This window comes from Streptomyces rubiginosohelvolus (genome assembly GCF_014649875.1).
Classification (GTDB): Bacteria; Actinomycetota; Actinomycetes; order Streptomycetales; family Streptomycetaceae; genus Streptomyces; species Streptomyces rubiginosohelvolus.
In genome coordinates this window covers 290,099-346,814 of the sequence record NZ_BMTW01000006.1, presented here as the reverse complement: position 1 = coordinate 346,814, position 56,716 = coordinate 290,099, and the positions used below count along the sequence as shown (strand labels likewise).

General features: G+C 69.6%; 51 protein-coding genes and 4 pseudogenes (1 of these 55 only partly in view). 29 read left to right on the top strand and 26 right to left on the bottom strand.

The window, feature by feature from the left end; translation table 11 throughout:
* Positions 1-900: the 3' portion of a LysR family transcriptional regulator gene (locus IE134_RS17380; protein ID WP_098020585.1), read on the top strand. 18 nt of this gene lie to the left of the window's left edge; 900 of the gene's 918 nt are visible here — the last part of the coding sequence; its start codon lies off the left edge, out of view; the stop codon is at positions 898-900.
* Positions 901-1,612: 712 nt separating this feature from the next.
* On the opposite strand, the gene IE134_RS17370 is transcribed toward IE134_RS17380, so the two are convergent.
* Entirely contained in the window at positions 1,613-3,061 is a 1,449-nt protein-coding gene (locus IE134_RS17370; RefSeq protein ID WP_189430989.1) for an MFS transporter, read from the bottom strand.
* A 352-nt stretch (positions 3,062-3,413) separates the two neighbouring features.
* Between IE134_RS17370 and IE134_RS17365 the strand changes: the two genes are divergently transcribed.
* On the top strand, positions 3,414-3,743 hold the full coding sequence (locus tag IE134_RS17365; protein ID WP_098020588.1) for a hypothetical protein: 330 nt from the start codon (positions 3,414-3,416) through the stop codon (positions 3,741-3,743).
* Between the two features lie 264 nt (positions 3,744-4,007).
* Here IE134_RS17365 and IE134_RS17360 read toward each other — a convergent pair whose 3' ends face one another.
* The 3 genes from IE134_RS17360 to IE134_RS17350 form a co-directional block, all read right to left on the bottom strand.
* The gene (locus tag IE134_RS17360; protein ID WP_030721759.1) at positions 4,008-4,451 is read right to left on the bottom strand and encodes a DUF2267 domain-containing protein; all 444 of its coding nucleotides are present in this window, start codon (positions 4,449-4,451) and stop codon (positions 4,008-4,010) included.
* Positions 4,452-4,523: 72 nt separating this feature from the next.
* The gene (locus tag IE134_RS17355; protein WP_189430977.1) at positions 4,524-4,919 is read right to left on the bottom strand and encodes a DUF2267 domain-containing protein; all 396 of its coding nucleotides are present in this window, start codon (positions 4,917-4,919) and stop codon (positions 4,524-4,526) included.
* A gap of 100 nt (positions 4,920-5,019) precedes the next feature.
* Positions 5,020-5,451, bottom strand: a complete 432-nt coding sequence (locus IE134_RS17350; protein WP_088577565.1) for an Hsp20/alpha crystallin family protein — start codon at positions 5,449-5,451, stop codon at positions 5,020-5,022.
* 128 nt (positions 5,452-5,579) lie between these two features.
* Here IE134_RS17350 and IE134_RS17345 point away from each other — a divergent pair, with 128 nt between their 5' ends.
* The 7 genes and pseudogenes from IE134_RS17345 to IE134_RS17315 all read left to right on the top strand — a co-directional run bounded on the left by IE134_RS17345 (position 5,580) and on the right by IE134_RS17315 (position 14,166).
* Positions 5,580-6,212, top strand: coding sequence for a type III effector protein (locus IE134_RS17345; protein WP_088577566.1), 633 nt, complete (start codon positions 5,580-5,582; stop codon positions 6,210-6,212).
* 580 nt (positions 6,213-6,792) lie between these two features.
* Positions 6,793-8,538 carry an endo-1,4-beta-xylanase gene (locus IE134_RS17340; RefSeq protein WP_189430975.1) on the top strand — a complete coding sequence of 582 codons (1,746 nt, stop codon included), beginning with the start codon at positions 6,793-6,795 and terminating at the stop codon, positions 8,536-8,538.
* Positions 8,539-9,458: 920 nt separating this feature from the next.
* A complete protein-coding gene (locus IE134_RS17335; RefSeq protein ID WP_229823631.1) occupies positions 9,459-9,968 on the top strand; it encodes a S1 RNA-binding domain-containing protein in 510 nt (169 codons plus the stop codon).
* Between the two features lie 73 nt (positions 9,969-10,041).
* A pseudogene (locus IE134_RS17330) lies at positions 10,042-10,790 on the top strand (transposase).
* Between the two features lie 152 nt (positions 10,791-10,942).
* Positions 10,943-11,641: an AAA domain-containing protein gene (locus IE134_RS17325; RefSeq protein ID WP_229823629.1), complete on the top strand. Its 699-nt coding sequence runs from the start codon at positions 10,943-10,945 to the stop codon at positions 11,639-11,641.
* Positions 11,642-11,813: 172 nt separating this feature from the next.
* The gene (locus IE134_RS17320; protein WP_098894301.1) at positions 11,814-13,058 is read left to right on the top strand and encodes a PP2C family protein-serine/threonine phosphatase; all 1,245 of its coding nucleotides are present in this window, start codon (positions 11,814-11,816) and stop codon (positions 13,056-13,058) included.
* Positions 13,059-13,599: 541 nt separating this feature from the next.
* On the top strand, positions 13,600-14,166 hold the full coding sequence (locus IE134_RS17315) for an RNA polymerase sigma factor (protein WP_179887956.1): 567 nt from the start codon (positions 13,600-13,602) through the stop codon (positions 14,164-14,166).
* Positions 14,167-14,283: 117 nt separating this feature from the next.
* Here the strand turns inward: IE134_RS17315 and IE134_RS17310 are convergent, their stop codons facing one another.
* Positions 14,284-14,889, bottom strand: coding sequence for a hypothetical protein (locus IE134_RS17310; RefSeq protein ID WP_126931772.1), 606 nt, complete (start codon positions 14,887-14,889; stop codon positions 14,284-14,286).
* 730 nt (positions 14,890-15,619) lie between these two features.
* On the opposite strand from IE134_RS17310, the gene IE134_RS17305 reads away from it, so the two are divergent.
* Positions 15,620-16,975 carry a DUF11 domain-containing protein gene (locus tag IE134_RS17305; RefSeq protein ID WP_229823627.1) on the top strand — a complete coding sequence of 452 codons (1,356 nt, stop codon included), beginning with the start codon at positions 15,620-15,622 and terminating at the stop codon, positions 16,973-16,975.
* 1,541 nt (positions 16,976-18,516) lie between these two features.
* Here IE134_RS17305 and IE134_RS17300 read toward each other — a convergent pair.
* The 4 genes from IE134_RS17300 to IE134_RS17285 all read right to left on the bottom strand — a co-directional run bounded on the left by IE134_RS17300 (position 18,517) and on the right by IE134_RS17285 (position 21,675).
* Positions 18,517-19,278 (bottom strand): glycosyltransferase family 2 protein, encoded by a 762-nt coding sequence (locus IE134_RS17300; protein ID WP_189430972.1) that lies wholly within the window; start codon positions 19,276-19,278, stop codon positions 18,517-18,519.
* A complete protein-coding gene (locus IE134_RS17295; protein WP_098894305.1) occupies positions 19,275-19,862 on the bottom strand; it encodes a class I SAM-dependent DNA methyltransferase in 588 nt (195 codons plus the stop codon). The genes IE134_RS17300 and IE134_RS17295 overlap by 4 nt, the downstream gene beginning before the upstream one ends.
* A 62-nt stretch (positions 19,863-19,924) precedes the next feature.
* The gene (locus IE134_RS17290; RefSeq protein WP_030718054.1) at positions 19,925-20,689 is read right to left on the bottom strand and encodes a PIG-L deacetylase family protein; all 765 of its coding nucleotides are present in this window, start codon (positions 20,687-20,689) and stop codon (positions 19,925-19,927) included.
* Positions 20,686-21,675, bottom strand: a complete 990-nt coding sequence (locus IE134_RS17285) for an acyl-CoA dehydrogenase family protein (RefSeq protein ID WP_218924390.1) — start codon at positions 21,673-21,675, stop codon at positions 20,686-20,688. Before IE134_RS17285 ends, IE134_RS17290 begins: the two co-directional genes overlap by 4 nt.
* A gap of 358 nt (positions 21,676-22,033) precedes the next feature.
* Here IE134_RS17285 and IE134_RS34655 point away from each other — a divergent pair.
* The 3 genes and pseudogenes from IE134_RS34655 to IE134_RS17275 all read left to right on the top strand — a co-directional run.
* Positions 22,034-22,210: pseudogene (locus tag IE134_RS34655) on the top strand (OB-fold nucleic acid binding domain-containing protein); the annotation flags it as partial.
* Positions 22,211-22,644: 434 nt separating this feature from the next.
* On the top strand, positions 22,645-23,139 hold the full coding sequence (locus tag IE134_RS17280) for an ATP-binding protein (RefSeq protein ID WP_050513746.1): 495 nt from the start codon (positions 22,645-22,647) through the stop codon (positions 23,137-23,139).
* A gap of 215 nt (positions 23,140-23,354) precedes the next feature.
* Entirely contained in the window at positions 23,355-23,720 is a 366-nt protein-coding gene (locus tag IE134_RS17275; protein ID WP_229823625.1) for an STAS domain-containing protein, read from the top strand.
* A gap of 273 nt (positions 23,721-23,993) precedes the next feature.
* Here IE134_RS17275 and IE134_RS17270 read toward each other — a convergent pair whose 3' ends face one another.
* The 4 genes from IE134_RS17270 to IE134_RS17250 all read right to left on the bottom strand — a co-directional run bounded on the left by IE134_RS17270 (position 23,994) and on the right by IE134_RS17250 (position 30,062).
* Positions 23,994-25,052: an FUSC family protein gene (locus IE134_RS17270; protein WP_189430970.1), complete on the bottom strand. Its 1,059-nt coding sequence runs from the start codon at positions 25,050-25,052 to the stop codon at positions 23,994-23,996.
* A gap of 208 nt (positions 25,053-25,260) precedes the next feature.
* Positions 25,261-25,698 carry a VOC family protein gene (locus IE134_RS17265; protein ID WP_189430968.1) on the bottom strand — a complete coding sequence of 146 codons (438 nt, stop codon included), beginning with the start codon at positions 25,696-25,698 and terminating at the stop codon, positions 25,261-25,263.
* A gap of 1,040 nt (positions 25,699-26,738) precedes the next feature.
* A complete protein-coding gene (locus IE134_RS17255) occupies positions 26,739-27,434 on the bottom strand; it encodes a GAF and ANTAR domain-containing protein (RefSeq protein ID WP_030718034.1) in 696 nt (231 codons plus the stop codon).
* A gap of 714 nt (positions 27,435-28,148) precedes the next feature.
* A complete protein-coding gene (locus IE134_RS17250) occupies positions 28,149-30,062 on the bottom strand; it encodes a CASTOR/POLLUX-related putative ion channel (protein WP_435859667.1) in 1,914 nt (637 codons plus the stop codon).
* A 568-nt stretch (positions 30,063-30,630) separates the two neighbouring features.
* On the opposite strand from IE134_RS17250, the gene IE134_RS17245 reads away from it, so the two are divergent.
* The 4 genes from IE134_RS17245 to IE134_RS17230 all read left to right on the top strand — a co-directional run bounded on the left by IE134_RS17245 (position 30,631) and on the right by IE134_RS17230 (position 32,777).
* Complete coding sequence (locus IE134_RS17245; protein WP_229823623.1) at positions 30,631-31,014, top strand: hypothetical protein; 384 nt, start codon at positions 30,631-30,633, stop codon at positions 31,012-31,014.
* Between the two features lie 34 nt (positions 31,015-31,048).
* Positions 31,049-31,624, top strand: coding sequence for a hypothetical protein (locus tag IE134_RS17240; protein ID WP_098894306.1), 576 nt, complete (start codon positions 31,049-31,051; stop codon positions 31,622-31,624).
* 442 nt (positions 31,625-32,066) lie between these two features.
* Positions 32,067-32,375, top strand: a complete 309-nt coding sequence (locus IE134_RS17235; protein WP_229823620.1) for a glycosyltransferase — start codon at positions 32,067-32,069, stop codon at positions 32,373-32,375.
* Between the two features lie 42 nt (positions 32,376-32,417).
* Complete coding sequence (locus IE134_RS17230) at positions 32,418-32,777, top strand: hypothetical protein (RefSeq protein ID WP_143668751.1); 360 nt, start codon at positions 32,418-32,420, stop codon at positions 32,775-32,777.
* Between the two features lie 61 nt (positions 32,778-32,838).
* Here IE134_RS17230 and IE134_RS17225 read toward each other — a convergent pair whose 3' ends face one another.
* The 3 genes and pseudogenes from IE134_RS17225 to IE134_RS17215 all read right to left on the bottom strand — a co-directional run.
* The gene (locus IE134_RS17225; RefSeq protein ID WP_030718015.1) at positions 32,839-33,303 is read right to left on the bottom strand and encodes a MarR family winged helix-turn-helix transcriptional regulator; all 465 of its coding nucleotides are present in this window, start codon (positions 33,301-33,303) and stop codon (positions 32,839-32,841) included.
* Between the two features lie 63 nt (positions 33,304-33,366).
* Positions 33,367-34,519, bottom strand: a pseudogene (locus tag IE134_RS17220) (glutaminase); the annotation flags it as partial.
* A 34-nt stretch (positions 34,520-34,553) separates the two neighbouring features.
* A pseudogene (locus IE134_RS17215) lies at positions 34,554-35,060 on the bottom strand (RNA-guided endonuclease InsQ/TnpB family protein); the annotation flags it as partial.
* On the opposite strand from IE134_RS17215, the gene IE134_RS34200 reads away from it, so the two are divergent.
* A complete protein-coding gene (locus tag IE134_RS34200) occupies positions 34,941-35,294 on the top strand; it encodes a nuclear transport factor 2 family protein (protein ID WP_229823635.1) in 354 nt (117 codons plus the stop codon). The pseudogene IE134_RS17215 and the gene IE134_RS34200 overlap by 120 nt on opposite strands.
* 39 nt (positions 35,295-35,333) lie before the next feature.
* Here the strand turns inward: IE134_RS34200 and IE134_RS17205 are convergent, their stop codons facing one another.
* The 4 genes from IE134_RS17205 to IE134_RS17190 form a co-directional block, all read right to left on the bottom strand.
* Entirely contained in the window at positions 35,334-35,558 is a 225-nt protein-coding gene (locus IE134_RS17205) for a hypothetical protein (RefSeq protein ID WP_032769074.1), read from the bottom strand.
* A 127-nt stretch (positions 35,559-35,685) separates the two neighbouring features.
* Entirely contained in the window at positions 35,686-35,826 is a 141-nt protein-coding gene (locus IE134_RS17200; protein WP_189430966.1) for a hypothetical protein, read from the bottom strand.
* A 113-nt stretch (positions 35,827-35,939) separates the two neighbouring features.
* A complete protein-coding gene (locus tag IE134_RS17195) occupies positions 35,940-36,896 on the bottom strand; it encodes a DUF5996 family protein (RefSeq protein WP_030717996.1) in 957 nt (318 codons plus the stop codon).
* Positions 36,897-36,931: 35 nt separating this feature from the next.
* Entirely contained in the window at positions 36,932-37,657 is a 726-nt protein-coding gene (locus IE134_RS17190) for a flavodoxin family protein (RefSeq protein ID WP_189430964.1), read from the bottom strand.
* A gap of 947 nt (positions 37,658-38,604) precedes the next feature.
* Between IE134_RS17190 and IE134_RS17185 the strand changes: the two genes are divergently transcribed.
* The gene (locus IE134_RS17185) at positions 38,605-39,444 is read left to right on the top strand and encodes an alpha/beta fold hydrolase (protein WP_189430961.1); all 840 of its coding nucleotides are present in this window, start codon (positions 38,605-38,607) and stop codon (positions 39,442-39,444) included.
* Positions 39,445-39,574: 130 nt separating this feature from the next.
* On the opposite strand, the gene IE134_RS17180 is transcribed toward IE134_RS17185, so the two are convergent.
* Positions 39,575-40,561, bottom strand: coding sequence for a pirin family protein (locus IE134_RS17180; protein WP_189430959.1), 987 nt, complete (start codon positions 40,559-40,561; stop codon positions 39,575-39,577).
* A 61-nt stretch (positions 40,562-40,622) separates the two neighbouring features.
* On the opposite strand from IE134_RS17180, the gene IE134_RS17175 reads away from it, so the two are divergent.
* The 3 genes from IE134_RS17175 to IE134_RS17165 all read left to right on the top strand — a co-directional run bounded on the left by IE134_RS17175 (position 40,623) and on the right by IE134_RS17165 (position 44,271).
* Complete coding sequence (locus tag IE134_RS17175; RefSeq protein WP_097885586.1) at positions 40,623-41,099, top strand: carboxymuconolactone decarboxylase family protein; 477 nt, start codon at positions 40,623-40,625, stop codon at positions 41,097-41,099.
* 165 nt (positions 41,100-41,264) lie between these two features.
* Positions 41,265-43,004 carry a pyruvate dehydrogenase gene (locus tag IE134_RS17170; protein ID WP_189430957.1) on the top strand — a complete coding sequence of 580 codons (1,740 nt, stop codon included), beginning with the start codon at positions 41,265-41,267 and terminating at the stop codon, positions 43,002-43,004.
* Positions 43,005-43,086: 82 nt separating this feature from the next.
* On the top strand, positions 43,087-44,271 hold the full coding sequence (locus tag IE134_RS17165) for a pyridoxamine 5'-phosphate oxidase family protein (protein WP_189430954.1): 1,185 nt from the start codon (positions 43,087-43,089) through the stop codon (positions 44,269-44,271).
* 133 nt (positions 44,272-44,404) lie between these two features.
* Here IE134_RS17165 and IE134_RS17160 read toward each other — a convergent pair whose 3' ends face one another.
* From IE134_RS17160 to IE134_RS17140, 5 genes are all read right to left on the bottom strand, one after another.
* The gene (locus tag IE134_RS17160) at positions 44,405-44,710 is read right to left on the bottom strand and encodes a GNAT family N-acetyltransferase (RefSeq protein WP_030717964.1); all 306 of its coding nucleotides are present in this window, start codon (positions 44,708-44,710) and stop codon (positions 44,405-44,407) included.
* Positions 44,711-44,744: 34 nt separating this feature from the next.
* Positions 44,745-45,053 carry a GNAT family N-acetyltransferase gene (locus tag IE134_RS17155; protein WP_030805466.1) on the bottom strand — a complete coding sequence of 103 codons (309 nt, stop codon included), beginning with the start codon at positions 45,051-45,053 and terminating at the stop codon, positions 44,745-44,747.
* Positions 45,054-45,246: 193 nt separating this feature from the next.
* On the bottom strand, positions 45,247-46,719 hold the full coding sequence (locus IE134_RS17150) for an FGGY-family carbohydrate kinase (protein ID WP_189430953.1): 1,473 nt from the start codon (positions 46,717-46,719) through the stop codon (positions 45,247-45,249).
* Complete coding sequence (locus IE134_RS17145) at positions 46,716-47,486, bottom strand: DeoR/GlpR family DNA-binding transcription regulator (protein WP_030717954.1); 771 nt, start codon at positions 47,484-47,486, stop codon at positions 46,716-46,718. The genes IE134_RS17150 and IE134_RS17145 overlap by 4 nt, the downstream gene beginning before the upstream one ends.
* A gap of 5 nt (positions 47,487-47,491) precedes the next feature.
* Positions 47,492-48,142, bottom strand: a complete 651-nt coding sequence (locus IE134_RS17140; protein ID WP_030717951.1) for a histidine phosphatase family protein — start codon at positions 48,140-48,142, stop codon at positions 47,492-47,494.
* A 237-nt stretch (positions 48,143-48,379) separates the two neighbouring features.
* Here IE134_RS17140 and IE134_RS17135 point away from each other — a divergent pair, with 237 nt between their 5' ends.
* The 7 genes from IE134_RS17135 to IE134_RS17105 all read left to right on the top strand — a co-directional run.
* Positions 48,380-49,435, top strand: coding sequence for a 2-hydroxyacid dehydrogenase (locus tag IE134_RS17135; RefSeq protein WP_030717948.1), 1,056 nt, complete (start codon positions 48,380-48,382; stop codon positions 49,433-49,435).
* A 58-nt stretch (positions 49,436-49,493) separates the two neighbouring features.
* Entirely contained in the window at positions 49,494-50,975 is a 1,482-nt protein-coding gene (locus tag IE134_RS17130; protein ID WP_189430951.1) for an FGGY-family carbohydrate kinase, read from the top strand.
* Positions 50,976-51,082: 107 nt separating this feature from the next.
* Positions 51,083-52,162, top strand: a complete 1,080-nt coding sequence (locus tag IE134_RS17125; protein ID WP_189430949.1) for a substrate-binding domain-containing protein — start codon at positions 51,083-51,085, stop codon at positions 52,160-52,162.
* Between the two features lie 70 nt (positions 52,163-52,232).
* Positions 52,233-53,204 carry an ATP-binding cassette domain-containing protein gene (locus IE134_RS17120; RefSeq protein ID WP_030717932.1) on the top strand — a complete coding sequence of 324 codons (972 nt, stop codon included), beginning with the start codon at positions 52,233-52,235 and terminating at the stop codon, positions 53,202-53,204.
* Positions 53,201-54,457: a sugar ABC transporter permease gene (locus IE134_RS17115; RefSeq protein ID WP_030717929.1), complete on the top strand. Its 1,257-nt coding sequence runs from the start codon at positions 53,201-53,203 to the stop codon at positions 54,455-54,457. Before IE134_RS17120 ends, IE134_RS17115 begins: the two co-directional genes overlap by 4 nt.
* A 58-nt stretch (positions 54,458-54,515) precedes the next feature.
* A complete protein-coding gene (locus IE134_RS17110; RefSeq protein WP_189430947.1) occupies positions 54,516-55,697 on the top strand; it encodes a hypothetical protein in 1,182 nt (393 codons plus the stop codon).
* 151 nt (positions 55,698-55,848) lie between these two features.
* A partial coding sequence (locus IE134_RS17105) for an NAD(P)/FAD-dependent oxidoreductase (protein WP_229823634.1) occupies positions 55,849-56,716 on the top strand: 868 nt, incomplete at its 3' end.

The following is a 56,716-nucleotide window of genomic DNA, read 5'->3' as shown; positions in this document are numbered from 1 at the left end:
ACGACCGCGGCCGCACTTGAGCTGAAGCACCTGCGGTGCCTGGTCGCCATCGTGGACACCGCCAGTTTCACCGACGCCGGTCACGCGCTCGGCATGTCCCAGGCCGCCGTCTCCCGCACCCTCGCCGGTCTGGAAACCCTCCTCGGGGTACGGCTGCTGCATCGCACCAGCCGCAGCGTCGCCCCCACCGCCGCCGGCGTACAGGCGCTCGCCCGCGCCCGCATCCTGCTCGCAGGCACCGAAGAACTCGTCCGCGAAGCCACCACCGGACACACCCGTCTGCACATCGGGCATGCCTGGTCCGCGTTCGGCCGGCACACCACCGAGTTCCAGCGCCGCTGGCAAGAACAGCACCCCGAGACCGAACTGCGCCTCATCCGTCACAACACCCCCACCGGCGGACTCGCCGAAGGGCTGTGCGACCTCGCCGTCATCCGTGCCCCGATCGACCTCACCCCGTGGTCCCACGCCCGGATCGGCGACGAGGCCCGCTACGTCGCCATGGCCTCCGACGACCCCTGGGCCCGCCGCCGCAGCATCCGGCTGGACGAGATCCCGCGCCGCACCATGGCCATCGACCGCCGCACCGGCACCACCGCCCTGAGCCAATGGCCGGAAGCGGACCGGCCCGCGGTCGAGTTCACCCACGACATCGACGACTGGCTGGCCGCCATCGCCACCGGCCGCTGCATCGGACTCACCCCCCAGGCCACTGCCGCCCAGTACCGCCGCGACGGCATCACCTACCGCCCCCTCCGAGGCGCCGAACCCGTACCCGTCCACCTCATCTGGCGCGCCCACACCACCCATCCCGCCACCCACACCGCAATCGCCCTCGCCGCCGGTCTCTACCGCGAAACCCGACGCGCCCCGCGCCCGCGCGGCCGACTCGATACGTAGCAGACCGGCAGCCGAACCGGACGCGGGCCGGAGCCGGTTCCGTACACCGGCCCATCCGGGGGCGCTGCCGCAGCGGCCCGGTCACGCGGACACCGACCGGTCTTCCCCTGGGCTTCCTCGGGCCGGTGCTCAGGAACCCGTTCCCGTCCCGGATGCTCCTGCCCGCGCCCTACCGTGCGCTGATAGCGCCCCGCAGGGTCCAGCGGATCAGGTCATCCACGCCGTGGCGTGCGACGAGTCCGTCGCCGGTCGCGTGGAGGCCGGTGTAGACGATGCTCCACACCATGCGCTGAATCCACTGAGCCGGGACCGTGGCATCGAGATCGCCCGCGATCTCGTGGTGGCCACGGACATCAGCCGCGACGCACTCGCGTAGCCCGGCGTTCGGACAGATCTCGCCGGACCCCCGGCCACCCGCCGCGCTCGGTCAGGGGTGCCGGGGCGGGCCAATCGCATCTTCGGCAGGGCCACGCCCACGGGCACGACCGCCGCGAGGAAGGTACCGAAGCCGGCGAGGACGCTTCCGCCGGCGGTCGGGGCGGCCGGCCACCGCTGGCCGGTCGGCCCCTGGGGCCGACCGCTGACCACCGCCTCAAGGGGCAGGTCCCCGGGGGGACCTGTAGGCGAGAGCGTCCTCGGAGTGGAGCGCGAGCGGGATGCCCTGAAACTGCGTTGGATCAGGAGTGGTCCAACGACCTCGGAGGTCGTTTCGTCAGGGTTTCTGAGGCGTCCTGGCCATGGCCGCAGCCAGCGCTGCAAGGAGCAGGACTCCTGTCGACCACCAGGCCGCGACGGTGAAGCCGTGCACCATCCCCTCCCCCAGGGCTCGGCTTCGGTACGGGTGAGCCTCGCTGTAGCGGGTGGCGGCGGACGACGCGATCGTGTTCAGCAGGACGGTGCCCAAGGAGCCGCCGATCTGTTGGAAGGTGGAGACGGTCGCGGACGTCACTCCGGCGTCCTTCGGGGCGACCCCGGCGGTCGCCGTCGCGTAGACGGGCATAAAGGTCAGCCCCATGCCCAGACCGAGCAGAACCAGCGCGGGCAGCACCCCGGTGGCATACGTGGAGGTCGTGCTCAGGCGGGTCAGGAGCAGCATGCCGGCAGCCGCGAGGAGCATGCCGGGGGCCATCAGGTTGCGGGGGGCGGTGTGGGGCAGGAGCCGGGCGGCGATCTGCGTCGCGCCGATGACGATCGTGACGGACATCGGCAGGAACGCCAGTCCCGTCCTTAGGGGTGAGTAGTCGAGGATGGTCTGGAGGTAGTAAGTCAGGAACAGGAACGTCCCGAACATGGCGACGGTGGCCAGGCCCATCGTCGCGAGTGCCGCCGCACGGGTTCTGTCCCTGACGATGTGCAGCGGCAGCATCGGGTGCTTGGCGCGGGACTGCCACCAAACGAAAACGGCGAGCAGGGCAACGCCGACTGCGAACAGGGTCAGGACCAACGGGTCGGCCCAGCCGGCTGATTCGGCCTCGCTGGAGCCGTACACGATCGCCACCAGCCCGCCGGAGGCGAGCAGCGCGCCGGGGACGTCGAGGCGCACTCCCCGCTGGCCGGGGCTGTCCTTGAGGAGGGCCAGCGCGCCGCCGAGGGCGGCCAGCGCGATGGGGACGTTGACGTACAGGCACCAGCGCCAGGTCGCGTACTCGGTGAGCAGGCCGCCCACCAGCAGCCCGATGGCGCTGCCGCCGCCGGCGAGCGCACCGTAGATCCCGAACGCTCTGCCCCTCTCGGCGGGGTCGGTGAAGGTCGTCGTCAGCAGTGACAGCGCGGAGGGGGCCAGGACCGCAGCACAGGCCCCTTGCAGGGCCCGCGCCGCGAACAGCGTGCCGGGGCCTTCGGCCGCGCCGCCGAGCGCGGAGGCGGCGGCAAATCCGAGCAGACCGATCAAGAGGGTGCGTTTACGGCCGACCAGATCGGCGATCCGCCCGCCGAGCAGGAGCAGGCCACCGAAGGCCAGTGAGTATGCGGTGATCACCCACTGTCGGCTCGCGTCCGACATGCCCAGCCCGTTCTGGACGGAGGGCAGGGCGATGTTCACGATCGTGCCGTCGAGAATCACCATGAGCTGGGCGGCCGCGATGACGGCGAGAGCCCACCACCGCTTCGGGTCGGGCAACTCGGCCGCGTCGACCGTGGTGTGGGGAACCGGCGTGGGCACGGTGCCCCCGGATGAGGACTGCTTGGTCAAGGCGATGACATCCCGTGTCGGAGGTGTAGGAGCAGACGCGCGGTCCTACACCCCGTCACACGACACAGAAGATCGCGAGAATGACGGACACCACCATGAGGTGCCGCAGGAGGGAGAGTTCTACCGCGCGCCGAACGGGGGCACACGGCCGGGGGCAACTATGGCCGCAACACTCGTTGTGCAGTTCCAGTCCATGTTTCCCACCTCCTCCCGGCCGGGCACGCGGTACGCAGCGACGCCAATGGCGCCGAATGATGTGGCGGGTCTCGCCTCACCTGACCTCCGACACGTTACGTTAGCCAGCCGGGGACACCAACGGATTTTGGACGAGGCTCTCGCTCTGCTGAAGAGCGAGGAGAAGCGCCTCGTGGAGCACCGAGCGGGCCGGGAGCGGGAGTGCGGCTCCGGCGACGGTGCCAGCAGCCCTGGCCGGACCACGATCGGGCTCGGCGAGATGACCAGCGGTCTGCGCGCGAGTATCGACGGCCTCGACCTGCACGCCGGGTTCACCGTCCTCAGCCCGGAGAAGCAGGCCGGAAACGTACGCCGACAACTCCGCCTTTGCTTCCTGTGGTGCCCATCGGGGGGTGAGGCGTTCTTTACCTACGGTGCGTGCGGAGTTCACGGTTGCCATCTGCTCAGGGATTCGTGAGGCTCGCGGGCAGGTGCCAGCGGGAAACTGCTTGAGTTCTTCGCATGATGCGGTAGACGTGATGCTCGACGAACTGCCGGGTGCGGCCGGGGCTGACCTGCCGCTCTGCACGCCCCGGCCTGGACCCAGGTGTCAGTTGTACCGAGGGTCGACCCTCGCGCCCTGGACGGTGGAACAGGGCCACGAGCCGACCGGTAGCCGGCAGCGGCCGTGCGCCCAGCGGGCCCGGCCGACGCCCTCCCCCCGTGCTCGCGTGCGAGCCGCTTACGCGGCTTGGGTGAGTTCGGCGCGGCCGAACAGCAGGGCCCAGCCGGTCGGGAACTGACTCAGGATCCGGGTGATCAGGTCGGGGCCGGCGTGGGCAGTGACGGCGGCGAAGACGGAGCCGGTGTCCCAGCGCGTGGTGGCCGGGGAGGCGCCGGAGCGGGCGGCAAGGTCCTTGACGAAGGCCCAGCCGGTCAAGGGCTGGGGGTCGGGGATCTGTGCGGTCAGCACGCGTGCGGCCTCCACGGGCAGGCAGGCGGCCAGGTCGACACGTTCGTCGCCGGTCAGCTGCCGCCCCAGCCCCGAGAGGACCAGGCGGACGACCTCTTCGGCCTTCTCACGGGTGGGGTAGGCGCCCTCATAGCGAACCCTCTCCAGCATCTGCTCATACGCCGCTCCGTTCGGCTGCTGCTGCTCAAGCGGTGCGCGCACATGGGTGATCACTTTCGGTGCATGCCTTTCATCAAAGCCGGGATTGGGTTGTGCCCCGGGGTGTGGCGCTATCCCAGGTCCGGGTCAGGTGGGTTGGGGGCGGCCGAAGAGGAGGTCGTAGCCGAGGGGGAGCTGGAACAGGATCTGCCCCAGCAGGTCCTCACCGGCGGCGTCGGCGACCGTTGACAGGACGGCGCTGACGTCCCAGGTCGCGGTCTGCTCGGTGGCGCCTTCGATCCAGGCCGCGGTCGCGCGGACGAACCGCTCCGGAGAGAGGGGCTCGGCGCTCTGCAGCGGGTTCAGCAGGATCAGCGCGAACTCCTCCGGCAGGCGGGACGCGAGTTGGGAGCGGACCTCTCCGGCGAGGTGGGCGCCCAGCAGGGCGAGGACCACGCGGGCCGCACGCTCGGCCTCTTCGGCGGTCTTGTACTCGCCGCGCTCGGTCACGTAGTGGAGGAATGCTTCGCGTCGCAGAACCATCTTGGCCGCACCCCATTCTTTCGGGTTTCTCACGGGGGTGCGGAGGACGAGCCATGAAGGGGAGAGCAGAAGTCCCGTCCTCCGCCGTCTCCGGCCGGTTTCAGCCGGAGATCTCCGTGCGGCCGGAGCCGGCGCCAATGGAGATCTTGCGGGGCTTGGCGCGCTCGGCGATCGGGATGCGCAGGGTGAGCACACCGGCGTCGTAGTCGGCCTGGATGTGCTCGGTGTCGAGGGTATCGGCGAGGACGATCTGTCGGGAGAAGATTCCCAGCGGCCGCTCGGACAGTTCCATCTGCACGTCGTCGGCCTTCGCCACCGGCCGCCGCTCGGCCTTCACGGTCAGCATGTTCCGCTCGACGTCGATGTCGATCGCGTCGGCAGTGACGCCGGGCAGGTCGAAAGCCACCACGTACTCGTCGCCCTCGCGGTAGGCGTCCATCGGCATGGCCGACGGCTTCGACCAAGTACCCGGAACCATCAGCTGCTGCGCGAGACGGTCCAGCTCACGGAAGGGGTCAGTGCGCATCAACATCGTGAAACACCTCCAGCGGGTCGTAGGCAGTTGCTGCCAATGCGCTGCACTGAGACCGTTGTAGCATGTCATCCAGCGGATGACAAACACGATGTCGTCAACACGATGACACTCCGAGGGGAGTGCCCATGACCGAAGCCAAGAAGCCCCCGACCACCAGCACCGAAACCCACAGTCCGACTTCGTTCCTCGCCGCCGCGGCAGCCCTGAACACCATCGACGACGCCCTGCGCACAGCCCACCACCAGGCCCCCGACACCCCACCAGGGACCGGCCCGACCCCGGAGCAGGCCCTGGCCTCGCTGACGCTGCTGCGACAGGTCCGCGAGCAACTCGCCGAATGGGAGACCGGCCTCATCGAGAACGCCCGCGACGTCGGCGCCAGCTGGGCCGACCTCGCCCACCCCCTCGGCGTCGCCAGCCGCCAGGCCGCCGAACGCCGCTACCTACGCGGCCGCCCCGGCCCCGAAGGCACCACCGGCGAACAACGCGTCACCGCCACCCGCCAGGCCCGCGCCGCGACCCGCACCACCGCCGCCTGGGCCCGCCGCAACGCCGCCGACCTGCGCCGCCTCGCCGGCCAGATCACCGCACTCACCGACCTGCCCGCCGCCGCTCGCCGACCGGTCGGCGAGCTCCACTCAGCCCTCGCCCACGACGATCCCGCCGACATCATCGCCCCGCTCACCGCCACCCGCCCCCACCTGGCCGCAGCCCACCCCGACCTCGCCGCCCAGCTCGACGCCCTCACACACCCCTGACGCCAGCCGGTAGACCAGAGCAGCAGCCCGTCGAACTCTGCGCCGACGGCACCAGCACGACGAAGGTCCCGACCGCTCGGGGCAGGCCGGGGAGCTACACGCGCCTCGGGCAACCGACCACGGGCGGGTATCGAGGCCGCGGACCGCGAAGGCGTGAAGACCCATGACCAGCGCACGCGTCGCCAGACCACCACCTTCACCACGGAAGACCGAGCCCTCCTGGACGCGCAGGCCAGGAAGCGTCCTCCCGCCGACGCGGCGGAGTTCCGGCCTTCTCGGCAGCGGCCATGGCCACCCGTCCTCCCCGCCAACGCGAAGGTGAGCCGAACCGCCCGCATCCGCGTCTGACCGATAGCGAGCCCTCCGCGCGAGCAAAGCCCCCGAGGCGGAGAAGCGGCTCACCAACGATCACCAAGGACCACCCCCGCGGCGCCGAACACAGAGAACACGGCGTCGAGCTGGTCCTCGCGCTCGGCGCGAGCCGGGACGTGCACCACAAGGCAGCCACACCTGATTTGTGATGAACTATGGCCCGGCTTCGAGACGCTGACCTCGTCTCGAACAGGAGAGTGGGGGAACCGTGGGCCTGGGTGGGGGGGCGTGGCGCCGACTGAGCGCCGTGCTGCTCGTCATGGCGGTGGCGGCCGGGTGTACGGGGCAGGGCGAAAGCGCGGGCGGCGGAAACGACGAAGACCTGCTGCGGAACCACGACTGGACGCAGATGCCGGGCACCACCGCACGGAACGGCATCCTGCGGGTCAGCGCATCGGATCGGCACATCGTGGAGCAGGACTCCTCCGGCGGCCAGCCCAACCCCCCGCTGAACCTGGCCGGCCCGCACCTCAGGTCCGATGGCGACTTCACCGTCACCGCGCGCATGTCCGGTGTGGGTGACGATGCCGGCGACTCATGGCTGCGGCTGTACGGACGCGTACCGGTCATCTACGACGAATGGCGGCAGGAGCGGCCCTCACTCCGCGTCGGCGTGAGGGCCGACGGACGAGTAAGGGTGCAGATATGGGACGGCGAGGACGATGGGCCGGCCACCTCCAAGGACTTCGAATGCGGCTGCTCCGGAACGGTGACGCTCGCCGTGTCGAGCGTCGGAGACACATTCCGCGTGAATGCCGACGGGCGGCAGCTGGGAACCGTGCAGGACCCTGGAGTGTTCGCCGAGGGCACTGTCTGGTTCGGTCTGGAGGCGGACACGGGCGAAGACGAGCGCCGCGAGGGATGGCATCTGACCCAGCTGATCGCGCGGCCGGAGAGCGGTGACTCGCTCCGCGTGATCAAGGCCCCCCAGCTACGCCAGGAGCAGTCCGACGACTCGCTGCGTGCGCGGGCCGCAGATGTGGGACGGCCTTTCGACGTCGGCACCGCGCTGGCCGAGAACCCGCTGCTCACCGACTCACGTTACCGGGCACTCGCGGGAAGCCAGTTCTCCATGCTCACTCCGGAGAACGCGTTCAAGCCACAGTTCCTCCACCCACGCCGCGGCGTCTACGACTTCCGCGACGCGGACCTACTCGTACGTTTCGCCCGCGCAAACGACATGAAGGTGCACGCGCACACCCTCGTCTGGCACGAGGCTCTGCCTAACTGGATGCGGGAGAACCACGACCCCGAGGAGGTACGCCGGACCATGCTCCGGCACATCGCCACCGTCGCCGGGCACTTCAAAGGCAAAGTCGCAGAATGGGATGTGGTCAACGAGCCCATGTCCGACGACGAGAAGAGCTACACCAATGGGAACCTCGGTCTGCGATCCGAGCAGAGCCCGTGGTACGAGGCCATGGGCGAGGAGTACATCGACGAGGCCTTCAGGGCCGCCCACCGGGCCGATCCGAAGGCACAGCTGTTCCTCAACGAGTACGGGGTCGAGGAGGAAGGCGAGCGATGGGACGCCCTCTACGATCTGATCAAACGGCTCAAAGAACGCGGCGTACCGATCGACGGCGTGGGTTTCCAGAACCATGAGTACGCACCCGGCGACCGCACCGCCCCGGAGACCTTCCGCAGCCATGTGCGGGATCTGGCGGAACTCGGGGTTAAGGCGCGGGTGTCGGAGATGGACGTCCCCATAAGCGAGGACGAGGAGGACGGGCGAAAGACCCAGGCTGACGAGATGGCAGGCAAGCTGCGGGTCTGCCTGGAGGAGCCGAACTGCACATCATTCTCAACCTGGGGATTCACAGACCGGTACGGCTCCACCGCCGACACCAAGATCTATCCCCCACGCACGGCCGATTCCCTGCCATGGGACACGGACCTGCGGCCGAAGCGGGCGTACGAACGCCTGCTCGAAGCCCTTCGGGCCGCCCCGTAACCCCTGGCGGGCGCACGACGACAGCTACGGCATCTCACGCGTTGCCGGAGCGCCCACAAAGGCATCCAGTATGCGGACGCCCCGCCTTACGATGCACCGCATCTGACGCCGCGCGCTGATCCACAAGGACTACGGGACAGCCCTCAGGTGTGAGCTAAGGGCTGTCCCGTAAATGACCTTGGAGCTGCCGGGTGCAGGGTCGGCCGCGGTGCAACCCGCTCGCCTATCCGGCCGAGTAGACCGGGGCCGACAGGGGTTCCGTCGAGGTTGGCCAGGCGGATGAGGGCGGTGGCCGCGGCCCACCGCATCAGCGGGTTTGCGGCATCCAGGTGCGGGGTGATGTCCTCAGCCGTGGAGGGTAGTCCGAGGAGGCCGACGGCGAGCAGCGCGGTGGCGGCGGGTGATCGGGTCCTTCTCGTGTGCGGCAAGGGCGAGGAGACGGAGCAGGGAGGTGGTTGGAGAACTCGGGAAACCAGGCCAGCAGGTAGGCGATCCGGGTCCGCAGACGTGCGTCATCATCGAGCAGGACCAGAAGGCCGGGGAGTTCGGCCAGGACAGCGTCGTACGACTGGAGCGCCGACCACCGGGAGTCAGGCGAGTTACCGGCCGCCACCCAGTCCCTCAGCTCCTGCAGCTGCGCGCGCTCGTCGCTATCCGTCGCGCCGGCCAACTGCTCCTCGTACCAGGCCAAGGCCTGCCAGAACATGTAACGCTACGGCGCCCCCAACCAGGTCGAGGCGCTCTCGCTGTCGGGAGGTACGCGCTCAACCTTCGCCGCCGCAAGACACAAGATCACGATCTGCAGCTGGAGTACTAGCTTCGGGAATTGGTCTTCGTAACCGATGAGGAACCCGCATGTCCGACCGAAGACCGCCGGACACTCCCTAGAGTCGTGGCCGAGCGCAACCCATCAAGGCCGGGTGGCGAGCGTCCACAACTTCGGTGTGTTCGTGAACCTCGACGGCGAGCCCGATCAGTGCACCGGGTTCATCCGGATCCCCGAACTGAGCTGGCGGTCGTTCGACCATCCCGCCGAGGTCGTCACAGGCGGCCAGCGGGTCGTGGGCGAGATCATCGACGTAGATACCCGGCGTGGACAGGTTCAGCTGTCCTTGAAGGCTCTCCAAGAGGACCCGCTCCTTTCCTTCGCGGACCAGGCAGGCCGTGTCACCACCGGTCGGGTCACCAAGTTGATCCCGTTCGGAGCCTTCGTCCGCATCGCCGACGGAATTGAGGGGCTCGTGCACAACACTCAGTTCCGTGACGAGCCCGTCGACGACCCTGGCCAGATCGTGAGCGAGGGCGACGCGATCACCGTACGGATCGTCGAGGTCGACCTCACGCGCCGCCGCCTCACCTTGTCCGCCAGAAATCTGCCGCAGAACATTGAGCTTCTTCGAGTTGGCCACCGATCGGGTGATGGGTCGTGAGGCGCAACGAGCGAGGCCCCCGGGCTGTTGATCGAGATGTCTGACGTCTCCATCACGTTGCTCGGGGGCATCGTTGGTCATCCATCCTGCCGCACTCGACCTGCCTCACGCACTCGTGGCGTGGGTCACCATGCTGATCGTCACCCGTGAGGGCGACCGACGCTGCAAGCTCCGTCCGTCCCAGCGCGCGATGGTGGTACTGGTGTACCTGCGTGAACACACCACACTCGCGAAGATCGCCGCCGGGTTCGGGATCAGCGAGTCCACAGCCCACGCCTACACCAGCGCGGTCGTCGACCTGCTCGCCGAACGTGCACCGGGCCTGCTCAAGACGCTGCGCGAGCACGAACCCGACTTCGTCCTGCTCGACGGCACCCTCGCCGGGTGCGACAGGGTCGGCGACGGCCGGGCCGACTACTCCCACAAACGCCGGCGCCACGGCGTGAACGTGCAGGTCGTCACCGACCCCAGCGGCCGGCTGCTGTGGCTCTCACCCGCACTGCCGGGCCGCACCCACGACCTGACCGCCCCCCGCACCCACCGGAGCATCCGGATCTGCGAACGCCAGGGAGTCCCCATCCTGGCGGACCTTGCCTACCAGGGCGGCGGGCCCTGGCTGACGACGGGCATCAAGGCAGGCCGTTGCAGGAGCTCACGCCCACCGAGAAAACCCTGAACCGGGCGCTGGCCGCGGCACGGTCGCCAGTCGAACGCGGAGTCGCCCGCCTGAAGTCCTGGCGAATCTTCCGCAGGGCCCGGTGCAGTCCGAACCGCATGACGTCAATCGCCAAGGCCATCCTCACACTGGAGCGGCAACGCTGAAGAAGCTCACTGTATGTGACAACCACCAGGTGGACAGGGTGCGGCGCAGCAGCGGGCAGGCGATCGGACCGAGGCCGATCGGGGGACGGTAGGTGGGATGGCGTGAGGAGATCGCCTCGGCACTCGGCGGGTGGATCGCTGTCGAAGGAGGCGTGGGCAAGCAGCCACGCTGGCAGCTCGTCGGGCGGGCGGCCAGGAGCGGTGACCCGGGCCGGTATGTGGTCGATCTGCGGGGCTCCGACATCGGACCTGAACAGCTGGACTCCCTGAGGCTGGCCGGGGCGGGCAGCGACGGCATCGAGACCGAGGGTTTCGCTGTCTCAGAGGCTGTACAGAACGGCTCCCGCCTCACGTTGCGGGTACCGGAGATCGACGACCCTCACCTGTGGATGCTCAAGCAGCCGCCCACCTGCCTGATCGAGGCCTTGCGTGACGGTATCGCCAGGCTGGGTGAGCATCCTCTCGCCACTGCGCTGGCGACCGCGATGATCGGCGGTCGCTCGGCCCACGCCATCGATCCGCCGGGCTTCCATCCTGCCCAGGCGGACGCCTATCGGGCATGCCTCGGCGAGGGCGTCCACCTGGTGTGGGGGCCGCCTGGTACGGGAAAGACCACCGTCCTCAAGCGAGCCATCGGCGACCTCACCGCCCAGGGGCGGCGTGTCCTGCTGGTGTCGGCGACGAACATCGCCGTGGACAACGCTCTGCTCGGGGTGGTGCGGGGGAAGCGCCACGAGTTCGGTGACATCGTCCGCCCCGACGCCATCGAGGTGGCGGTCGGCGCCTTCCTCACCCGATGGCGCCATGCCTCCGGCTGCCACAGTCCCTCATCCGGACAAAGGGCCGATTGAGGTTCAGACTGGAACAGGTGGATGCAGGACTGTCACGCAATGGGCCGAAAGCGGGCGGGCCTGTGCCGGACGGCTCGCTGTCGACCACCTGGAGCGGAAGGCAGGTACGACGAGGGGCGACTGGGCGGCGGGGCGCAACGGGCCCAGGCATCCAGAGAAGGGAACCGCTGCCATGAGCCGTCGCTCGAGCGACCTGTCCCGCCTGCTGACGGCGGCGGAGACGGCGGCTCCGGTTGAGGCCGTGGCCGTGGTCGCGGAAGATCTGCGCAGGCGGTTCGCGGCTACGAAGGTCTCGTTCCTCATTGTGGATCTGACCGGTAGAGCGCTCGCGCGGCTCTCCACCACCACTGCCGCGGGCAGTGACGACGAAACGGAGCGGATCCCTCTGTTCGGGGGGAGCGTCTACGAGCAGGTGATCCGCACCCAACGGCCGCATCACGAGCCCGCCGGACAAGATCAGCGGGTAATAGTTCCTGTGACCAACCGGGGGGATGCGATCGGCCTGCTCGAACTGCTCCTGCCGGCCGGCAGGAGCGACGAGGAAAGGGTTGTGCTCGCTGTCGGGGAAGCCGCTCACGCACTGGCCTACGTCGTGATCGCCAACGGACGCTTCACCGACTTCTACACCTGGGGCAAACGCTCCAGACCTCCGACCCTGGCAGCGGAGATCCAGTATCAGCTGCTTCCACAGGCCCTGTCCTGCGAGGCCGCGCAGTTCACCCTGAGCGGGAGCCTGGAGCCCTCCGAGGACCTCAGCGGCGACACGTTCGACTACGCGCTGGACCGCGACACCCTGCACCTGTCGGTGACCGACCCCATGGGCCATGACCTCGACGCAGCCCTGGCGGCCACCGTCCTGGTGGGTGCCCTGCGCAGAGCCCGCCGCGCCGGAGAACCCCTCGCCGAACAGGCCCGTGAGGGCGACCAGGCCCTGACCAGCCACGGACAGGGCCACGCCACCGGACAACTGCTGCGCATCAACCTCCACACCGGAAGAACCGAGCTCGTCAACGCCGGCCACCCCTGGCCCCTGCGCATGCGTGCAGGCTTGGTGGAAACCATCCCCTGCCAGGTCGACCAGCCTTTCGGGCTGGCCGTCGTCTCACCCCGGCCCTACCGCGTCCAAACCCTGGACCTGCGCCCCGGAGACCGGCTCCTCATGCTGACGGACGGCATGCTCGAACGCCACGGAGAGAAGGTCGACGTGGCTGCCCTGCTGCGGCAGACCCGCAGCCTGCACCCACGCGAGACCACGCTGATGCTGACCTCCGCCGTGCGCGACGCCGCAGGCGGCCGCCTCGAAGACGACGCCACCGTGGTGTGCCTGGACTGGCACGGCCCACAAGAAGACCACCGCCACGTCAGCTCCGGCGCGGACACCCACCAAGCCTCAGCCGCCCGCCCACCCAACCGTTGACCACGCCACCACCGCCCGAGCCACCGACTCAACGACGTTGGTCACTCCCCAGCACCGATTCCCCCGGAGCGGCCATGCACGAGAGGCCTCGGGTCAGGTCTCAGGACGGCTCGATCGCGTGTATCGCCTGTGGGGACGTGCGTGCCGTTCAAGATTATCTCCGCTGGCGCACGCGTGGTCCGAAGAAGCCACTGCACCCTCCTGGGGTGATCTCGATCATCCCAGGAAGCTCAACCGCACCCGTCGCTCCGCGTTGTCGACGTTCGTCGGAGTCCGCCCCTACGGCAGCCGTGAAAAGAAGCCCCCACGCCCCAGCCTCTGCTGAACAAACGGCACGGACTCGACGAACGTGCGTCGGCAGAGTCTATGGCGTCAGGCGTCCCCGTGGCACGAACGGACCGGCCGAGATGCGCCCGCCGAGCCTTCGTGGTCACCTGACGTCACGGGCACCACTTCGCTACGGCCTCGTCCCGAGGGACCCACTACGGCCGCCGGCAACGCGACCCTCCCCAAGTCCACCGAGCCCATCCGGAGACGGCTGGTGTCCGAGCGAACTGTTACGACCACGTCCGACTGTTGCCCGAACGATTGCGGCGCCCCCGCGCACGGCGACACCGTGCGAGAGTCCTTCGAGAGCATCTACACCCACTGGCATCCACAGTTGCTTCGCTGGGCCAGGCGCCGCTGCGTCGATCCTCAGGAAGCCGAGGATGTCGCGCAGCAGGTTTTCGCCGACCTCTGGCGATACTCCGGTAGGTACTGCCCTCGCCGAGGGGAGATCGGCCCCTGGATCTACGGCATCACGGTGCACAAGGCCGCCGACGCGTCTGCCGCCGTCGCCCGCAGGTACGAGGGGTTACGCCGTCTGATCAGGAGCCCCGTCGCCGCGAACCCTGACGTCGGCGCCGGAGCCGTCGAGCGGGTGCACATGGCATCCTCCCTGTCGGAATTGCCGGACCACAAGCGCGAGGTCCTCTTCCTGGCCTATTACCTGGACATGACTCAGCCGGAGGTTGCGGGGCTTCTCGACCTGCCCTTGGGAACGGTCAAGAGTCACACCAGACGGGGTCTCAGGGCTCTCGCCCGCCGCCTCGACGCACATGCGTGAAGGTTTGGCTCAAGAGTCCTCCGTGATGCCGCCCATGGCCTGAATCAGCCGACTAGCGGCGCGCCCGGGTTCCGGCCGCGCCGCTGTCGAGGTGTGGTCAGCTCTCGGGGCCCCGGGTCAGTGGAGCTTGTTGACGGCGGTCTTCGTCGTGGTGCGGAAGGCGGTCAGCGGGGCGTCCTCGAGGTCGCCCATCTGGCCCCAGCGGACGAGGGTGACGGTGCGGCCGTCGCGGCCGACGGAGAACAGGTGGATGTCGGAGATGCCGATCTGCGGGTCGGCGGTGTCCAGGCTGTAGACCCAGGCGCCCTCCTCGACGGCGAGCTTGCCGTGGGAGGCGCTGACGGCCTGCAGGCCCGGGTTCTGCTGCTCCAGCAGGGGGCCGCAGCCCGCGAGGGCCGCGCGGAGGGTGTTGACCAGCTTCACGGCGTCGGCTTCGGTACGGGCGACGGTGGTGACCTGGACACCGTTGGTGTCGAGCTCGGTGCTGAACTCGCGGTAGCGGGTGTTCTGCGCCGGGATCTTGTACGGGGCGCAGAGGACGCCTCCGTTCTCCGGGACGCCGGTGAAGACCTGGGTGGCGGTCCACGGCGTCGACGACGGCGGCATCTGGGCAGCGGCGAGGAAGGCGGGCTGGGCAGCGGCCTGCGCCGGGGCTGTGGCGAGAGCCGCGAGGCCCAGTGCGGCAGCGACTGCTGTGGCGAGCGCGGTGCGGAACTTGTTCATGGTGATGGATCCCCCGTCGGGTCGTTCGTTCGGTCAGTGCTCAACCAGCGTGAGGCCCGCGCCCGCTGCCTGCAACGCTCACGCGCCAACCAGCCGCCCTGGAACCATTCCACCCCCGCTGACGTGCAAGGACGTGGAAGGTTGGGACGCGGGGTCGAAGGGGATGGAATGCCGAAGGACGCCGCCGTCGAGGAGCTCGCGGGGCTCGTGCGCGCCGAAGGCGCGGGAAGGGAGGAGTTGGGAGGCGCTGGGCCAGCGGCCGAGCGTCAATCGTCCACCCTCCACCGCTACTGCTCGGGCGCGACCGTCCCGGAGGAGTTCGCCGTGGTTGACCGTCTCGCCATGCTGTGTGGGGCGGATGAGGAAGCCGTAGGGCGCTGTGGTGAACGATGGCTTGCCGCTGCGGCCCAAGCCGATCCGCAGCATCCATCGCCCGGAAGACCCCTTCAGCTCTGCGGAGATCGGGCTCCGTAAACGCCTGCGAGCCCAGATCCGGCTCACCCGAACACGGAGATCAGAAGCTGAAAGAGTGGTGGCATCACGTTATGAAGGTCCGCCCTGCAGCGGCCACGTCGCCAGACTCTCCGTCGCCCCGGCAGCAGCCGCACCCAAGTCGGCTACCTCATCGCCCGCTCGGGCATTCCCGACGGTCGCGCGGCCTACCCGGCGGACTGAAACCGGCCCATCTCTGCCGTACAACCATCCGTGGATCTCTGCTGTCTTGATCCCCGTGAAGAAGACGCTCATTGCCTCCGCCGCCGTTCTCGGCGCGCTCGCCGCCGTCACCGGCCCGGCCGCGGCCCCCGCCGCAGCCGCCTCCGACGCCCTGTGGCTCTGGTCCGACCCGTACGAGATCACCCTCGCGGGTCCGTCCGAGGACGGCTCCCCCTCACCGTCGCAGTCGCTGACCGTGCAGATCAGCCACGACAACACGGCGACCACCGTCCCGGCCGGCACGCTCACCGTCGACGCCTCCGACGTCGCCTCGTTCGCCGAGGTCACCTGGCCCGCGAACTGCCGGCCGGAGAACGAGACCACCGCCGTCTGCACCACCCCCGAACTCCCCGGCGGCGCCAACGCACCCGCCGCGCGGATCGGCCTGACCACCAAGCCGGGCGCCACCGACGGCACCGCCGGCTACGTCCGCTACACCGCCCAGGCCGGCGGCATGAACGCGTACCCGGGCGAGACTTACGTCGCCGTCAACGACGGCCCCGCGCTCGGCCTCACCCAGGCCGAGTACCGCACCGGCATGGCACCCGACGAGCCCTTCGACTCCTCCGTCGTCCTCGGCAATCAGGGCAACCGCACCGCCGACCGCACCCTGCTCACCGTCTTCACCTCCCGCGGCATACGCCTCGGCATGTCCGTCCCCTCCAACTGCGAATCCACGAACGCCGTCACCGGCCGTACGTTCCTCTGCGTCCTGGACGAGCGGACGACTCCGGGCTCGTACCACTCCCTCCCGTTGAAGTTCCGCACCAAGGACATGGCACTCTTCGACCGTGTCGACTATTCGGCGCAGCCCTACTCCGAGCAGGCGCTCGCCGAGGCCCGCGCCGGCCGCGCCTTCACACCGGGCGTCGGCCCGGAGGTGAACCTCACCCCGGCCGCCGCCCCCGCCGATGAACTCCAGCCCTACCGCAGCTTCACGGTGAAGACCGTCAACCAGGCCGACTACCGGCTGACCGCCTCCACCGTCTCCGGCGCGGCCGGCGACACCGTCCCCGCCACCGTCACCGTCCACAACGCAGGCCCCGCCTGGGTCGCCTCCCTCGGCGCGGGCGAACCCGCCGCGACCGTCGACATCGACATCCCCGCCGGCACCTCGGTCGCCACCGCCCCCGACGCCTGCTGGTCCCAGTCCGAGACCCGCTACCGCTGCAACACCCCCATCTACCTCACCGAATCCGGCAAGCCCGCCACCCACACCTTCACCTTCACCCTCCACATCGACGAGGTCATCCCGAACTCCACCGCCCGCGCCGCCATCTACAACGACGCCTACGAACCCGCCGTCCGCACCTTCGACCCCGACCTGACGAACAACACGGCCACCCTCACCGTCAACCCCTCGACGAGCTGACGCACGCTCCCCTCAGGCTGCCCGGCCCGACCCCTGCGCGGGCCCTGTCCGAGCCGGGCAGCCGACCCTCGCACCGACGGAGCATGTGGGCGCTTGCTGCTGTTGCTTGTGTCAGGTGGTGCTGGCGGTGTTCAGGGTGAGGTAGATCCACAGGTAGGTGTCGACTCCTGCGAGGTCGAACAGGGCGGCCAGGGCCCGTTCATGCTGCTTATCGTGCCCCGGCTCAAGGCGTCACGCCGCCAGCCGTGAGCGGCCCAGCTGAACACGTGCTGTGGTTCTGGGGAGGCGTTCTGTGTCGTCGGCGTGCCGAGGCAGTCAGAGGGTGAAAAAGTCGCCTGTGGCAGTGGAGAGCGGGCGGGGGGCCTCCTCGGCCATGTGGTGGCCCGAGTCGATGCCATGGCCCTGCACGTCGTGGGCCCAGTGCTGCCAGGTGTCACGCGGATCGCCGTACAGGTCGTCCTGCGCGACCACAGGACCCGAACGGGGCAGTGGATCCGCGTGCCCCCGGCGTAATCCGCCTCTTCGTGCTCACGGTCGTTGGTGAGTCCGGCGCGGTAGTCCTCCAGCATGGCGCGGACGACGTCCGGGTTTCTGGTCGCGGCCCACCACTCCTCGTGAGTCTCCACGCCCAACTTCCGAGGGTCCCCGCGGTACCACGCGTCGGGACCGGCGTTGATGAGGATGAGCCGGGCTGCCCGGTAGCGCTGCCCGGCGTACGGTTGCAGCAGCTGGAGCGTCTGCACGCCGGTACCGCGCCGGGCACCGGTGAGGGCATAGCCGATCTGCACGGGCAGGTGGAGATCGCCCAAGGTGAGAGCGTCGGGGCCCCAAGGGTGCGTTGGAAGGCCTCGGCGGCGGGCCCACGGCCCGATGCCCGGAACGAGCTGCAGCCGGGCCATCGCCACCGGCATTTCCATGGCCGCGGCTCCTTCCAGGCGGGGGGCGTAGGAGCAGGGACGCAGGATCGCGGCCTCCTCGACCGGTCGACTCCGGCCCGGTGCCACTCCCAGCTCGGCACCATCCGCCAGGCGGCCGCCGACGGCGGGACCCGCATCCCCTCCGGTGCCGGCTCCGGAGGCTCCTCGCCGTACCGGTTCAGCAGGCGCCGCCAGGCGCAGTGGGCGCTGCCGGTGGTGATCCGCTGCTCCAGCAGGCTCGGCACGAGGGACTCGATCACCAGCCCGGTACGGCAAGCGCAGCCCGCCGTGCTTGCGGTGTGCAGCGGCAACCACCCGGTGACGGGGCCGGAACGCGTCCGGCTCGTCGTCGGCGCCGAGCAGGGCTGGGAGCTGGTCCCCGGCCGGAGGGCCATGGAAAGTGCGTGTGGCACCAGGAGTCTGTGTCGTCCCGTCAGCGGGCGGCACCATCCTGGCCCCTTGCTCGCCGGCTCCATCCGTACCCCGCTTCGCGGCCGGACAGCTCGGGAGCCTGATCTCTGGTTGATTCGCCAGTGCCGGGTGAGGACCGCACCCGTAGGCGCGGCCGCTCCTGCGCGCAGCTCTTCTCGTTGAGAGGCGGTGCCCTGTCGTCAGCCGGGTCGCTTACGGCGGAGTTGGCTGACGCCTTGTCCTGATGTCGAGCAGAGTGCGGTCGAGTTCGATCAGGTGGTCTCCGAAGCCTCCCTGTGCGCGAGGGTTCCGCCGGGCCGAAGTGGTGACGGGGCAGTCGGAGGTCCGCAGGAGGTGTGCGCCGGTCCGTTCCAGTGCGTCGACCAGGCCTCGGTCCTCGTTGAGCGGTGTCGGGGGGAAGCCGCCCGCAGCTGTATAGGCGCGAGTGCTGACGCCGAGATTTGCACCGTGCACGTGGGGGTGGCGCCACGGGAGGTCCGCTGGTGGGCGTGAATTCTCGTACAGGTGGCAGTACCGGTCTGCCAGGTCAGTTCGGCCGGCTGGCCATCGGTCGACAGTCACGGTGCCGATGACAGCGTCCCAGCCTTCTGCGGCGCGAGCCGCCTGGTACGCGAGCCAGTCCGGCCGTACTGAGCTATCGGCGTCGGTGGAAGCGATCCACACGCCGTCCGGGGGGCCGCCGATCACGCCGAGCGCGGCTCGCACACCGGCAGCCCGGGCTCGGCCGACGTTGCGGAAGTGGACCGGTACGACGAGTGCGCCCGCGGCACGGGAGACCGCGGCGGTGGTATCCGTGCAGCAGTCTGCCACCACCACCGTGAGGACACGGACCGACTCGATGCCGGGGTGCGCGGCCGCCGTGCGCAGGGACGTGAGCGCGGCTGGAAGAAGTTCTTCCTCGTCGCGGGCCGGAATGACGACAGCGATCGCTCTGATGCTTCCCGGTACGGTCATACGAGGCCCTCACGGGCAGCAGGTGAGGGCGCTGCCGTTCCGTCAGGACTGGTGCGCTCGTAGACCTGGAGCACGAAGTCGGTTTCCCTGTGGTTGGCCGTCAGTGTCAGCCCCGGAACCGAGCCGACGGTACGGGCGATCGTGCTGCCGGTTCCGTGGTGGTCGGGCACCGCATGATTCCAGTGCGCTGTGACCAGGGTGCCTCCCGGCTCCAGGGCGTCGACCGCGAGGTCCAGGACGCTCCGGAGGGTGGGGGCGTCGAAATAGTAGAGCAGTTCGGACAGGACAACGAGGTCAAAGCGGCCGGGCGGCCACTGGCCGGGAATGGTCATGGCGTGCACTTCCACATGAGGAAGAGCTGAGGTGCGGCTGCGCGCGGTAGCGACTGCGGACTCCACCCGGTCGCAGGCCACCACCCGGTCACACCGTTCAGCCAGACGTACGGTCAGTTCGCCGACCGAGCAGGCGGGTTCAAAGGCGCGGTGGTAGCGGGGCAGGGGCAGGCTCGCCACGGTGAGGTCGTACTTGCGGCGCTCGTACCAGCGCTCAGCAAGATGCCAGGGGTCGGGAGTGTCGCGGTACATTCTCTCGAAGTACGCACCGGGGGTGCCCTCCGTGCTGACGGCCGGTGTGTGTTGTGTGTCTTTCACCGGAAAACCACCTCCCGGTCGCGCAGATGGTGCGCGAGTTCCTCCGGAGGCAGGATCGGTGCGTTGCCCGGGCCCGGCCCCAGGGGCGCGATCTGGCTGACGAACCGCTTCACGGCCGCCTTCTTTCGGTCCAGCACCGTTGGGGGCAGCAGGATGCGGGCCGCGCTGCGCCACGGCACCCGGAGGTCTCCCGGCTGTGCCCAGTGCCACATCCACACCGGATAAAGCCAGCAGGCGAGACCCGCTGCCTTCGCCGCGCGCACGGCTGCTCGGCCCGCTGCCTCGTGGTCGCCGTGCACATCGCTGGTCCACGGCGCGACCACCAGGTCAGCGTCGCGGACCAGGCGTGCAATCTGGTCCACGACCTCGTCCTCGTACGCCCCTACTTTCGTATCGGGGATCCGCAGCCTCACGACATCCGAGTCCGCCGCCCCGAGCTCGGCCAGCGCCGCCTGTGTCTCTGCAGCACGCACCTTCACGAGATCGGACGGGCTGATCACGTCGCTGTTGGGGTGGGAGCCCTCGCCATCGGTGACGGCGACCACAGTTACCTCCGTACCCGAGGCCGAGAGCAGCGCGATCGCGCCGCCGAAACCGAGCACCTCGTCGTCAGGGTGGGCAGCGACCACCACCACGCGATCGAAGGATCCCAGGGAGACTTCCGGAAGGCTTTCCCAGCCCGGCCACGCCTGCCAGTCCGCCTCGGGAGTGCCGGGGGCCTGGATCGGATCGGCGAAGCTGCCGCCTCTGGTGACCGTCATCGCTTGTCCTGCGGTCGGGCCAGGTGAGCGCCGAGGTCGGCGAGCTCGCGTTCGGCGTGGTGCTGGCGGATGTAGACGGTCAGGTCGGCAACGGTGCGGGCGTGCGAGGCGTTGTGGCACAGCGGGCCCGCTCCGGTCGCCCTGCCCACATGGTCCAGCACTGTGCGGCAGACCGCCTCGATGAACGCGCGTACCCGCATCGCTCTCAGCTGGGCCCCGCCATCCTCGTCGTGGGGATCCGCGTCGATCTCGGCGGCCGCTTGTTCCAGGAGCGCTGCGGCTGCGTACAGCTGGACGTCCACCGCCCCGAGGTGGGCATCGGTGTGCGGCTCGGCCCGGGATGCGGCCGCCTCGCGCAACACCCGCGATGCCGCCACAGCACCGCCGTACCAGCAAGCGGCGACCCCGATGCCTCCGTGCCAGAACCCGGGCCTGCGGACATACGCCTCCGGCTCACCGACCGCGGTCGCCGGCACGTTCGTGAACCGTACGTCCGGGGTGTCGCTGCCTGCCATGCCGACGGCCTGCCAGCTGCCCTCCACCGGCTGACAACCGCCTCCGCTCACCTCTACCGCGAAGAGTCGCCGCGATTCTCCTGCCCGGGCTGTGACCAGAGCGTGGGTGCAGCTGTGCGCGCCCGAGCAGTACTGCTTCAGCCCGTTCAGCACCCACCCCTCCCCCACCTGGGAGGCGACCAGTCCTTCACCCGGCGGCTCGGCCGCCCACACACCCCACAGCTCACCCGCCGGCGGCGGGGTCTCCCCCAACTCCGCGAGGATGGCAGTGGCGTCGACATGCCCCTCGACCAGGCGCGCGGAGCACAAAGACGCCTCGGCTACATCCCGCAGAGCCGCGAACCGCTCACCCGTACGCCCGGAACCCGGCAAAGGGAAAGACAGCTCTCCCTTCTCGATCCGCCTGACCGTTTCGACGAAACCCTCTGCGGCCTGTGCGGCATCGACGGGCAGAGCAGGATCTGCTGGCATGACTCGAACTCCTTCAGCACTAGCGGGCAGCTCCGACACAGCCGGACGCTCCTCAACGATGGATCGACACCCAAGTTCACGCGACCGCGCCAAAGCTGCCGGCCTCCCTCTGTGCCCCTCTCACCAGGAACGAAACACCTGCGCAGCGGCAGTGACACGTCAGGCCTGATGTGCCACGACCGGGCTGCCGCACGCGGAGCGAAGGCGGGCCTCGGGCTGGCGGGCCGCCCCGGTCGGCATCCGCGGCGATCACGGGGCACGGGGCTGAGGCATGGGAGATAGTCGAGGACGCCTGGCTGGTGGGACTGATCGCGAAGCGGCTCACCTCCCGGTTCGAATCAGGGGCACGCTTGAAGCCCAGGCCGTCCTCGACCTCCTCGGTCAGGCCCCCTCCCCCACACCGGCCCAGCCCGCGCCCGGGCGGTCCATCCCCGATGGCACCGCGGGCACCCGCCTGCACCCCTGGAGCGACCTCCAGCCCGCCGGAACACGCTCGGCGAACCTCACCCGCTTCGGACACCGAAGCCCCGGATGAACACCACCAGCCGGCCGCGTCCGCGGGCGATCCGAACGGACCGAAGAGCTGTACGGGCAGCTGCTCGCCGTCGTCGACGGCATCAGCTCCCGCGTCGAAGCCCTGCCCGCCGACTGGTCCGCGCCTGGGTGGAGCCCAACGCATGGACCGGGTGGAACGGACGGCCCAGCGCGCGACCAGGCCGGGCGCACCATCCGCACGCGACCAAGGAGATTCCAACGCACGGAGCAGTACCCGACTCACTCGGTTGCACCTCCGCCGCGATGCCCCCGTGCCGTACATCGTCACGCACGGCAGCTGCGTCGACCCCACGACCGGCCCCGCGTTCGGGACGGAGGGTCCCCCTCTTAATACGGACCGGGTGGCTTGGAAGGCGCGGGGGCGGGTACTAGCGCTGACGGCCACGAGGTGTGGCCAACTGGAACGGGGTGCTCATGCCACTGAAGAATGCTCACGCGGGTGCAGACCGGAGATGGCTGGAGGAGGTCATCACGGCCACCATGCGGAGCAGTGCTGCGTACCAGATGACCTCGCGGGATATAGGTCGCGCCCGCGGCTTCGTGCGGGAGTTCCTGGCAACGGGTCAGTCGCTGCATGCGTGGACGATCTCCGGGCGGGCGACGGACATCGCGCAGCTGGTGGTCAGCGAGCTCGCCACGAACGTGTGCAAGTACGCCCCGGGCCCGTGCCTGCTCGACGTCGAATCCGACGGCACCATGTTGAGCATCACGATGTGGGACTCCGGCGCTGTCCTTCCGTCCCCTTCGCCCGCCGATCCGACCCGGGTGGGGCAGCACGGGCTGGAGCTCGTGCTCGCGGTCTGCCAGAGCTTCGAGCTCCGCCGCGAGGCCGTCGGCAAACGCGTGACCGTACAGATAGCCCTGCAGGACAGCACCGACCGACCCACCTCGGACCAGACTGCCCGGTAAGCACCGCTCGGGCTTCGACCTGCTGCGAACCCCGACGCAGCTCATCCGCCCCATTGGCGTTCAACAATCAGCCCAACCGGTCAAAGGCCGCTGTTCTCCTCGTCGCGGGGCCCTCAGCGCATCCACGGGCTGGATTTGCGCTGGTACCAACGGTCTCTGCCGGTCCGAATGGCGCCCAAGCCGATTCTTCCGACACCCCTTCCTTTCATGCGGGTATGCCCCTGGCACCCGACGAGATCTCACGGCAGGGGATACTCACCACCATGTCGACCCCCGAACGCAGACACAGCAGCGTGCCGCTGGCCGTCATAGCACCCCGCGGCGAATTCGATCTGGACTCCCTCCCGCCCCTCCAAGCACAGATCGACACCGCCCTGGCCGATCACACCGGCGTGATCCTCGACGCCAGCGGCATCACCTTCGCCGACTCCATGTTCCTCAGACTCCTCCTCACCACCCACCAACGCACCGACCTGCGCATAGCCGCCCCCTCCGAAACCATCGAACGCCTCCTCGCCGTCGTCGGCGCAGACGCCTTCCTCCGCATCTACCCCACCGTCGACCAAGCCCAGAACACCTGACCCACCACCGATACTGCTGCAGCGGGGCGCACCCCAGCGCCCCGCCCCGGCGACCTCCAGCCCAAGAACAGCCAGCGCAGGGGCTCCCGCCCAGGGCCACGGTGACCGGTTCAGCCAGGCTTACCGGGTAGCAAGAGCGGTGCTGGGCGGGGTGCAGCACCGCCTCTGCGGGACCCAGAGTTTCCCGCCGAGCCGCGCACGACGGCACTCGAGCCACAAAGATCGTCCGGGGCCCACAGCAACGGGACGCATCTGAAACAAGCTGCCCGCGCCTCAGGAGGCAGGTGAGAGTTCCGTCAACAGCTGGCGGGCTTCCAGCAGCAGCTCGCCCCCGACGGCCGACGCCGACGGTGCCTGACGGTGAAAAGCGTCGGTGAGTGAACCGATGGCGCTCCAGGCTTCCCGGAACGCCGCGTCGCGGCGCTCGCGCAGCTCACCGGTCATGGAGCCGGAAAGCAACTCGCTCTCGACGGCACAAATGTGACCGGCCTGGTCCAGCACCTCGGACAATAGCCGGAAGAAGTCCGGCGACGGCGGTACAAGCTCGCTATCGTCACTCAGCCCCTTGAGTGTGCGGGTGAGAGCCAGGACGCGGGTGCAGACGCGTCCCCACCGGGCGTCCTCGGCGAACGCCGGAGGCTGTGGGCCCGTGCGGCGCAGCCGGCCCCCAGGGTTCCACCTAGCCCCCTCCATAGCCCAGCGCCGGGCTTCGCTCACGTTCTGCAGCAAAACCGTCAGCCCGCCAGCCGCGTGATGCCAGCCCTCCGATTTCTCCGCCCCGTCCTCGCCGCCCAGCCCTTCCGCCATGGCACCGAGCACATCCGCCGTCTCCCCCACAAGACGGACGAGGCGGTCACGCACGCTCCGCAGGTGAACGGGCGGAAGGACGAACGCGTTGACCCCAAGACCGATGACCGCACCGATCAGCGTCTCCAGGAGCCGGTGCCCCACCGTGGACGTGCTGGACACCCCACCGGTGATGACGAAAAGCGCTGTGGTGGCTCCGTAGATGCCCTGGCTTCCGAAGCGCCGGTAGTTCCCGAGCAGCATCATGAACGGCAAGGTGAGCACCATGGCGGCCATGGTCCTGTCGTCGGTGAAGGCCATCGCCGCAGACGCCCACAGAGTGCCGAGGGCGATGATGGCGAACTGCTGGACGCCCGTGCGCACCGACTGATAGACCGTGCTGCCGACCATCGCGATCGCCGTCCACGGAGCCAGCAGGGCCATCGGCGCCTGGAACCACCACCCGCTCACCGCCCACGCGGCGATCGCCGCCGCCGCTGCCTTCAGCGACTGGACGAGCGTGTCCCGCTCAGGACCCGCCTCCACCAACGCACTACGAGCAGATCGGCACACCTCCGCCCACTCCACAACCACCCACCGCCCAGCGGCCATCCACCACGCCTCCCGCGCCACGCCGTTCCCTTCAAGCAATGTCGCCCTAGCTGCCCCGCACTTCCAGCGCCCCCAGGGAAACGCAAAGAACTAGGAAGAAACACCACACGCTGCGCGCGGCCAGTTCGTCTGACCGACCCACTCAGACCAGGCAAAACTCGTTACCTTCCGGGTCTGCCATCACCACGTGATCCGACCTGCCCTGCAACTCTTCCTCGCGGATCACGCTCGCGCCCGCAGCGGTCAACCGCTCCACCGCCACGACCACGCGCGGCCAGCGCACCTCCCACGGGGTCTCACGGCCCCCGCCAACTTGCACGTCGATATGCAGCCGGTTCTTCGCCACCTTCGGTTCCGGCACCTTCAGGAAGGACAAGGTGGGGCCCACGCCGTCAGGATCTGAGAGGTACGCCCCGTCATCCCACTCGTCCTCCGGAACCTCATGATGCGAGAACCACTCCTCCCAGCTCCCGAACCCTGCGGGCGCCGGCTTCTCCTCGTAGCCCAACGCCAGCGCCCAGAACGCGGCCAGTTTCCCCGGGTACGCGCAGTCGATCGTCAAGCTCCACTTGGCTGCCATGAGCCCTCCCCAGTCGGATGAGCGGACTGTACCGCGCACCTCCGACACCTCCTGCTTGCTACCTCAAGCGTGCGCCGCGGCTTGACGAACGGCACTAGGAATCAGTGCGACAAGAGATAGAGGGGGGCGCTTGAGGCCCTGCGCTTGGTACTCATCCGCTCGGGGGAAGAGGTTCATGGCAGAAACGCTCCGCCTCACTCAGCCATCCAGGGGGCACGCAGGTCCGTACAGAGAGCCGGGCTCGTCAGCAGCCTCCCCAAACCAGAACCGGCCTCGCCCCCCGGGGCCAATCGAGTTGGCAGACACGTTTCGTCACTGTCCGTAAGGGTGAAGTGGGGGTGCGGTTCGAACTCGTCGGGCAGGGACAGCGACGGCAGCGTTCCCCAGCAAAAGGATCTCTCGATGCGTCTTCGCTCCGCTCTCGCCGCCGCACTCGGCGCCGACGTCCTCCTCATCACCACCCCCGCCCCGGCATCGGCCGCTGCCGGGCAGTGCGCTACGACTACATGACCGCTGAGGGATTCGAGGCCTCGGGCTTCCTCAACAGCCCGCCCAACGGCCAGTGCCTCAACCTCCCCGGCGCCGGCGAGGACAACCCTCAGCCCGCCCGCTCGCCCAAGAACCGCACCGACGCCTGGGCGACCGTCTTCACCGGCACCGACTGCGGAGGCGACTCCTTTTCCCTCCGGCCCCACACCGGCTTGCCTCGGAGCGGCTCAAGGTCCGCTCCGTCGTCTTCAACTGACGCAGCAACGCCGGGGGGCGGTTCACCGCAAAGGTGCTCTACCGCGCTCAGCCCTACGGCGAAGGCCTGGGCGGAGCCTGGTGCCGGTGGCAAGGCCGCCATCGGCACCCGGGTCCGGGCCGTACTCGGGAGACCCGGGCCTGTCCCGCACACCCATACGGCACGGTCTGCCGCAGACCTATACAGCGCGGCACCGGGCGTGGTGCTCGGCGAGGTATACCGAAGTCGGGTGGATCGGGGCGGGCGCTGCCGGTGCGTCCTCCGGCTGCCGGGGGACCCGCCCCCCTGGCCCGGGTCAGGGCTGAGGCAGGGCCCCCTGCTCACACACCGCCAGGGCGACTTCGCGGAGCTTGACGTTGTTGTTCTGCGAGTAGCCGCGCAGCACGTTGAACGCCTCGTTCTCGGCGATACGGCGTCTCGCCATCAGGATGCCCATGGCCTCCCCGATCACATGCCGCGTCGCCACGGCCTCCGCCATCTGGGCGTGGTTGCGTGCGCTGGACAGGGCGACGGCGGCGTGGGAGGCGAGCACCCACCCGGCCGTCTCGCTGGTCTCGGTGAACCGGCCCGGGAGCCGCGAGTAGAGGTTCAGGGCGCCGAGGTTCTCGTCGTCGGTGAACAGCAGGAAGCCCATCATGCTGCCGATGCCCAACTCGGCCGCCCGGGGGGCGAAAGCGGGCCACCGCTCCTGAAGGGCGGTCATGTCGGCGATCCGGAAGACCCGCTCCCCGTCCCGGCGGCGGGCCGCGTCGAAACACGGCCCTTCCTTCAGGCGCTCCTGCAACCGATGGCTCTCCTCGGCCAACGCCCCGGTCATCGCGAGCGTCTGCACCTTGTCGCCGCTCAGGATCAAAATCCCGGCCGCGTCACAGCCCTCGACCAGCTCCGTCGCCGACCCGGCGATCCGCTCCAGCGTCCCGGCCACCGACTCCTGCTCCAGCAAGTCATGCGCCATCGCCGCCATCCGCTGCGCGAAACGCTGCCAGTCCATACCCATCCCGACCCAGCCTCCAGCAAGATCCGGTCTCCTTGATCCGTCACCAGGCATCTGCCCCGGAGCCCAGACCCTCACGCGAGTGCTCTCGGCCACAGCCACCCCTACCGAACCACGCCGAGCCCCGCGCCCCCTGACCCGGTATCACGGACGCTTTCGCCTATTTCCTCCCACCTCTCCAAGCGCAGATCGACACCGCCCTGGCCGATCACACCGGCGTGATCCTCGACGCCAGCGGCATCACCTTCGCCGACCGCGTTTCCGTGCGCGCCGCAGTCAGGACCATGTCGGACTACTGCACCCCGCTGGGTCACAACCGGTGGAGCACCCTGTCCGAGCGGGCACACCGCACACGGCAGCGCACTGACCGCTGGTCATCTCCTGGCCGAAGCGCACGGCGAGAATGGTGCGTTCAGGCTCGTCCAGGGTGTCCAGCAGCGGGGCCAGGGCGTGCAGCTTCTCCACCAGTTCCATGCCCGGGTCGACGCCGCCGGTAAAGCCGGCGAAGGTCCGGTCCGCGGCTTCCTGGTCCCGATCGGTGGGCAGGCCCAGGAGCCTGCGGTGTAGCCGTCAGCGGCGATGAGCCCCCAAATCGTTTCCGCGACCAAGGACCACGACGTTCATGCCACCGGGTGCGCCTGACAGCCATGTGGCGGGTGCGAACGCCGAAGGTGTGCGAACTCGACGACGAGGTCGTGTCCGCCCTCAGCCTCAGTTGCCCGTCGTAGCGGACTCCTGCGGTTCGCCGATGTCCGAAGGGGGCGGCGGGCGGTCCGTCGCGACCACCACAACCTGGTCCTCGGCGTTCCAGACGCGCCGCTCGGCCTTCGGCGGGTTGAGCCTGATGCCGTGGTCATCGGAGCCGGTGCGCGCGAGTTCCTGCCGCCGGTAGCCGATCGCGCATTCGCCACGCCTCTGGGCGGCGGCGACGACGTCGGCGAACGTGGCTTCGGCACCCTCGCGAATGTAGGCGCAGGCGGGGCGCAAGCAGACGCTGTTGCCGTTCGCGGCGAACAACTCCTCGAAGACGGGCGCCAGATGCCGGTTCTGCGCGATCTGAGCCATGAGCAGACCAACGAGCATCCCGCTGACGATGACGTCGGAACCGCTGTTCACCGGTGCCAGTGGGCGGTTGCGGTCGTCGACAAGTTCGGTGACGATCCGGGTCTCGCGTCCCGTTCGCTGTTCCAGCAGCCGCACGGCCAGGAGGGTGACCAGAGTCCAGTCGTCCGGGTGGTCCCGGCCCTCGACCTGGTCCGGGCCGAGGACAATCACTCCGTCGTACGGCTCAAGGTCGAGGTCGAGAAGGACCTCGGGCCGGGACAGGGGAAGGGAACGGAAACGCACATCCTGCCAGGCCGGTCCCTCCGCCTCCGGTTCTCGGGGCCCGGGTACGGCGTTGTCGGCGACGACCTCCACAACGGATCCGGGGCGGGCCGTGCTGCGTAACTGTTCCAGGACCAGGGGGGCCCGGCTGTTCCAGCCCAGCAGCAGCAGCCGGGACGGGCCGGCCTGCTCGAACCGGACGGCGGCGATGGCCGAGGCGTCAATGAGGTGCCGGCAGTCCTCGACGCGGGTGCTGTCGTCGTCGCGGGCGAGTACGATCAGGCGGCTTCCGGGCAGGACAAGGGTGTCGGCGGCCGGGTTCAGCAGCGTGCGGCCATCGGGTGTGAGCAGCCCCACCACGCAAGAGTTCGGGTGGTAGAGCAAAGTCTCCCCGAACGGGCCGTCCTGGAACGCGGTGGCGTCGGCGAGATGGAACTCGTCGCCCGCGAAGTCGAGAAGATCACGCAGAACGAGGGAGAGGCCGGGCCGGCCGACGCACTGGGCGATCAGCCGGGCCGTGACCGTGTCCGCTTCCAGGACCGTGCCCAGGGGGCCCGCGGCCAGACGGGCAGGTGCCCGGTACCGGTCGTCCCGAACCGCCGCGAGCACCGGAGGCCCGTCCGTGTACCCACCGATCACCGCCCGCAGGGCCAGCAGGATGCGCAGCACCTCGGCGTCCGCCGTCACTCCCGCCGATGGCAGGACCACTACGGTGCTCGCCGACCGCGGGCTGACGAGGGCGAGAACGTCAGGGTCGCTGGGGGGACCACTGCGGCAGACAATCCGGCCGCGGGCAGCTGGGCCGACCCTCGCGGCCAGCTCCTCCTCCATCACCGCCTTGTCACGGTCGGCCAGCAGAACGATCGCGCGCGGCCGCCGTGGGGTCTGCGCGGCGATCAGTTCACCCACCACGGTGGTCACCTGGTCCGACCAGCCGAGCACCAGGACGTGCCCCCGCTCCAGGACCGTGGACCGTCCCCTGCTCAACTCCGTCATTCGTTCGGCCAGTCCGGTGGTGATCACTCCGACGAGCGTCGACACACAGAGCAGTGCGACCAGTCCGAGCACTGCGGAAAGCACCATGCGCAGGGGCGTGCCGGTGACCGCGCCCAGCCGCAGCGTCTCCGCGCTGATCCGCCACGCAGCGGTCAGCCGCCCCGAGAGCGACGTGGGAGATCCCGGATCCGTCCACACCAGCAACAGGCTCACCGGGACGACGACGGCCAGGCAGGTGATCACCAGCCAGCCCATCAGCGTGCCGGTCGAACGAGCCAGCGTGCGGTCGAACCGATAGCGCATACGGTCGCGCAACGAAGTCTGCGGCTCGCTTTTGGCCGATCCCACCACCACTCCCCCTCTTTCCGACGCCGAGCACCCCTGTGGTGGCCTCGACACCGGGCGTCCCTCTCCGCAGAGTGCGACGCCCGGCAGCAGGGCACGCCGGGATCGGCTGCCGGTTCACCCTTTCGGAGGCTCGGCCGGGAGGAAACGCATAGTCACCACCCGTCCAACGCAGCCCGCGGCCCGGACCGGACGGGATCTGCCGGTAGCCCAGCACTAGGAGCTGCGGAAATGAGCGCCGATGCCGGTCACCTGTGGACTGAATTCGAGGCGCAGGACGAGGTCGTCGTCGTAGTCGCCGCTGTTCTGGCGGCGGAAGGGGCCACGCGTGGCAGCAGAGTCACCACGGCAGCGCCGCCTCGGGCATCGATACCTCTCACAGCGCGACTGCCGCCGACTGTCCGCAGTGCAGGATGGCCACTGTGCGTGCTCCCTACGACCGCCCTGAGCCCCGCCTGGTTCCGCCAGGCGAGTACCCCCTGTGGGACGAGGCTCTCGCGATGCTCAACCGCGATCTGGGAGAACGGTGCCGGAGCGCGGACCACTCCGGCTGCTGGCCACTCCCCCATGCGACGACGGCGAGCCGGAGAGCGTCTACGTCGCTTTGGCCAACGGTGAATGGCACGGCAATCCCTTGTACCCTGACTCGGCGGAGAACCTCACCGTTGCCCTGGCGGCCATCGCCGACACCGCGCAGGAGACCATCACGGAGCGGCTCCGGCGGGCGTGGCCGCTCTGTACCGAGCACAACCTCGGCATGCATCCGCATGAGGCGCACGGGCAGCTCTCCTGGTGCGGCGCGGGCGAGCATCGCCCGTCCGGCGAGGCCCACATCCGTGCAGCTGTGGGCAAACTGGATACACTCCCACGCCCGCGCCGCCACAACCGCAAGCGGCGAAACCAGAACTAGAGACGGCCCGGCCGGTTGACGGCAGGATGCCCCTATGGAAAACGAGCTGGCGATAGCGCTGATCGGAGCGGGCAGTGCCCTCACCGGAGCTTTGATCGGTGGTACCGCGGCCGTGCTCGCCGCATCGAAGACAGCCCGCAGTGCCTACCTCGGGTCGCTCGACTCCCTTCGCCGTACGGCGCAAAGGGAGGTGTACGCAGAACTCCTCAGGGCCGCTCATACCTACGAAGCCGGGACCGGAGCGGTGCTGGAGAGCGCGGGAATCCTGCTCGATGGCCTCCTCAGCGAACAGGAAGCTCTCCCCCGCCAACACAGCAGCTCCGAACGGTCCGCCCTTCGACGGGCGATCTCGTCGGCAACCAACCCCGAGCCAGTGGCAGCCGCAGCCCGTCAGGTCGAGCTGGAAGGACCCTCGCGCGTCGCGGCAGCGGCCCGAAACGTCCGAGCCGCAGCCCAGCAGCTGAGCACCACGCTGAACAGCATCGAGGACGCTGACGAAGGCCTCCGTCCCGCCACCTCCGCGGATCTGCACCGAGAGCACTTCGAGCTCCTGAAGTCAGCTATCAGCACGTTCGCCGAGACCGCACGCAAACACCTCAACCACCGCTAGCGGCACCGGGCCATGACGACTCTCCACTGCTTCACCCCTGTAGACCATCACCCCGGGAGCGCGGTCGGGTCCCTGAAGCCGGCGGCGATGGTGAGCGGACCCGACGTCGCCGCTTGGCCGGCTGCCCAGCGGTATATGCGGGAACGGTTGTCCGCAGTGCAGCGTGAGCGCCCGGTCCCGCTCAGCGTCCGGCCGCCCGCATAGCTTGCCGTTGGAGGGAAAGCGCGGCCGCGGCGGGGCGAGCGAGGCCTGCCGGGCTCCGGTCGGTCGTGGCTGCGGTGCCGGGCCGGGTTCTCCGGCGGCGCCGAGCGGAGCCGAGTTGCCCAGCAGCCGGTGCGAAGCCGGTGAAGGCTTGTGCGAGCGCGGGACAATCCCTAGCCCGCCCTGCGATTCTGTGCGCTGACAGATCATCGGCTCCTGAAGGGCACAATCGTTCATGCGCATGAACCGACTCACCACCCTCGTCCTCGCCGCGGCGCTCGGCAGCGCCGGTGTCCTCGCCGCCGGCCCCACGGCCGGCGCCTCCGCCCCGTTCGGATGCCAGTACAAAGTCCTGTGGCCGACCGCCGGTGTGTACGAGAACCCGAACCCGACGAGCGCGGTCGTCAAGACCAAGCACGCTGGTGACATAGTCGGTGCCTCTACCTGCGAGGGCGCCAGTTACAACGAGTACGGCTACGTTCTGGTCACCACCGACGCGGCGGCCGACGGCCGGGGCTGGATGCGTGAGGAGGCCGTCGTTCAGATCTGACGCATCGTGGGCCCTTCCAGGTCGAAGCACACTCGTCACGGGGTGGCTTCGCCGCAAAAGGGTGCGGAGGTGGCGGGCGAACAGGCCGCCGCCATCGCCGCGGCTGTCGGCGACCACATCACCCTCGACGAGGTGACGCCCGAACAGGCGCGGCACTTCTACCGCGAACAGGGCGGGTTCGCCGCCGACTACGCCGACTGGCTGTACGGCCTCACCAGCTACGACGGGGCGGAAAGGGCCACTGACAAGTCCCTCGACGTAGCCCCTTCGCCCGATAGCGACTGCCGCACGCTCACAGACGCCCTCGGCCGTCCGGGCCGCTCCTACGCGCAGTGGGCCCGCGACCACGCCTCCGACTTCACCCGAACCGCCGACCGAACCGCCGGGCCCGGGCAGGACTGAACGTCGCGCTCCACCCGGCGGCCGGTCCCCCACTGTCACCATCCGGCTCAGGGCCGGAGCCTCAGTCGGGCTGCGCCTCCAGATGAGCGACGACGCGGCTCGAAATCCTGGTGAGCGTGTCCAGGTCGTCCTGCGTCAGGGCATCGATGAACAGTCGGCGGACGTGCTCGACGTGAAGGGGCGCTGCGTCCTCGATCGCCCGATAGCCGGCCGGGGTGGCGACGACGAAGGAACCGCGTCCGTCGTCGGGGCACTCCTCCTTGGTCACAAGGCCGCGCTTCGCCATCCGCCCCACCTGGTGGGACATGCGGCTCTTCTCCCACTCCACCAACTTCGTGAGGTCCATGAAGCGCATCCGCCCGCCGGCCTCGGTGAGCTTCACCAGCACGATGAAGTCGGCCGGGGACATGCTGGAGTCTGCCTGGACGTAGCGGGAAAGACGTCCGATGAGCTTCTCCTGCATGCGGATGAAACCGTCCCAGGCGGCCTGCTCCTCCGGGGTCAGCCAGCGCGGTGTTGCGTTCATGGACCAAGCGTATCGAGGGCATCGGCACGTCCTCCATCCCGCTGACGCGGCCGGTGCCGGCGATTACCCGGAACGTGCAGGTCCGCTCGCCTTGTCCAGGCTGGCTACTACGGTCACTCGTCCGCCATCGCCCGGATCGGGGTCGGGCACGATCGATTCCGGGTCGACGAGGTAGACCTCGTGACCGTCGAGCGTCAGCCGGCGCGCGATTCCCAGAATCATGCGCTGGGCCACGTCGTCGATCGAATGGACGCGTGTGAGGTCCAGAGCGACCCCGGTTTCCGGGTACGACGTGTCCACGGTTTCCCGGATGATTCTGTCGGCTCCGGCGAATCCGATGCCGCCCTGCAGTTGAAGAACCCGGAGGGCGTCCGGTCCGCTGCCGACGACATGGTTGGTTCGCAGAGCCGCACGCGCGGTGGCGGGGACCTCCAACACGTGCAGACCCATGTCCGAAGAGAGTCGCTCGAACAGTGACACCCCGCGAACGCTGTTTCCGTGGCTGTCCAGTCGCGGTGAGAACGTGGCGATGCTGACCTGTCCGGGGAGCGCGCCGATCAGACCTCCGGCAACTCCGCTCTTCGCCGGGATGCCGACCTGGGTGCCCCAGTCGCCGGCCGCGTCATACGTTCCGCAGCTGCACATGACGCTCAGCACCTGGCGCACCACCGGTTCCGGCGCCACCTGTTCGCCCGAGAGAGGGTTCATCCCGCGGTTCGCCAACGTGGCGGCCAACATGGCCAGATCGCGTGTGCTGACGAGCACGGAACACTGGCGCGTATAGCCGTCGACGACGGCCCGCGCGTCCTCGACGAGGATGTCGTCTGCGGAGCATGTGCGCGATGGCGAGGTTGCGGTGGGCGTGTTTCATCTCCGACGCGTACACGGCGTCATCCGTTCTCAGCCGACGTCCCGCGAAGTCCGAAAGTCCGTCTACCACGCGTTTCCGCTCTGTCGCGTTCAGCCCCTCCGGGCCTGCCAGGGAGTGAACGGTGATCGCGCCAACGTTGATCATCGGATTGCGGGGCCGGCCGGTGTCGCTTTCGAGGGAGATCTCGTTGAACGCCTCCCCCGACGGCTCGGCACCGACCTTGGCAAGCACAGGGGCGAACCCGCGGTCCGCCAACGCCAGCGCGTACGCGAGCGGCTTGGAGATCGACTGAATCGTGAACTCGGTGTCGATGTCACCGGCCCCGTACACCTCTCCGTCAATCGTGACTCCTCCCCCGCGTGAACGCTGGGGCTTTTCGCTATGCCGGGTTGGCGTTGCGACGGACCAGCCCGGCCCGTAGAACGTTCAGGGTGCCGACCGTGTCCGCGTGCGCCAAGTGGCCGCACGAGACGCAGTGGAACTTTGCCTGGGTGGGCCATTTCTCCGCTGAGACGTGCCCGCATTCGGGACAGGTCCGGGAGGTGTTGCGGGGTTTCACAGCGATCACTTCTCGTCCGGCGCTTTCAGCCTTGGCGTGCAGGATCGTCAGGAACACCCCCCATCCCGCATCCGAGATCGAGTGGTTGAGTCCGGCTTTCGCGGCGGCCCCGTTCGGCAGGAACACACCCGGCTGTTCGGGGTCGGGCTTCGGCTTGGGGGCCTGGACCATGTTGCGGATCTTGAGGTCTTCGTGCGCGATGACATCGTGTTCGCGGACCAGGCCCAGGGCGGTCTTGTGTGCGTGGTCGAGCCGCTGACGGCGGACCTTGCGGTGCAGGCCGGCAACCTTCTGGACTGCACGGAGGTGGTTGGCGGTCCGGGCCTCGGCACACTCCGCGCCGCAGTGCCGGGCCTGGAGGGGTTCTCCTGGGAGCCGCAGCGCGTGGCGGCCCAGGGCGACCTCGTGTTTACGCACAGCCTCGTCCACGGCTGGGGGCCCGGTCCCACGGTGATCGTTGACATCTTCCGACTGGAGAACGACCGCATCGTCGAGCACTGGGACGTCGTGCAGGACCTCGTCCGGCCCGAAGCGACCGCCAGCGGCAACAGCATGGTCTGACCTCCTCCACCGGAGGTCGAGGCGGACGGTCCTCGCCTCTCACACGCTCTCCCCCGGAGGCGCCGACGCCTCCGGCCCGGAGGCGTCCCGCTCGCCAAGTTCCACCTCCGGGGAGCGCTCGATGAGGGACAGGCGTTCGTTCAGGCCGGCGACGAGGGCCATGTCGTCCCTCATCGACAGCATGGCGACCATCGCGGACAGCACGGACTGTCCGCCGTCGGTGAGCGGCTGCGCGTCCGGCTCGAGCCCGTCCTCGTCGCTCATGCCGTCACCTCGCTTGGGCTTCCTCGGCCTGCGCCGCCTGATGGTGCCCGGCGAGCGGCATGTCGGCCCAACTCCCGCTCGTACGGCGTCGATGCCGATCGTCGAGTCGTACGAGGGACAGATCCGGTCACGTCCTGCGCGCCCTGTCCGTCCCGGGCAGGGCGCGCAGTTGGCCGCGGGCGACCGGGAAGGAGGCGCCGCGAACGGCCTCGTACCCACCGGCGGGATTTCTCCCCGGTTCCCCGGCCCCCATCGCGTTCTGCGTCATGAGTTCAGAATCGCGCCGCCCATGCCCTCGCGGCAGGGGGAGTTGTCACGGCCTCCGGTGACCGCTGTCATCGCCGCGCATGACAAATGTCAGAGGCCGGAGCTTGCGACGGGCTACTTGGGCGACCAGCGAGGTGTGGAGGTTCCGTCCCACCGCATGGGGTCGTCCTCCAGCGCGGCGCGGTCCCACTTTCCGAGCACCGCGGCGGCCTCGTAGGTGGTGTGCAGGAACTCTGCGAGCGCGCGATCGGGGTCGGGTGCGGAGCGGACGGCTTCGTAGGGCAGCAGGAACTGCTTGAACTCGGAGCTGAAGTAGGCGCCTTCCGGACCGACCGGGTGATCGGCGAACCCTTCGGGCTCGGGGTAGGCATACGCGTAGAAGGCTCCTTCCTCACCGCCACCGGGCCAGAATCCGCAGCTGGAAAGCTCCCGGGAGTAGCCCTCGACCATGACCCAGTCGCCGCAGTTGGGTGCGCCGCCGGGGTGCGGAGGCGCCTGTCGCCCGGAGAAGCGGGTGCAGGCGAGATCCATCGCTCCCCAGAAGAAGTGCACGGGGCTGACCTTGCCCACGAAGTGCGACCGGAACTCCCCCATGACCCGGTTCGCCTGCAGCAACTGCCGCCAGAAGAGAGTCGCCGCCTCACCGTCGTAGGAGGCGTGATCGTGATCGTCGGCGAACGGAATCGCGGGCTCGACCTCGTTGGGGTGCGGATGGATCGGGGCCTCGATCCCGAGTTCGTCGAGCGTGTGCAGGATCTGGGCGTAGAACTCGGCCACCGCCATGGGCCGGAGCGGGAAGCCGCGCACGCCGCCATCGCTGCTGCGGACTTCGAGCCGGTGGCCGACGAAGTCGAATTCGATCTCGAACGCCCCGGAGCGGTAAGGGATGGTCGATGTCGTCAGTCCGCGGGGGCTGACGTACAGCGTCACCTGCCACCAGTGGTTGACGAGTGGTGCGTGGGCCATGCGGATCTTGCCCACGATCTGGGTCCACATGTGCAGCGTGTCGCGGGTCGCGGTCCAGTCGGAGACTCTCAGGCTCGGCCAGTTCATGGCAGTTGGTGCGGTCATCGCATCTCACATCCTCGGTAGCGCCTTCAAGCGGGTCAGCGGTGTTCGGGATTGGCGTTGTCGGGGCGGCAGCCGGCGTCCCAGGCCGAGCGCTGGTTGCCGTAGGCGGGAATGCCACCGGTGTCGCGGATCATCGACGCGAGGTGGAGGAGGTTGTACGTCATGAACGAGATGTTCCGGTTGGCGAAGTCGTTCTCCGGCCCGCCTGATCCCTCGTCGAGATAGGAGGGGCCCGGGCCGACCTCACCGAGCCAGCCGGCGTCGGCCTGGGGCGGGACGGCGAAGCCGATGTGCTGCAGGCTGTAGAGGATGCTCATGGCGCAGTGCTTGAGGCCGTCCTCGTTGCCTGTGATCAGGCAGCCGCCGACACGTCCGTAGTAGGCGTACTGGCCCTGCTCGTTGAGCACGCCGGAGTAGCCGTAAAGCCGTTCGATGACGCGCCGGGTCACCGAGCTGTTGTCCCCGAGCCAGATCGATCCGCCGATGACGAGGATGTCGGCGGCGAGGACCCGCCTGAGGAGCGCGGGCCACTCGTCGGTGTCCCAGCCGTGTTCGGTCATGTCCGGGCGGACACCGGTGGCGATGTCGTGGTCGACGGCGCGGATCTGGTCCACGCTGACTCCGTTCGCCTCCATGATGGCCACGCTGCGGTCGACCACACCCTGGGTGTGGCTGAGCTCGGGAGATCGTTTCAGGGTGCAGTTGATGTACATCGCACTCAGCCCGCTGAAGTCGGGCTTGTCGATCACGGGAGCATTCATCGCGGTGGTCCTTCCGGGTGTTCGGCTGTCGGCCGTGAAAGCCGACTTGTTCGTTCCGGCGCGGCAGGTCATCGACAGATGGTGCGCGAGTACGAGTTCACAATGCTTTCGCGGCTTCCGCACGGGAAAAGACAAGCCTCCCGGAAGGCGGGCGTGGACGAGGCGATGTGTCGCGGCGTGTTCCCGAATGGACTTCCTGAATGGACTTCCTGAATCGACCGACGTCGTGGCCGGAGATTCCCTGGAACCGGGCCCGCAAAACCCTGGGCACACCTCGTTCACTCTTCACACCGAACCTGCTCCTACCTTCCCTCGCGCCTCGGCAGTGCGCCGACTCCGGCCTTGACTTCCCTGCTCATGGGAGATCCCTCATCGCGGTTGCCAGTACTCCACGGTCCGGCGTGGCCTGCGCATGTCGCCGTACACTAGCACCAGAACTTGATGTGTCAACTAGACGCCTCCGCACCGCCCTGTGGCGGCCGAATTCGCTCAACGAAGCCGGGAACGCGCCACGTGACGACAGGAGATCGGAAAATCAGCCGCCCCTCCTCCCCTGACTTGCCAAACGGTGAAGTCCTCGTAATATGGGGGCCGTCGGCGAGTTGCGATGTCAACTAAACTTCGCTGTCAGCCTCGCAACAAGAATCCGGTCATGCCGCGTCAGCTCGTCGGCAAGTGAGCGGCTGCGGAATGACGACCGTCAGTTGCACCGGAACAGTGGACACCGAAATCACGGAAATTCCCCCGGAGTGCCGGTACTCCGACCCCATCGGAGCCACACGCGATCGTGGCCCCCGACGGTCCGGTGAACGGCTGACACCGGCGGGGACGCGACCCTCGTCGATGTTTTCTGTTTCGAGAACGGGCCCCTCCGCGACGGTCGCGCCCATCGAGCACGTAGACCATTTTGACCAGCACTTTCGTCCGCATCAGAAGGAGAGAAGACGATGGGGTACATCGCCGTCGGCAGTGAGAACAGCACTCCGGTCCAGCTCTACTACGAGGACCAGGGAGCGGGTCAGCCCGTCGTGCTGATCCACGGGTATCCGCTGAACGGACACAGCTGGGAGCGTCAGACGCGGGACCTGCTGGATGCCGGGTATCGCGTCATCACCTATGACCGTCGCGGCTTCGGCCGATCGTCGAAGGTGGGTACGGGATACGACTACGACACGTTCTCCGCCGACCTCAACGCCCTCCTGGAGAGTCTCGATCTCCGCGAGGTCGTTCTCGTCGGCTTTTCGATGGGGACGGGCGAGCTTGCTCGCTACGTCGCACGGTACGGGCACGAGAGGGTCGCGAAGCTGGCGTTCCTCGCCGCACTGGAGCCCTTCCTCGTCGCCCGTGACGACAACCCCGAGGGGGTGCCGCAAGAGGTGTTCGACGGAATCGCGGCAGCGGCGAAGGGGGATCGGTACGCCTGGTACACCCAGTTCTTCGCCGACTTCTACAACCTCGACGACACCCTCGGCAGCCGTATCAGCCAGGAGGCCGTGACCGCGAGCTGGAACGTCGCGACGTCGAGCGCGCCGGTGGCGGCCTACGCGGTCGTCTCCTCCTGGATCGAGGACTTCCGCGCCGACGTCCAGGCGGTCCGCGACAGCGGGAAGCCGGCCCTCATCCTGCACGGAACGGCCGACCGGATCCTGCCCATCGACGCGACGGCCCGCCGCTTCCGCCGTGAGCTGCCCGAGGCGCAGTACGTGGAGATCGAAGGCGCTCCGCACGGGCTGCTCTGGACGCATGCCGAGGAGGTCAACGCGGCCCTTCGCACCTTCCTGGGCTGAGACCCGTCCGGTCGTTACCGCCGCCGCCTGTAGGGCGGCCGCTTCGGGATGCGCCATGACGAGCCTCTCGCGTCGCGCATCCCGACCGGCGTCGGCCGCCCGCGGGACCTCGGCTCCCGCGGACCGCGGTTCAGGAGCTGGGGGGATTGCGGCGCGGCGCGAGCGTGGCGTTGGGCAACTCGGGAGCGGGCAGCCGTTCTCCGGCGTACCCCTCCACCGCGCCGAAGCGTTCGGACTGCTCCTCCCAGTCCTGGCGGGCCCGCACGATGTCGTCGTGGCTGCGGCCGATGAAGTTCCACCACATGACGATCTCCTCCTCGAAAGGCGGTCCGCCCAGCAGAACGGCTCGGGCCCGAGAGGGAGATGTGTTGCGGAGCGTCAATGACCCGGTGCCCGGGCGGAGGAATCCGAGCTGGGCAGGGCTCAACGCCGTCCCGTTCAGCTCGATGTCCCCCTCGTCCACCAGCAGGCCGTGCTCGAACGTGGCGTCGACGCCCAGGGTCAGGGACGCGCCGGGCTCGAGAATCAGCTCCGCGCCGAGCAGTGGCGTGAAGGTGCGCACCGGCGAGACCGCTTCCAGCAGGGAGCCGAGGAAGACCCTGATCTCGGCGCCGTCCTTGCGGATCGGCGATGGCACGTATCGCTGGAAGTCCCTTTCCGCCTCGCGGTGTTCGTTCGGCAGCGCCACCCACAGCTGCACGCCGTGCAGGACGGTCGTACGGTCGGTGGAGACCTCGGAGTGGCAGATGCCCCGGCCGCCCGTCATCAGATTGAGCTCGCCGGGGCGAACGTAGGCGTGGCTGCCGAGGCTGTCCCGGTGCTCCACCTCGCCGTCGAACAGCCAGGTGACGGTCTGCAGGCCGGTGTGGGGATGCGGCGGCAGATCCATCCCGCCGCGCCGGGCGACGTCGTCGGGCCCGTAGTGATCGGCGAAGCACCAGGCACCGACGAAACTGCGGGCCCGCTGCGGAAGGGTGCGGCGCACGCTCATGGAGCGCGGGCCGCCCAGGGGCACATCCCGCGGCGTCAGGGTCTCGACGCGGTGGGGGGCGGGTTCAGCCACATCCGGCCGTTGCACGCAGGTCGTGCTGACGGGATCACGTTCGACGTTGCTCATGCTGAACTCTCCAGATGTATGGTTGACGCTTCAACTTTATCTCGATCGCAGGGAGCCTTCAGTGACCATCACCTCGGCATCGAGCCGCGACAAAAAGGTATTCATCGACAAGTTCGACCCCGAAGCCTTCCGCGCCCTCGCCCGGACCGCACAGGCCGCCGGGGCGGCGGCCGCCCGCGCCGGCCTGCCGGTCACGTTGGTGGAACTGGTCAATCTCCGCGTCTCCCAGATCAACGGGTGCGCCTACTGCCTGCGCGCCCACACACGCGCGGCGCTCGAAGCCGGGGAGAGTCCGCAGCGCCTCGGGCTGCTGCCGGCCTGGCGCGAGACGGACGTCTTCACCCCTGCGGAACGCGCCGCACTGGCCCTGGCGGAGGCGACGACCAGCCTGACCGGATCCGCGCGGGGCGGGGCGGCCGCCGCGGCACGCGACGATCTCACCGACGAGCAGATCTCGGCCGTGCTCTGGGTCGCCATCAGCATCAACGCGTTCAATCGTGTCTCGATCATGAGTGGGCACCCGGTGAAGGAGGCCTGACACCGGCGCGGTCGGCGACGGCTTCCACGGCCGGGCCGATCCGGCCCGGGCGGCACCTCCTCTCCGGCATGACGACACCCGGCCACCTAAAGTAGACGTGTCAACTATATTAGCTGCCGATCGTCACACGAGACGGATGTGCAGTCCGAGGGGAGAAGTCCGGCGATGCGGAATCAGACCGTGGCCCAGCAGATGGTGGACGTCCTGCGCCAGGCGGGAGTCGAGCGGATCTACGGCGTAGTGGGCGACAGCCTCAATTCGGTGGTCGACGCGGTGCGCCGCACGGACGGCATCGAGTGGGTACACGTACGGAACGAGGAGGCGGCCGCGTTCGCCGCGGCGGCGGAGGCGCAGCTGACCGGCAGGCTCGCGGTGTGTGCCGGAAGCTGCGGCCCCGGAAATACGCACCTGATCCAGGGGTTGTACGACGCACACCGTTCGGGCGCGCCCGTCCTCGCCATCGCATCGCACATCCCGTCCCACCAGATCGGCACCGGCTTCTTCCAGGAGACCCACCCGGAAAGGCTGTTCACCGATTGCAGCGACTACTGCGAGATGATCAGCACTCCCGGGCAGATGCCCCGGATTCTGCGGATCGCCATGCAACGCGCTCTGGGCAACAGCGGGGTGTCGGTCCTGGTGATACCCGGCGATGTCGCACACGACAAGGCCGTCCATCCGACGGGGGCCGGCCGCCTGGTCACCGAGCGCGGCCGGGTCGTCGCCCCGGCCCCACAGGTGCGGGAGCTTGCCGACAAGATCAACACGGCACGGAAGGTGATGCTCTTCTGCGGTGCGGGGGTACGGGACGCCCATGCCGAGGTCATGGCGCTCGCCGAGAGCGCCGCCGCCCCTGTCGGGCACAGCCTGCGGGGCAAGGAGTGGATCCAGTTCGACAACCCCTACGACATCGGCATGAGCGGCCTGCTCGGCTACGGCGCCTGCTTCGACGCGATGCACGAGGCCGACCTGGTCGTCCTGCTCGGTACCGACTTCCCGTACAACGACTTCCTGCCGCAGGCACGAAGCGTGCAGGTCGACCACGATGCCGGCCGCCTCGGGCGTCGTACCGTTCTGGAGCTCGGGGTCCACGGTGACGTACGAGAGACTCTGCGGGCCGTGCTGCCGTTGGTCGAAGCGAAGAAGGACCGCGCCTTTCTGTACCGGATGCTGCGCAAACACACCCGCTCACTGGAGGCCGTGGTCTCCCCCTACACCCATGACGTCGAGCGGCACACGCCCATCCACCCCGAGTACGCGGCTTCGGTGCTGGACGAACTCGCTGCCGCCGACGCGGTGTTCACCGTGGACACCGGCATGTCCAACGTGTGGGCCGCGCGCTATCTGACCCCCAACGGCCGGCGCCGGGTGATCGGTTCGTTCGTGCACGGCACGATGGCCAATGCTCTGCCGCACGCCATCGGCGCCCAGTTCGCCGCCCCCGGCCGCCAGGTGATCTCGATGTCGGGTGACGGTGGGCTGGGCATGCTGATGGGCGAACTGCTCACCGTGAAGCTGCACGATCTGCCGGTGAAGACGATCGTCTTCAACAACTCCTCGCTCGGCATGGTCAAGCTGGAGATGCTCGTCGAAGGGCTGCCCGAGCACGAGACCGACCACGAGCCCGTGGACTTCGCGGCCGTCGCCCGCAGCGTGGGCATCGAGTCGGTCCGCATCGAGCACCCCGGAGATGTCGCCGAAGGGCTGAAGCGTGCGCTCGCCCATGACGGACCGTTCCTGGTCGACCTGGTCACCGACCCCAACGCGCTCTCCATCCCGCCGCACATCTCGGCCGCCCAGATCAAGGGGTTCGCCTTCGCCGCGGGCCGGACGGTGCTCGACGGAGGCGTCGGCAAGATGCTCGACCTGGCCCGGGCGAATCTGCGCAACATCCCCCGCCCCTGAACGGGCGTCAGCGGATCCGGCCCGCACGAACCGCATCAGGAAGCGTTTCGTCGATGGAAGAGATACTGCGAGGGCTCGATTCATGACCGCTACTCCCCTGCACTGGTCCGACACGACACACGAGGTGCTGTCAGGCGATCTGAACGTCGCCGTCGCCTACGTCACCCCGACCGGTGGCGCCGTCGTCGTCAGCGTCTCCCCGCTCGGTCTCACCGACCGAGCGGCGGGCCGGATCGGTTTCACGACCTCGCTCGGCTTCCCCAGGAAGCTGGAGCGGATCCTGCGCGATCCCCGTGTCGCGCTCGCCTACCACACACGCGAACACGGACTCGCCCGCCCGGAGGACTACGTCCTCGCCCAGGGTGACGCCGTGGTGGACATGCGCCCTTCGCCCCAGCGGCTGGACGACGTCCTCGACGCGTCCGATCGCTTCTTCGGCCCGGGAAAGAGCGGCAGGGCCTGGGACTGGCTGCTGCACGAGTACCGACGAGCGCGGGTGTACGTCGATATCGACGTCAGGAGAATGGCCACCTGGCCCGACCTGGCCGCCTGCGGGCCGCAAGAGGTCACCGGACCCGCTTGGCCGGACGCCCCCGCGGAACAGCGGGCGCCCGAGAACGGCACAGCACCTCGGGTCGACGTCGCCAAGCTCTCGCGGAAGGTCGATCCCCTTCCGTACCGGCTGCTCGCCTACCGGGGAGCGGACGGGTATCCCGTCGTGGTGCCCGTCGAGATCGTCGGGCGTGACCACACCGGGTTCCGGCTGCTGTCACCTCCGGGTCTGCTTCCGCCCGGCGGGAGGCGCGCGGGCCTGCTCGCACACTCCTTCCGCCCGCAGAACGTCGGTCTGGCCATGATGACCTTCACCGGCTGGCTGACGGCCCGGAGCGAGACGGAGGCCTGCTACGCCCCCCACACCTCCACGGCGTTGGCCGCCCGCGGTACCGCGGTTCTGGGCGGATTGCTCGTCTCCTGGTACACCAGGGTCTCCTCCACCGGAGCCGACGGGCTCGGACTGCCGGCGGACCTGCTCGACCGGGCGTCCTCGACGCTCGCCGAAGCCCTGATCGTGGCCGGGGAGGTCGGCGGTGGCACGGGGAGCCTCCTCCTCGCAGCCGCGAAGGAGGCGTTCACCGAGGCGGCCACGGTGACCGGTATCGCCGGCGCCGGGGTGATAGTCGTCGCCGCGATCTGGGCGCTGGTGACCCTGCGAGGGGTGTCCGCGAACCTGGATCTCGCCGAGGAGCACGAGCGTCAGGTCCACTGATTCCGGTGGAGTGGGGCACCGGCCCGCCGAGGACCGGTGCCATCCCCGCGTACCGCAGGGCGTTGAGCGATCGGCGTATCAGCGCTCGCGCAGCGGTACACGCCCGCTCAGGCGTCAAGCGGCCCCGCAGGCGTCACAGCCCGAACCGCGCGTGCTGCGCCTCCGGTACCAGGTCGGTGTACTCCGGGTGCTTGCCCAGCCAGCCGCGGATGAAGGGGCAGAAGGGGAGCACCTTGAGCTCCTGCTTCCTGGCCTCGTCGAGAACCGAGCGGGCCAGCGTTCCCCCGAGGCCCCTGCCCCCGAACCGGGGGTCGATCTCCGTGTGGAGAAAGGCGATCTCGTCCCGGAACCGGTGGTACTCGACGAAACCCGCCAGCTCACCGCCGTCGAAGATCTCGAAACGTGACTCATCAGTGTTGTCCGCAACGCGCGTTGTCATGGTTCCCATCCGTGTAGTCGGCCCGTCGGCCAATTCAGTCGCTGACCTTGCTGCGGGACTGGTACAGCAGGTCCTGGTAGTCGGGGTGCCGGGCGATCCAGCCCGCGAAGAAGGGGCAGGTGGCCAGCACCCGGAGGTTCGCCGCACGCGCGTCGTCCAGGGCGGCCCGGGCCAGCGCAGACCCGACGCCTCTGCCCTCGTAGGCCGGTTCGACCTCGGTGTGCACGAACGCGACGAGCTCCGCCGTACGGATGTACTGCGCGATGCCCGCAGGCTTGGACTCACCGTCGACGTAGGCTTCATAGCGGTTCGCCCCGGGCACGTCGCTCACTTCGACCGCCATGTTTCCTCCTTGAATACCTGCTCACGACCGGCTCGACGGGGACCCGTCGAGCGTCACCTCACCTTAACCTCGGAAGGTTGACGCATCAACATAAGGTCGTTCCGGTTGTCGCTCTTGCGACATGTCCCACCTGCGGATGGCTGAGGACAGACCCCACACCCGGCCCTGCTCGCGCCCTCGGGGCGGAGCCGCGTCAGTCGTCGGGAAGCCAGCCGCGCCCGCGCAGCGCCATGACGAACCGGCCGTAAGTCTCCTCCAGGGCCGGGCGTTCGGCCGGCACCGGCTCCACGAGAGCGCCGCTCTGCACCATGGCGGCGGCGCTCGCCGCGAGATCCTCGTGGAGCGTGCCGGTCGCGGCGAGCAGTGCCGCTCCGAACGCCGTCTCCGCACGCTCGACGACCCGGACCGGACGGTCCAGGACGGTGGCCCGGATCGCCGTCCACACGGCGCTGCGGCTTCCCCCGCCGGCCGCGTGCAGGGGGCCGAGCACCGGGATGCCCAGTCGCTCGACCCGGTCCAGGGCCAGGCGTTCGAGGAAGGCGACTCCTTCCAGCGCGGCGCGGTGGGCGTCCGCCTCGTCGCGAGGGGTGCCCAGGTCGAAGCCGCGCGCCGCGCCGGAGACGAAGGGGAAGCGTTCACCGTCGCGGCACAGCGGGTAGCGCACGTACGACGCCGGGCCCCGGGCCGCCGCGGCGGCGTCCAGCGCGGGCAGGCGGGCCGGGGCGATGTCGGCCAGGCACTCCCCTCCCGTGTTGGACGCGCCGCCGGGGAGCCACCAGCCGTCGGGGTGGCGATGGCTGTAGAACGCGCCGGTCGCATCGCGCACCAGGTGCTCGGACACCCCCTTGAGGACGTACGTCGTGCCGATGACGCCCACGAACCGGCCCGGTTCGACCGCGCCGGTGGCGATCTGGCCCGCGCAGCCGTCCGTCATCCCGAGACGTACGGAGCACCCTTCGGGCAGGCCCGTGGCCTCGGCCGCCTCCGGGCCGACGATCCCGGCCTCGGTGCCGGGTGCGCACACGGACGGGAGCAGCCCGGCCGGAAAGTCGAGGGCGTCGAAGACCTCGTTCGCCCACTCCCCGGCGCGGGCGTCGTAGCCGGACTTCAGGGCGTGGCTCCAGTCCGTGGCCACGGGGTGGCCCGTCAGTTCGCGGCCGATGAACTCGGGGGTGTGCAGGACGTGGTGCAGAGCGGGGCCGTACGTTCGCAGGCACCACACGGCCCGGCCGAGCGCGGCGGTGGGGCCCACCGACAGGCCGAGCGCGTCCCACCGGGCGCTGCCCGTCCGCTGGGCCTCGGCGTTGATGTCGGCGGCACGCCGGTCGTCGTACATCAGGGCGGGGCCGAGCGGTTCGCCGCCGAATCCGGTGGGGACGATGGTGCCGGATGTGGCGGACACCGCCACCGCGATCACCTCCCGTCCGCCCCGGGGCAGCGCGCCCGTGGTGCGGCGCAGGGCGGACCGTACGGCGGGCCACCACGACCGGGCGTCCTGCTCGCTCGTTCCCGTAGAGGTGCGTACGGGGGGCGGGAGATCGGCCCGTGCCTCGGCGAGTACGCGTCCCTGTCCGTCGACGCACAGCACGCGGACGGAGGCGGTGGCCACGTCGATGCCGATCACGGCCGGAGAGGGCGGAGTGGGGCGCCGGGATTCACCGCTCATACGGCCGCCACCGTGACCCGCGTCCGCTCGCGGAGTTTGCCCAGCAGGTCGGCGTCCGCTCCGTCGTCCACGACGAGATGGTCCAGGTCACCGACAGGGCCCACCCGGTGCAGCGCGGTCCGGGCGAGTTTGGTGTGGTCCATGAGCATCACCTTCGTCGCCGCCGACGTGAGCATCGCCCGTTTGACCAGCACCACGTCCTGCTCCTGGTGGTAGGCCGTCCTGGCGTCGAGGGCCGACGTGGAGACCGCGACGAGGTCCACGGAGAGCGCCTCCACCGCCTCGACGCAGGGCATGCCGAGGAAGGAGTCATGGGTGCGTGAGTACTCGCCGCCCAGGGCGATCAGACGGATGCCCTCACATCCGGCGAAGACGTCCAGCACCCGGCGGGCGTTGGTGACCACGGTGAGCGGGGCGAGGTCGACCAGCAGGCCCGCCATGACCAGCACGGTGGTGGAGTCGTCGAGCATCACCGACATGCCGGGCTCCACCAGCGCGGCGGCGGCCCGCGCGACGGCCTTCTTCTCCGCCGTGTTGACGCCGAGCCGGTAGTCGAGGCTCGACTCGAACACCGTGGAGGGCAGGGCGGACGCGCCACCGCGGAAGCGTCGCAGCACCCCTTGTCGCGCCAGGTCGTCGAGGTCCCGGTGGACGGTCATCAGGCTCACGCCCGTGAGCTGGGCGAGGGCGGCACCCGTGGCCGTCCCCTGCTCCACCACATGGTCGGCGATGAGCCGTCGGCGCTCTTCGGCGGATCTCTTGGTCATGGGGGTCAGTCTCCCGCAGGGCTCGGACCGGGCGCGGGGGCGGGGGGCGGCGCTGTGGGTACGTTCAGCGAGCGCAGCGCCGTCTCCGTGCCGCGGATCTCGACCTCCGTGACAGCCCCGTTGTCCAGCCGCGGGAAGATGCGCCGGTAGCGCCCGAGGGGCAGTCCGAGGAGTTCGCACAGGGCGATGCGCAGCAGGGTGTTGTGCGCGACGACGAGCACCCTTGCGCCCTGGTGGCGGTCTGCGAGGTCGCGCAGGGACGCGGTCGCCCGCGCCGCTGCCCGGGCGACGGGTTCGGAGCCGGGAAACGCGCCGGAGTCGGCGTCCTCGCGGAACCGCCGTACGGCTTCGGGGTCCTCATCGGCCATCTCCTGGATCGTCCGGCCCTCGCCCCATCCGAAGTCCACTTCCCGCAGCCCTTCCTGGACCTCCACCGCCAGGCCCAGCGCCTCGGCCGCGGGGCTCGCCGTCAGGCGGGCGCGGCTGAGCGGGGAGCAGGCGACCGCGTCCACGCCGCCGCGCACGGCCCAGGCTCCGAGGTCGGTCGCCTGGGCCACGCCTCGGGGTGTCAGGGCGACGTCGGTAATGCCGGCGTACCGGTTCTCCGCGTGCCACTCGGTCTCGCCGTGCCGTACGAGCAGGAGACGAGTGGTCATGGAGACCGCCCTTTCTGAGTCGGGCCGAGTCCAGGCGAAGTGGACCGCGTTGCCGTCGCCCGTGTCGGCCTGGTGCATTGCCGGTTCACGTGGGCGCTGTTAAATTTAACAGAAATTCCACAGACCGGGACCGGAGCCCGGGACCGGGCTTTCGCGGCTCGGATCAGGCTCGGATCACGGCTCCGACCTGCTCGGCACCCACCCCAGCGGCTCTCCTCGCAGAAGGAATCCGACGTCATGCGCATCCTCGCCGCAGGCGACCACTTCGTCCGTCCCGCGTTGATGCGCGAGGCGGTGAGTCAGGAGCTGTCCCACGCGGGCGGGGAGCTCCCGGAGTTCACGGAGCTGACCCTTCCCTGGCCCCATGAGCCCTTCGGTCCGGTAGCGGAGGTCCGTGAGGCCAGCGGTACGGAGGACGAGCTCGTGGAGGCGCTGGACGGGGCGGCCGTCTGTGTGACGCAGATGGCCCCGTTCACCGAGAAGGTGTTCGCCGCGTCGCCCGGGTTGCGGCTCGTCGCCGTCTCGCGGGGCGGACCGGTCAATGTGGACCTCGCCGCCGCCACCCGGCACGGGGTCAGGGTCAGTTTCGCCCCCGGCCGCAACGCCCCCGCCGCCGCGGAGTTCGCGGTGGGGTTGACGCTCGCCGCGATGCGGCGCATCGCCGCCGCCGACGCCGAGCTGAAGCGGGGCGTCTGGCGGGGCGATCTCTACGCGTACGAGGAGGTCGGCGGCGAGCTCGGCGGGGCCACGGTCGGTCTCGTCGGTTACGGGGCCATCGGCCGCATCGTGGCGCGGGTGATGCGCGCCTTCGGGGCGCAGGTGCTCGCGGCCGACCCGTATGCCGACCCGGTGTCGGTCGCGGCCGACGGTGTCGAACTCGTCGAGCTGGACGACCTTCTGAGCCGGAGTTCGGTGGTGAGCCTGCATGCCCGCCTGACGGAGGAGACCCAACATCTGCTCGACGCCCGCCGGCTCGGGCTGCTGCCGCCCGGGGCGGTCCTGGTCAACTCCGCCCGCGGTGGGCTGCTCGACCACGCGCCGCTGCCCGAGCTGCTGCGCAGCGGGGCTCTCGGGGCGCTCGCCCTCGATGTGTACGACGTCGAGCCGATCCCCGCCGACTGGGCCCTGCGTGACGTACCGAACGTGATCACCACGCCTCATCTCGCGGGCGCGACGCGGCAGACGGCGCACCGTGCGGCGGCCATCACCGCCGCCGAGGTGGGCCGCTTCGTGCGGGGGGAGAAGCTGCGGCACCTCGCGAACGGGGACGTCCTGGTGGACGGCGGGTCCTGACCGCCGTCTTCGCCGCCGACGCTCCGGAATCCATCGGCTCGCACAGGAGGTAGCAGGGTTGAGGACCATCATCGGCGTGGACATCGGAACGTCGGTCACCAAGGCGGTGGCGTTCGACGAAGGGGGCGGAGCCCTGGCCTCCGCGAGTCGGCGCTCGCATCTGGAGATGCTGCCGGGTGGTCGCGTCGAGCAGGATCTCGACGACGTCGTCTCCGGTGTCGGCGCTGTCGTACAGGAGGTTGCCGCGCAACTCGGGCGGCTGCCGGACGCCGTGGCGCTCACCGGGCAGGGGGACGGACTGTGGCTGCGGGACTCCGACGGCCGCCCGGTGCGGCCCGCCATCTCCTGGATGGACGCGCGGGCCTCTGACCTGGTGACCCGCTGGCTGATGGACGGCACGATCGGCACGGCGTACGCGCACACCGGCTCGGGGATGTTCCCGGGGTGCCACGGCCCGCTGCTGAACTGGCTCCAGGAGCACGAGCCCCGCTCGCTGGACCGGGCCGCCGTCGCGGGGTACTGCGTCGACGCGGTCGCCCAGCGCCTCACCGGCCGGGTGTGCCTCGACGCCTCCGACGCGACGCTGCCGTTCCTCGACCCCCGTACTCGCCGCTACGCGCCCGAAGCCCTGGCAGCGTGCGGGGTCGCGGAGCGGGCGGGGCTGCTGCCCGCTCCGGCCGTCCCGGGCACGGTGCTCGCGCTCCATGGCCACGGCGCCGGACTCCTCGGTCTGCCCGAGGGGCTGCCGGTCGTGGCGGGGCCGTACGACCTGCCGGCCTGTGCGATCGGAAGCGGGGTGCTTGAGGTGGGGGACGGGGTCCTCATCCTCGGCACGACCCTCGCGAGCCAGGTGCTGACCGACCGGGTCGATCTCGATCCGCTCGCCGAGCCCGCCGGCATGTGGCTGTGCACACCGGCTCCGGACCGGTGGCTGCGCGCCATGCCGGCGATGGTGGGGACGGCGGCGCTGGAGTGGGTGCTCGCTCTCGTCGGCGCGACCACGGCCGATGTGGACGCCCTGCTCGCCGACAGCCCGCCCGGCGCCCGGGGCGTCCGCGCCTTCCCCTTCCTGTCCGAGGCGGGCGAACGGGCCCCCTTCGTCGAGCCGTCGGCGCAGGGCAGACTCGACGGGCTCAGCCTGGCGGCCGGCCGGGCGGACGCGGTCCGGGCCGTCTGCGAGGCCATCGGTTACGCGGCCCGGCACTGCCTGGAGGCGGCGGGGCTGAGCGGCACCCTCGCCCTGTGCGGCGGCGGCACGCGGTCGCTGACGTGGGCCCGGCTGATCGCCGACGTCCTCGGCAGGCCCGTCCGTATCCCGCTGGAGGAGCAGGTCGGCGCGCTCGGTGTGGTGTCCGTCGCCAGGGCGTCGCTGTCCCCCGGGTACGAGGCGCCGCCGGGACGTCATCAGGTGGTCGATCCGTGCGAGGACGTCCGGGAGCTGTACGAGGACGGATACGCGCGGTACCGGGCGGAGTTGGCGACGGCCCGGACCGTCTGGGGAGCTCACGCGCGGCCGGTGGGACACCCCGGGCACCTCTGAGCGCTCCCACCCTTCTGTTATTTATGACATGACCATTGACACTCATAACACGCGCGATGTTAATTTGACGCGAAGGAGGCTCTCCGCCTGAAGACCGGGAGATTCCAGTGAAGCAACGCTCTGTCAGATCGTTTGCCGCGGCTCTGTCGGTGCTGACGGTGCTCGTCTCCGCCGCTGCCTGTTCGACGAAAGCGCCCAACAGCTCGGAGGGCAAGTCGTCGAAGGACGCGAAGATCGCGTTCCTGATGCCCGATATCGCCTCCACCCGCTACGAGTTGTACGACGCGCCGCTCTTCAAGGCCAAGATGAAGGATCTGTGCGGCGGTTGTGAGGTGCTCTACCAGAACGCGGGCGGCGACGCCGCGAAGCAACAGCAGCAGGCCGACTCCGCTCTCGCGCAGGGCGCCGACGTCATCGTGATCGACCCGGTGGACTCCGCCGCCGCGGCCAGCACCGTCCGTACGGCACAGGGGCGAGGAGTGCCCGTCATCGCGTACGACCGGCCGATCCCGGCGGTGAAGGCGGACTACTACGTCTCCTTCGACAACGAGAAGATCGGCGCCATGATCGGCACGTCGCTGGTGGACCACCTCAAGGCCACCAACGCCGAGGGCGGCCTCCTCCAGGTGAACGGGTCGCCGACCGACGCGGCGGCGGGCCTGATCAAGAAGGGCATCCACAGCGCGGTCGACTCCAGCGGGTTCAAGCTCCTCGCCGAGTACGACACGCCTGCGTGGGAGCCGGGGAAGGCGCAGAGCTGGGTCAGCGGCCAGATCAGTAAGTTCCCGGGCAAGATCGCCGGAGTGGTGGCCGCGAACGACGGCACGGGCGGCGGTTCCATCGCGGCGTTCAAGGCGGCCGGAGTATCCGTGCCTCCCGTGACCGGGAACGACGCCGAACTGGCCGCCGCCCAGCGGATCATCAAGGGCGATCAGTACAACACCATCTCCAAGCCCATCAAGACCGTCGCGGAAGCCGCGGCCGTCGCCGCGTTCTCCTTCGCCCAGGGCAAGAAGCCCAAGGGCGACACCACACTCTTCGACACCCCCTCGGAACTCTTCACCCCCACCGTGGTCACCCGCGAGAACATCGCGGAGGTTCTGGTGGGTGACGGAAAACCGCTCAAGACCACCGAGGTGTGCACGGCGACGTACGCGGCCGCCTGTGCCGAGGTGGGCCTCACATAGGCGCGGGCCCCTTCTCCCCTTCTCCCCTTCTCTGTCTGCCCGTCTGCGCGCCTGCCTCGGAAGGCCGGTCATGACCGCTGAGTCCTTGCCCTCCCCTCACGGGCCGTCAGGAGGTCCGCTGCTCTCGCTCCGTGGGATCAGCAAGTCCTTCGGCGCCGTCGCCGCGCTCACCGATGTCGACCTCGACGTCTCCGCGGGTCAGGTCGTGGCCCTGGTGGGCGACAACGGCGCGGGGAAGTCCACGCTGGTGAAAGTCCTCTCCGGGGTGCACCAGCCGGACGCCGGAACCGTCGGTTTCGACCACGGGACCGTTTCCATCCCCTCCCCCGCCACGGCGCAGCGGCTCGGCATCGCGACGGTGTTCCAGGACCTCGCCCTGTGCGAGAACCTGAACGTGGTCGAAAACCTCTTCCTCGGGCGGGAGTTGCGTGGGCTGCGGCTGGACGAGGTGACCATGGAGGTCCGATCCCGCGCCCTTCTCGGGGAGTTGTCGGCGAAGATCCCCTCGGTACGTGTCCCGGTCGCGGCTCTGTCCGGCGGCCAGCGGCAGACGGTGGCCATCGCGCGGACCCTGCTGGGCGACCCCAAGGTGATTATCCTCGACGAGCCGACGGCCGCGCTGGGCGTGGCGCAGACGGCGGAGGTGCTCAATCTGATCGAGCGGCTGAGGGAGCGCGGCCTGGGCGTCATCATGGTCAGCCACAACATGGCGGACGTGCGGGCCGTCGCCGACACGGTCGCCGTCCTGCGGCTGGGCCGGAACAACGGCGTCTTCGACGCGGCCGAGGCGACGGCGGCGGACCTGGTGGCCGCCATCACCGGAGCCACGGACAACGTGGTCAGCCGCCGCGCCGGACGGGAGCGGGCCGGGGACGACCAGGCCGTCCGGGGTACGGACGGCCGGCACGCGGGCAGCCGGGCCGGAACCGACCGGCACGCGGACGGCGGGAACGCGGACGATCTGGCCTTCGACGACCTGGCCGTGAGCGAGCGAGCAGCGGACAGCGGAACGGAATCGGCGCACCAGGGGGACGCATCATGACCGAGCCGGCCGCTGTCACGAGCCCGGAACTCGCCCGCGCCGGGGCCGACAGGCCGACGACCTGGTCCGGCCGGGCGCGGAGTCGCCGGCGTGCGGTGGCGGAGCGGCTGCGCGGCGGCGACCTCGGCCTCCTGCCCGTCCTCGCCGGGCTCGTCGTGATCTGGGTCGTCATGCAGATCCTCAACCCGATCTTCCTTTCGAGCGCGAACCTCACGAACCTCGCCCTTGAGAGCGTGCCGGTCGGCATCATCGCCCTGGGAGTCGTCTGCGTCCTCCTCGTCGGCCAGATCGACCTGTCGGTCGGCTCGATCAGCGGACTCAGCGCCGCCGTCCTGGCGGTCCTCTTCGTGGACCGGGGGCTGCCGGCCTGGCTCGCCGTCACCGCGTCACTGGCTCTCGCGGCTCTGATCGGCTGGTTCTACGCCCAGGTCCACAACCGGATCGGGGTGCCGAGCTTCGTCATCACGCTCGGCGGCCTCCTCGGATTCCTCGGCGTGCAGCTGTGGATCCTCGGGCCCAAAGGCTCGATCAACCTGCCCTTCGACTCCGGTCTCGTCGCCTTCGCCCAACTCCAGTTCCTGCCGCCCTGGCTGGCGTACACGCTGGTCGTCGTCGGCGCGGCGGCCCTGTACGCGACCGGTGCCGCCCGCGCCGCTGAGCGCCGTCGGGCGGGTCTCGCCGCCGCGTCCCGGCGTCTGCTCGCCGGACGGAGCCTGGCGCTACTGGCAGGCCTCGGCGCGGCGGTCTGGTATCTCAACCGGGACCGGGGGGTGGGCTGGATGTTCGTGTTCTTCCTGGCCCTGGTGCTGGTGCTGCACTACGTCCTGTCCCGCACCTCGTTCGGCAAGTCGATGTACGCGGTCGGCGGCAACATGGAGGCGGCCCGGCGTGCGGGCGTCGATGTGAGGGCCGTTCTCACCACCGCGTTCGTGCTGTGCACGACGCTCGCCTGCGTGGGCGGGATGCTCTCCGCCTCGCGCCTCGCGGCGGCCAACCAGAGCAGCGGCGGCGGTGACGTCAACCTCAACGCCATCGCCGCGGCCGTCATCGGCGGCACCAGCCTGTTCGGCGGCCGGGGCACCGCGTTCGCCGCGCTGCTCGGCGTGCTCGTGATCCAGTCGATCTCCAGCGGACTCACTCTGCTGAATCTCGACTCCGCCTACCGCTTCATGGTCACCGGCGGGGTACTGCTCCTTGCTGTGTCGCTGGACGCGGTCGCCCGGCGTTCGCGGGTCTCCCACGGCAGGGCCTGAGACACCGTCCGTATCCGGCAGCGCCCGCACACCCCAGGATCACGATCTCGGAGGAACCATGCGAAGCCGAGCACGCGCTCACGTCGCCACCCTGTTCCTGTCCACCGTCGTCGCGTCGGCCCTCCTGGCGACGGGCGGGGGCGCGGCCCATGCCCGTACGCCGTCCCCGCCCTCGTCCGCCTTCATCGGCCTGCCCGCCTCCGTGGACGGCGGGGCCTGGGCGTCCGGGCACCTCCAGGGCACGGCCATCGACCGCCGCCGGGGCCACATGTATTTCTCCTTCACCAACCTGCTGGTCAAGACCGATCTGGCGGGCCGACCGATCGGCTCGGTCACGGGCCTCACCGGGCATCTGGGCGACCTGGACTTCAACAGCGCGGACGGCCGGGTCTACGGCTCCCTGGAGTACAAGGCTGCCGAGGCGTTCTACGTGGCGATCTTCGACGGGTCCCGGATCACGCGGATGAACATGGACGCCCGGACCACCGACGTGCTCTCCACCGTCCATCTCCGGGAGGTCGTGCGGGACTACACCGCCGACATGAACGGCGACGGGGTCTTCGACGGCGACACCGGCAACACCCCCGACCACCGCTACGGCTGCAGCGGCATCGACGGGGTCGCCTTCGGTCCGGATCTGAACGGCAGGGGCGGTGGGCGGCTCACGGTGGCGTACGGGGTGTACTCCAACACCGCCCGCACCGACAACGACCACCAGGTGCTGCTCCAGTACGACGTACGCGACTGGCGGAAGTACGAGCGGCCGCTCAGCGAGGACGCGCTGCACACCAGCGGCCCCGCATCCCCCGGCGGCAAGTTCTTCGCGTACACCGGCAACACCACCTACGGGGTCCAGAACCTGGAGTACGACGGGGACAGCGGCAACTGGCTGATGGCGGTGTACAAGGGCAAGAAAGCGGCCTTCCCCAACTACGGGCTCTACGTTCTGGACGGCTCGAAGCCCGCCCGCCGGGGCGAGGTGAAGGGGCAGCCGCGTCCCGAGTCCGGCCGCATCGTCTCTCTCCTCCCGCGCGGGCTGCACCACGAGCCGTCCGGTGTGTACGGCTACGAGTCGGGCGGCCAGTACGGACTGGTCTCGCTCGACGACGGCCGCTACTACGTGGCCGAGGCCGGCACGGTCGACTCCGGGGGGACCACCCTGCAGACCGGCCGCGCGGTGCTGCACCGGTGGACGGGGGCGGTGCCGAACCCGTTCGCGGTACGGGGAACCGCTCGCTGAGCGTGTCCCCGACCGCTCCGCGGCGCGGGTGACAGACGGTCCCGCGCCGCCGCCCCCTGGTGATTCACGTCACACCCGTGCCCTGTCAGCAATCGGGGCGCTGTCCCGTTCAAGGGGTACGCGAACGAGACAGGAGCCCGCCATGACGCTCATGAAGCACCGCATCGTCGTACTCGGCGCCGGGTACGCCGGAGCCTTCGCCGCCGGGAATCTGGCCCGCCGGCTCTCCCCCGCCGACACCGAGATCACCGTCGTCAACGCCTCACCCGACTTCGTCGAGCGGATGCGGCTCCACCAGGTGGCGGCCGGGCAGGACATCGCGCGGCGCAAGCTCGCCGACGTGTTCGCGGGCACCGGGATTCGGCTGCGCCTGGCCCGGGTGACCGGTCTCGACCCCGAGCGCAGGACGGTCGCCGTGACCGGCGAGGACGGGCCCGAGGAACTGTCCTACGACACCCTGCTCTACGCACTCGGCAGCTCCGCCGCCCACCACGGTGTCCCCGGCGTGGCCGAGTACGCCTTCGACGTGACCGGTCTGGGTTCGGCGCTGCGCCTGCGCGAACGCCTGGACGACCTCGGCGGGGGCGGGTCCGTCCTGGTCGTCGGCGAGGGGCTGACCGGCATCGAGACCGCGACCGAGCTGGCCGAGTCGCGGCCCGGTCTCTCGGTCGCGCTCGCCGCCCGCGGCGAACTGGGCGCCTGGCTCTCCCCCAAGGCCCGGCGTCATCTGCGGGAAGCGTTCGACCGGCTCGGCGTCACCGTGCACGAGCACACCGCCGTCGCGGCTGTCGAGCCGGGCCGGGCAGTCACCGCCGACGGTACGGTCCTGCCGGCCGAGGTGACCGTGTGGTCGGCCGGGTTCGCCGTGCACCCGATCGCGGCCGCCGCCGGCCTGGAGGTCGCCGCCACCGGGCAGATCGTCGTCGACGAGTCCATGCGTTCGGTCTCGCACCCGGACGTCTACGCCGCCGGCGACTGCGCCTACGCGATCGGGGAGAACGGCCGGCCCCTGCCCATGT

What these genes read in the sequence shown, in the direction of transcription:
- IE134_RS17355 (WP_189430977.1), bottom strand. Translation starts at nt 4,919, where the DNA reads ATGGTTCTGCGACGCGAAGCATTCCTCCACTACGTGACCGAGCGCGGC.
- IE134_RS17350 (WP_088577565.1), bottom strand. Translation starts at nt 5,451, where the DNA reads ATGTTGATGCGCACTGACCCCTTCCGTGAGCTGGACCGTCTCGCGCAG.
- IE134_RS17345 (WP_088577566.1), top strand. Translation starts at nt 5,580, where the DNA reads ATGACCGAAGCCAAGAAGCCCCCGACCACCAGCACCGAAACCCACAGT.
- IE134_RS17320 (WP_098894301.1), top strand. Translation starts at nt 11,814, where the DNA reads ATGAGCCGTCGCTCGAGCGACCTGTCCCGCCTGCTGACGGCGGCGGAG.
- IE134_RS17310 (WP_126931772.1), bottom strand. Translation starts at nt 14,889, where the DNA reads ATGAACAAGTTCCGCACCGCGCTCGCCACAGCAGTCGCTGCCGCACTG.
- IE134_RS17300 (WP_189430972.1), bottom strand. Translation starts at nt 19,278, where the DNA reads ATGACCGTACCGGGAAGCATCAGAGCGATCGCTGTCGTCATTCCGGCC.
- IE134_RS17295 (WP_098894305.1), bottom strand. Translation starts at nt 19,862, where the DNA reads ATGTACCGCGACACTCCCGACCCCTGGCATCTTGCTGAGCGCTGGTAC.
- IE134_RS17290 (WP_030718054.1), bottom strand. Translation starts at nt 20,689, where the DNA reads ATGACGGTCACCAGAGGCGGCAGCTTCGCCGATCCGATCCAGGCCCCC.
- IE134_RS17285 (WP_218924390.1), bottom strand. Translation starts at nt 21,675, where the DNA reads ATGCCAGCAGATCCTGCTCTGCCCGTCGATGCCGCACAGGCCGCAGAG.
- IE134_RS17280 (WP_050513746.1), top strand. Translation starts at nt 22,645, where the DNA reads ATGCCACTGAAGAATGCTCACGCGGGTGCAGACCGGAGATGGCTGGAG.
- IE134_RS17275 (WP_229823625.1), top strand. Translation starts at nt 23,355, where the DNA reads ATGCCCCTGGCACCCGACGAGATCTCACGGCAGGGGATACTCACCACC.
- IE134_RS17265 (WP_189430968.1), bottom strand. Translation starts at nt 25,698, where the DNA reads ATGGCAGCCAAGTGGAGCTTGACGATCGACTGCGCGTACCCGGGGAAA.
- IE134_RS17255 (WP_030718034.1), bottom strand. Translation starts at nt 27,434, where the DNA reads ATGGACTGGCAGCGTTTCGCGCAGCGGATGGCGGCGATGGCGCATGAC.
- IE134_RS17250 (WP_435859667.1), bottom strand. Translation starts at nt 30,062, where the DNA reads ATGCGCTATCGGTTCGACCGCACGCTGGCTCGTTCGACCGGCACGCTG.
- IE134_RS17240 (WP_098894306.1), top strand. Translation starts at nt 31,049, where the DNA reads ATGGAAAACGAGCTGGCGATAGCGCTGATCGGAGCGGGCAGTGCCCTC.
- IE134_RS17235 (WP_229823620.1), top strand. Translation starts at nt 32,067, where the DNA reads ATGAACCGACTCACCACCCTCGTCCTCGCCGCGGCGCTCGGCAGCGCC.
- IE134_RS17225 (WP_030718015.1), bottom strand. Translation starts at nt 33,303, where the DNA reads ATGAACGCAACACCGCGCTGGCTGACCCCGGAGGAGCAGGCCGCCTGG.
- IE134_RS17205 (WP_032769074.1), bottom strand. Translation starts at nt 35,558, where the DNA reads ATGAGCGACGAGGACGGGCTCGAGCCGGACGCGCAGCCGCTCACCGAC.
- IE134_RS17200 (WP_189430966.1), bottom strand. Translation starts at nt 35,826, where the DNA reads ATGACGCAGAACGCGATGGGGGCCGGGGAACCGGGGAGAAATCCCGCC.
- IE134_RS17195 (WP_030717996.1), bottom strand. Translation starts at nt 36,896, where the DNA reads ATGACCGCACCAACTGCCATGAACTGGCCGAGCCTGAGAGTCTCCGAC.
- IE134_RS17190 (WP_189430964.1), bottom strand. Translation starts at nt 37,657, where the DNA reads ATGAATGCTCCCGTGATCGACAAGCCCGACTTCAGCGGGCTGAGTGCG.
- IE134_RS17185 (WP_189430961.1), top strand. Translation starts at nt 38,605, where the DNA reads ATGGGGTACATCGCCGTCGGCAGTGAGAACAGCACTCCGGTCCAGCTC.
- IE134_RS17180 (WP_189430959.1), bottom strand. Translation starts at nt 40,561, where the DNA reads ATGAGCAACGTCGAACGTGATCCCGTCAGCACGACCTGCGTGCAACGG.
- IE134_RS17170 (WP_189430957.1), top strand. Translation starts at nt 41,265, where the DNA reads ATGCGGAATCAGACCGTGGCCCAGCAGATGGTGGACGTCCTGCGCCAG.
- IE134_RS17165 (WP_189430954.1), top strand. Translation starts at nt 43,087, where the DNA reads ATGACCGCTACTCCCCTGCACTGGTCCGACACGACACACGAGGTGCTG.
- IE134_RS17160 (WP_030717964.1), bottom strand. Translation starts at nt 44,710, where the DNA reads ATGACAACGCGCGTTGCGGACAACACTGATGAGTCACGTTTCGAGATC.
- IE134_RS17155 (WP_030805466.1), bottom strand. Translation starts at nt 45,053, where the DNA reads ATGGCGGTCGAAGTGAGCGACGTGCCCGGGGCGAACCGCTATGAAGCC.
- IE134_RS17150 (WP_189430953.1), bottom strand. Translation starts at nt 46,719, where the DNA reads ATGAGCGGTGAATCCCGGCGCCCCACTCCGCCCTCTCCGGCCGTGATC.
- IE134_RS17145 (WP_030717954.1), bottom strand. Translation starts at nt 47,486, where the DNA reads ATGACCAAGAGATCCGCCGAAGAGCGCCGACGGCTCATCGCCGACCAT.
- IE134_RS17140 (WP_030717951.1), bottom strand. Translation starts at nt 48,142, where the DNA reads ATGACCACTCGTCTCCTGCTCGTACGGCACGGCGAGACCGAGTGGCAC.
- IE134_RS17135 (WP_030717948.1), top strand. Translation starts at nt 48,380, where the DNA reads ATGCGCATCCTCGCCGCAGGCGACCACTTCGTCCGTCCCGCGTTGATG.
- IE134_RS17120 (WP_030717932.1), top strand. Translation starts at nt 52,233, where the DNA reads ATGACCGCTGAGTCCTTGCCCTCCCCTCACGGGCCGTCAGGAGGTCCG.
- IE134_RS17115 (WP_030717929.1), top strand. Translation starts at nt 53,201, where the DNA reads ATGACCGAGCCGGCCGCTGTCACGAGCCCGGAACTCGCCCGCGCCGGG.
- IE134_RS17110 (WP_189430947.1), top strand. Translation starts at nt 54,516, where the DNA reads ATGCGAAGCCGAGCACGCGCTCACGTCGCCACCCTGTTCCTGTCCACC.